The sequence below is a fragment of the Microbacterium flavescens genome (assembly GCF_018588945.1).
Taxonomy (GTDB): Bacteria; Actinomycetota; Actinomycetes; order Actinomycetales; family Microbacteriaceae; genus Microbacterium; species Microbacterium flavescens.
On record NZ_JAFIWA010000002.1, the window covers coordinates 115,344 to 171,309 of the forward strand.

The 55,966-nt window shown below is 71.3% G+C and carries 54 protein-coding genes (2 of these 54 only partly in view); 34 read left to right on the top strand and 20 right to left on the bottom strand.

Annotated elements, in window-relative coordinates; genetic code table 11:
• Positions 1–1,130: the 5' portion of a fumarylacetoacetate hydrolase family protein gene (locus JX005_RS04175; protein ID WP_214466175.1), read on the bottom strand. Its footprint begins 460 nt before the window's first position; the window shows 1,130 of its 1,590 coding nt (coding positions 1–1,130); the start codon lies at positions 1,128–1,130; its stop codon lies beyond the left edge, outside the window.
• Between the two features lie 122 nt (positions 1,131–1,252).
• Here JX005_RS04175 and JX005_RS04180 point away from each other — a divergent pair, with 122 nt between their 5' ends.
• Positions 1,253–2,635 carry an MFS transporter gene (locus JX005_RS04180; RefSeq protein ID WP_214466176.1) on the top strand — a complete coding sequence of 461 codons (1,383 nt, stop codon included), beginning with the start codon at positions 1,253–1,255 and terminating at the stop codon, positions 2,633–2,635.
• A 107-nt stretch (positions 2,636–2,742) separates the two neighbouring features.
• Here the strand turns inward: JX005_RS04180 and JX005_RS04185 are convergent, their stop codons facing one another.
• Positions 2,743–3,363: a TetR/AcrR family transcriptional regulator gene (locus tag JX005_RS04185; protein ID WP_214466177.1), complete on the bottom strand. Its 621-nt coding sequence runs from the start codon at positions 3,361–3,363 to the stop codon at positions 2,743–2,745.
• A 93-nt stretch (positions 3,364–3,456) separates the two neighbouring features.
• On the opposite strand from JX005_RS04185, the gene JX005_RS04190 reads away from it, so the two are divergent.
• The 11 genes from JX005_RS04190 to JX005_RS04240 all read left to right on the top strand — a co-directional run bounded on the left by JX005_RS04190 (position 3,457) and on the right by JX005_RS04240 (position 13,608).
• On the top strand, positions 3,457–4,647 hold the full coding sequence (locus JX005_RS04190) for a thiolase family protein (RefSeq protein ID WP_214466660.1): 1,191 nt from the start codon (positions 3,457–3,459) through the stop codon (positions 4,645–4,647).
• Entirely contained in the window at positions 4,640–5,377 is a 738-nt protein-coding gene (locus tag JX005_RS04195; RefSeq protein WP_214466178.1) for an enoyl-CoA hydratase/isomerase family protein, read from the top strand. Before JX005_RS04190 ends, JX005_RS04195 begins: the two co-directional genes overlap by 8 nt.
• Positions 5,374–6,342 carry a 3-hydroxyacyl-CoA dehydrogenase family protein gene (locus tag JX005_RS04200; RefSeq protein WP_214466179.1) on the top strand — a complete coding sequence of 323 codons (969 nt, stop codon included), beginning with the start codon at positions 5,374–5,376 and terminating at the stop codon, positions 6,340–6,342. The genes JX005_RS04195 and JX005_RS04200 overlap by 4 nt, the downstream gene beginning before the upstream one ends.
• A complete protein-coding gene (gene paaZ, locus JX005_RS04205) occupies positions 6,342–8,450 on the top strand; it encodes a phenylacetic acid degradation bifunctional protein PaaZ (RefSeq protein ID WP_214466180.1) in 2,109 nt (702 codons plus the stop codon). Before JX005_RS04200 ends, paaZ begins: the two co-directional genes overlap by 1 nt.
• Positions 8,447–8,872, top strand: a complete 426-nt coding sequence (gene paaI / locus JX005_RS04210; protein ID WP_214466181.1) for a hydroxyphenylacetyl-CoA thioesterase PaaI — start codon at positions 8,447–8,449, stop codon at positions 8,870–8,872. Before paaZ ends, paaI begins: the two co-directional genes overlap by 4 nt.
• A gap of 71 nt (positions 8,873–8,943) precedes the next feature.
• Positions 8,944–9,924 (top strand): 1,2-phenylacetyl-CoA epoxidase subunit PaaA, encoded by a 981-nt coding sequence (paaA, locus tag JX005_RS04215; RefSeq protein ID WP_214466182.1) that lies wholly within the window; start codon positions 8,944–8,946, stop codon positions 9,922–9,924.
• Complete coding sequence (gene paaB / locus JX005_RS04220) at positions 9,924–10,229, top strand: 1,2-phenylacetyl-CoA epoxidase subunit PaaB (protein ID WP_214466183.1); 306 nt, start codon at positions 9,924–9,926, stop codon at positions 10,227–10,229. Before paaA ends, paaB begins: the two co-directional genes overlap by 1 nt.
• A complete protein-coding gene (gene paaC / locus JX005_RS04225; RefSeq protein ID WP_214466184.1) occupies positions 10,226–11,125 on the top strand; it encodes a 1,2-phenylacetyl-CoA epoxidase subunit PaaC in 900 nt (299 codons plus the stop codon). Before paaB ends, paaC begins: the two co-directional genes overlap by 4 nt.
• The gene (paaD, locus tag JX005_RS04230; RefSeq protein ID WP_214466185.1) at positions 11,119–11,640 is read left to right on the top strand and encodes a 1,2-phenylacetyl-CoA epoxidase subunit PaaD; all 522 of its coding nucleotides are present in this window, start codon (positions 11,119–11,121) and stop codon (positions 11,638–11,640) included. Before paaC ends, paaD begins: the two co-directional genes overlap by 7 nt.
• Positions 11,640–12,836 (top strand): 1,2-phenylacetyl-CoA epoxidase subunit PaaE, encoded by a 1,197-nt coding sequence (gene paaE / locus JX005_RS04235; protein ID WP_214466186.1) that lies wholly within the window; start codon positions 11,640–11,642, stop codon positions 12,834–12,836. The genes paaD and paaE overlap by 1 nt, the downstream gene beginning before the upstream one ends.
• A 10-nt stretch (positions 12,837–12,846) precedes the next feature.
• Positions 12,847–13,608, top strand: a complete 762-nt coding sequence (locus JX005_RS04240) for an enoyl-CoA hydratase/isomerase family protein (protein WP_214466187.1) — start codon at positions 12,847–12,849, stop codon at positions 13,606–13,608.
• A gap of 174 nt (positions 13,609–13,782) precedes the next feature.
• Here the strand turns inward: JX005_RS04240 and JX005_RS04245 are convergent, their stop codons facing one another.
• Positions 13,783–15,435, bottom strand: a complete 1,653-nt coding sequence (locus JX005_RS04245) for a thiamine pyrophosphate-binding protein (RefSeq protein WP_214466188.1) — start codon at positions 15,433–15,435, stop codon at positions 13,783–13,785.
• Between the two features lie 143 nt (positions 15,436–15,578).
• Here JX005_RS04245 and JX005_RS04250 point away from each other — a divergent pair, with 143 nt between their 5' ends.
• Entirely contained in the window at positions 15,579–15,881 is a 303-nt protein-coding gene (locus JX005_RS04250) for a hypothetical protein (RefSeq protein ID WP_214466189.1), read from the top strand.
• An 8-nt stretch (positions 15,882–15,889) separates the two neighbouring features.
• On the opposite strand, the gene JX005_RS04255 is transcribed toward JX005_RS04250, so the two are convergent.
• Positions 15,890–16,594 (bottom strand): IclR family transcriptional regulator, encoded by a 705-nt coding sequence (locus JX005_RS04255; RefSeq protein WP_214466190.1) that lies wholly within the window; start codon positions 16,592–16,594, stop codon positions 15,890–15,892.
• 132 nt (positions 16,595–16,726) lie between these two features.
• Between JX005_RS04255 and JX005_RS04260 the strand changes: the two genes are divergently transcribed.
• The 5 genes from JX005_RS04260 to rplL all read left to right on the top strand — a co-directional run bounded on the left by JX005_RS04260 (position 16,727) and on the right by rplL (position 22,632).
• Positions 16,727–18,634: an FAD-binding monooxygenase gene (locus JX005_RS04260; RefSeq protein WP_214466191.1), complete on the top strand. Its 1,908-nt coding sequence runs from the start codon at positions 16,727–16,729 to the stop codon at positions 18,632–18,634.
• Positions 18,635–18,729: 95 nt separating this feature from the next.
• Positions 18,730–20,247, top strand: a complete 1,518-nt coding sequence (locus tag JX005_RS04265; RefSeq protein ID WP_246533551.1) for an NAD-dependent succinate-semialdehyde dehydrogenase — start codon at positions 18,730–18,732, stop codon at positions 20,245–20,247.
• A gap of 128 nt (positions 20,248–20,375) precedes the next feature.
• Entirely contained in the window at positions 20,376–21,455 is a 1,080-nt protein-coding gene (locus JX005_RS04270; protein WP_214466193.1) for a winged helix DNA-binding domain-containing protein, read from the top strand.
• A gap of 256 nt (positions 21,456–21,711) precedes the next feature.
• Complete coding sequence (rplJ, locus tag JX005_RS04275) at positions 21,712–22,200, top strand: 50S ribosomal protein L10 (protein ID WP_214466194.1); 489 nt, start codon at positions 21,712–21,714, stop codon at positions 22,198–22,200.
• 48 nt (positions 22,201–22,248) lie between these two features.
• On the top strand, positions 22,249–22,632 hold the full coding sequence (gene rplL / locus JX005_RS04280) for a 50S ribosomal protein L7/L12 (RefSeq protein WP_056118007.1): 384 nt from the start codon (positions 22,249–22,251) through the stop codon (positions 22,630–22,632).
• A gap of 66 nt (positions 22,633–22,698) precedes the next feature.
• On the opposite strand, the gene JX005_RS04285 is transcribed toward rplL, so the two are convergent.
• Positions 22,699–23,736 (bottom strand): LacI family DNA-binding transcriptional regulator, encoded by a 1,038-nt coding sequence (locus tag JX005_RS04285; RefSeq protein WP_214466195.1) that lies wholly within the window; start codon positions 23,734–23,736, stop codon positions 22,699–22,701.
• 240 nt (positions 23,737–23,976) lie between these two features.
• Between JX005_RS04285 and JX005_RS04290 the strand changes: the two genes are divergently transcribed.
• From JX005_RS04290 to JX005_RS04300, 3 genes are all read left to right on the top strand, one after another.
• A complete protein-coding gene (locus JX005_RS04290) occupies positions 23,977–25,317 on the top strand; it encodes an ABC transporter substrate-binding protein (RefSeq protein ID WP_214466196.1) in 1,341 nt (446 codons plus the stop codon).
• Between the two features lie 126 nt (positions 25,318–25,443).
• Positions 25,444–26,799 carry a carbohydrate ABC transporter permease gene (locus JX005_RS04295; protein WP_214466197.1) on the top strand — a complete coding sequence of 452 codons (1,356 nt, stop codon included), beginning with the start codon at positions 25,444–25,446 and terminating at the stop codon, positions 26,797–26,799.
• Complete coding sequence (locus JX005_RS04300) at positions 26,796–27,773, top strand: carbohydrate ABC transporter permease (RefSeq protein ID WP_214466198.1); 978 nt, start codon at positions 26,796–26,798, stop codon at positions 27,771–27,773. Before JX005_RS04295 ends, JX005_RS04300 begins: the two co-directional genes overlap by 4 nt.
• Before the next feature lie 59 nt (positions 27,774–27,832).
• Here JX005_RS04300 and JX005_RS04305 read toward each other — a convergent pair whose 3' ends face one another.
• Together JX005_RS04305 and JX005_RS04310 are read right to left on the bottom strand one after the other, a co-directional pair.
• A complete protein-coding gene (locus tag JX005_RS04305) occupies positions 27,833–28,510 on the bottom strand; it encodes a DUF305 domain-containing protein (protein WP_214466199.1) in 678 nt (225 codons plus the stop codon).
• Positions 28,511–28,518: 8 nt separating this feature from the next.
• Positions 28,519–29,235, bottom strand: coding sequence for a thioredoxin-like domain-containing protein (locus JX005_RS04310; protein ID WP_214466200.1), 717 nt, complete (start codon positions 29,233–29,235; stop codon positions 28,519–28,521).
• 306 nt (positions 29,236–29,541) lie between these two features.
• Here JX005_RS04310 and JX005_RS04315 point away from each other — a divergent pair, with 306 nt between their 5' ends.
• Positions 29,542–30,894, top strand: coding sequence for a multidrug effflux MFS transporter (locus JX005_RS04315; protein WP_214466201.1), 1,353 nt, complete (start codon positions 29,542–29,544; stop codon positions 30,892–30,894).
• A 13-nt stretch (positions 30,895–30,907) separates the two neighbouring features.
• On the opposite strand, the gene JX005_RS04320 is transcribed toward JX005_RS04315, so the two are convergent.
• Together JX005_RS04320 and JX005_RS04325 are read right to left on the bottom strand one after the other, a co-directional pair.
• Positions 30,908–31,585, bottom strand: a complete 678-nt coding sequence (locus JX005_RS04320; protein ID WP_214466202.1) for a hypothetical protein — start codon at positions 31,583–31,585, stop codon at positions 30,908–30,910.
• 9 nt (positions 31,586–31,594) lie between these two features.
• Positions 31,595–32,113, bottom strand: coding sequence for a nitroreductase family deazaflavin-dependent oxidoreductase (locus tag JX005_RS04325; protein WP_214466203.1), 519 nt, complete (start codon positions 32,111–32,113; stop codon positions 31,595–31,597).
• Between the two features lie 90 nt (positions 32,114–32,203).
• Here JX005_RS04325 and JX005_RS04330 point away from each other — a divergent pair, with 90 nt between their 5' ends.
• From JX005_RS04330 to JX005_RS04355, 6 genes are all read left to right on the top strand, one after another.
• Positions 32,204–32,878, top strand: a complete 675-nt coding sequence (locus tag JX005_RS04330) for a phosphatase PAP2 family protein (protein ID WP_214466204.1) — start codon at positions 32,204–32,206, stop codon at positions 32,876–32,878.
• Positions 32,875–34,827 (top strand): helicase HerA-like domain-containing protein, encoded by a 1,953-nt coding sequence (locus JX005_RS04335; RefSeq protein ID WP_214466205.1) that lies wholly within the window; start codon positions 32,875–32,877, stop codon positions 34,825–34,827. Before JX005_RS04330 ends, JX005_RS04335 begins: the two co-directional genes overlap by 4 nt.
• A 44-nt stretch (positions 34,828–34,871) precedes the next feature.
• Positions 34,872–37,412 (top strand): FdhF/YdeP family oxidoreductase, encoded by a 2,541-nt coding sequence (locus JX005_RS04340; protein WP_214466206.1) that lies wholly within the window; start codon positions 34,872–34,874, stop codon positions 37,410–37,412.
• Between the two features lie 110 nt (positions 37,413–37,522).
• Complete coding sequence (locus tag JX005_RS04345) at positions 37,523–39,727, top strand: acyltransferase family protein (protein ID WP_214466207.1); 2,205 nt, start codon at positions 37,523–37,525, stop codon at positions 39,725–39,727.
• 63 nt (positions 39,728–39,790) lie between these two features.
• Complete coding sequence (locus JX005_RS04350) at positions 39,791–40,270, top strand: MogA/MoaB family molybdenum cofactor biosynthesis protein (protein ID WP_214466208.1); 480 nt, start codon at positions 39,791–39,793, stop codon at positions 40,268–40,270.
• Positions 40,270–40,698, top strand: coding sequence for a molybdenum cofactor biosynthesis protein MoaE (locus tag JX005_RS04355; protein WP_214466209.1), 429 nt, complete (start codon positions 40,270–40,272; stop codon positions 40,696–40,698). Before JX005_RS04350 ends, JX005_RS04355 begins: the two co-directional genes overlap by 1 nt.
• Positions 40,699–40,729: 31 nt before the next feature.
• Here JX005_RS04355 and JX005_RS04360 read toward each other — a convergent pair whose 3' ends face one another.
• From JX005_RS04360 to JX005_RS04385, 6 genes are read right to left on the bottom strand one after another with little or no spacing between them, the layout of a single operon-like run.
• Entirely contained in the window at positions 40,730–40,963 is a 234-nt protein-coding gene (locus JX005_RS04360; RefSeq protein ID WP_214466210.1) for a MoaD/ThiS family protein, read from the bottom strand.
• Complete coding sequence (locus JX005_RS04365; RefSeq protein WP_214466211.1) at positions 40,963–41,238, bottom strand: DUF6457 domain-containing protein; 276 nt, start codon at positions 41,236–41,238, stop codon at positions 40,963–40,965. Before JX005_RS04365 ends, JX005_RS04360 begins: the two co-directional genes overlap by 1 nt.
• Positions 41,235–41,855 (bottom strand): molybdenum cofactor guanylyltransferase, encoded by a 621-nt coding sequence (gene mobA / locus JX005_RS04370; protein WP_214466212.1) that lies wholly within the window; start codon positions 41,853–41,855, stop codon positions 41,235–41,237. The genes JX005_RS04365 and mobA overlap by 4 nt, the downstream gene beginning before the upstream one ends.
• Positions 41,852–42,328: a cyclic pyranopterin monophosphate synthase MoaC gene (moaC, locus tag JX005_RS04375; protein WP_214466213.1), complete on the bottom strand. Its 477-nt coding sequence runs from the start codon at positions 42,326–42,328 to the stop codon at positions 41,852–41,854. The genes mobA and moaC overlap by 4 nt, the downstream gene beginning before the upstream one ends.
• Entirely contained in the window at positions 42,325–43,572 is a 1,248-nt protein-coding gene (locus JX005_RS04380) for a molybdopterin molybdotransferase MoeA (protein ID WP_214466214.1), read from the bottom strand. The genes moaC and JX005_RS04380 overlap by 4 nt, the downstream gene beginning before the upstream one ends.
• A complete protein-coding gene (locus JX005_RS04385; protein ID WP_214466215.1) occupies positions 43,569–44,681 on the bottom strand; it encodes a HesA/MoeB/ThiF family protein in 1,113 nt (370 codons plus the stop codon). Before JX005_RS04385 ends, JX005_RS04380 begins: the two co-directional genes overlap by 4 nt.
• A gap of 126 nt (positions 44,682–44,807) precedes the next feature.
• On the opposite strand from JX005_RS04385, the gene JX005_RS04390 reads away from it, so the two are divergent.
• The 6 genes from JX005_RS04390 (at position 44,808) to JX005_RS04415 (ending at position 50,264) form a co-directional block, all read left to right on the top strand.
• Entirely contained in the window at positions 44,808–45,200 is a 393-nt protein-coding gene (locus JX005_RS04390; RefSeq protein WP_214466216.1) for a TOBE domain-containing protein, read from the top strand.
• A gap of 2 nt (positions 45,201–45,202) precedes the next feature.
• The gene (gene modA, locus JX005_RS04395) at positions 45,203–46,027 is read left to right on the top strand and encodes a molybdate ABC transporter substrate-binding protein (protein WP_214466217.1); all 825 of its coding nucleotides are present in this window, start codon (positions 45,203–45,205) and stop codon (positions 46,025–46,027) included.
• Positions 46,024–46,842, top strand: coding sequence for an ABC transporter permease (locus JX005_RS04400; protein WP_214466218.1), 819 nt, complete (start codon positions 46,024–46,026; stop codon positions 46,840–46,842). Before modA ends, JX005_RS04400 begins: the two co-directional genes overlap by 4 nt.
• Positions 46,839–47,939: a sulfate/molybdate ABC transporter ATP-binding protein gene (locus JX005_RS04405; protein ID WP_214466219.1), complete on the top strand. Its 1,101-nt coding sequence runs from the start codon at positions 46,839–46,841 to the stop codon at positions 47,937–47,939. The genes JX005_RS04400 and JX005_RS04405 overlap by 4 nt, the downstream gene beginning before the upstream one ends.
• A 20-nt stretch (positions 47,940–47,959) precedes the next feature.
• The gene (locus JX005_RS04410) at positions 47,960–48,583 is read left to right on the top strand and encodes a GNAT family N-acetyltransferase (RefSeq protein ID WP_214466220.1); all 624 of its coding nucleotides are present in this window, start codon (positions 47,960–47,962) and stop codon (positions 48,581–48,583) included.
• 73 nt (positions 48,584–48,656) lie between these two features.
• Positions 48,657–50,264: an SDR family oxidoreductase gene (locus JX005_RS04415; RefSeq protein ID WP_214466221.1), complete on the top strand. Its 1,608-nt coding sequence runs from the start codon at positions 48,657–48,659 to the stop codon at positions 50,262–50,264.
• Here JX005_RS04415 and JX005_RS04420 read toward each other — a convergent pair.
• The 5 genes in view from JX005_RS04420 to JX005_RS04440 are tightly spaced (at most 35 nt apart) and all read right to left on the bottom strand, a layout consistent with a single transcriptional unit that may run on beyond the window.
• Positions 50,239–50,790: a GNAT family N-acetyltransferase gene (locus JX005_RS04420; RefSeq protein WP_214466222.1), complete on the bottom strand. Its 552-nt coding sequence runs from the start codon at positions 50,788–50,790 to the stop codon at positions 50,239–50,241. The genes JX005_RS04415 and JX005_RS04420 overlap by 26 nt on opposite strands.
• Before the next feature lie 35 nt (positions 50,791–50,825).
• The gene (gene cydC, locus JX005_RS04425; protein ID WP_214466223.1) at positions 50,826–52,505 is read right to left on the bottom strand and encodes a thiol reductant ABC exporter subunit CydC; all 1,680 of its coding nucleotides are present in this window, start codon (positions 52,503–52,505) and stop codon (positions 50,826–50,828) included.
• Positions 52,502–54,262: a thiol reductant ABC exporter subunit CydD gene (gene cydD, locus JX005_RS04430; RefSeq protein ID WP_214466224.1), complete on the bottom strand. Its 1,761-nt coding sequence runs from the start codon at positions 54,260–54,262 to the stop codon at positions 52,502–52,504. Before cydD ends, cydC begins: the two co-directional genes overlap by 4 nt.
• A 30-nt stretch (positions 54,263–54,292) precedes the next feature.
• The gene (cydB, locus tag JX005_RS04435; protein ID WP_214466225.1) at positions 54,293–55,324 is read right to left on the bottom strand and encodes a cytochrome d ubiquinol oxidase subunit II; all 1,032 of its coding nucleotides are present in this window, start codon (positions 55,322–55,324) and stop codon (positions 54,293–54,295) included.
• A 10-nt stretch (positions 55,325–55,334) separates the two neighbouring features.
• On the bottom strand, positions 55,335–55,966 hold the end of the coding sequence (locus JX005_RS04440; RefSeq protein WP_214466226.1) for a cytochrome ubiquinol oxidase subunit I. Its footprint extends 814 nt past the window's final position; the window shows 632 of its 1,446 coding nt (coding positions 815–1,446); the start codon falls outside the window, past its right edge — the gene reads right to left on this strand; its stop codon occupies positions 55,335–55,337.

Genomic DNA, 55,966 nt, shown 5'->3' on the forward strand with positions numbered 1-55,966 from the left:
ACCTCGCCCTCGCCGACGGCGTCGAACGCGCGCTTCTGGGCGTTGTAGCCGCCGCCGTGGCTGCTGAAGAGGTCCTCGCGATTCGGGACGAAGCGCAGCGTGCGCGCGGTGCCGACGAGTTTGGCTTCGGGATGCAGCGGCCGCACGCCGTCGATCGTGACGTTGTTCAGTCCGCGCTTGCGCAGCTGGGCGCTGAGCCCTGCGACGGGGACCGCGGCGAGCTTGGCGCGGAGCTCCTCGCTGAGAACAGGTGTTCCGGCGGAGGCAGGAGGATTCGGCGCCGATGCCCCTGCGTCCGGCAGAACACCTGTTCCGGGCAAGGGGGCGGGTTCCTCGGGGGTGGGGGCCTCGGGCGGGAGGCCGGCCGCCTCGCGCGAGCCCCAGGCCTCGGTGCGCTGCAGGTCGTCGGCCGCAGGCAGCGAGCCGAGCGCCGGGTCGAAGCCGACCTCCCCCTGTACGACGGTCGTGGTGAGCCGGCCGGACGTCGGCCCGCCGGGCACGTCGACCTCGACCTCGACGACGTCGCCCGGAACGGCGACCGACGAGCCCGCCGGCGTGCCCGTGAGGATCACGTCGCCCGGCTCGAGGGTGAAGTGCTGGGACAGGTCGGCGACGATCTGCGCGAGGGGGAAGATCATCCCGGCGGCGGTGTCGTCCTGGACCAGCGCGCCGTTGAGCCAGGTGCGCACGCGCAGCGAAGTCGGGTCGATCGCGGCGGCATCGATGAGCGCAGGCCCGAGCGGGGTGTATCCGTCGCCGCCCTTCGAGCGGACGTTGGAGCCCTTGTCGTTAGCGCGCAGGTCGTAGAGGCCGAAGTCGTTCGCGGCGGTCACGGCCGCGACGTGGCTCCAGGCGCTGTCGGCGCTCACGCGCCGGGCGGCGACGCCGATCACGAGTGCGATCTCGCCCTCGAACGCGAGCAGCTCGGTGCCGGCGGGTCGTTCGATGGTGGCGCCGGACGGTGCGAGCGAACTCGACGGCTTGAAGAAGTACGACGGATGCTGCGGCCGGCGTCCCCGCTGGTCGGCACGTGACGCGTAGCTCAGGTGGATGGCAACGATCTTGCCGGGCCGGGCGTGCAGCGTCCGGAATCGGGGGTCGGATGCGGCATCCGCTGTGCTCTCGTCCATCAGGAGCGTCCTCACTCTTGCGTCGTATCCGAAATCGTATATGATCGTCGCACATCCGGCAACACCCTGCACGAACGCCGCCGGTGACGAAGTCGTCAGTCCAGACACAGGAGTCAGAGCTCATGAGCACACGCCCACCCGGAGACGGGTTCACGCCCACCGGAACCATCGCGAACCCCGTCGACCGACGCCGGGTCGTCTTCGCGACCGTCGTCGGGACCACCGTCGAGTGGTACGACTTCTTCATCTACGCCACGGCGGTCGGACTCGTGTTCGGCCAGCTGTTCTTCGCGCCGCTGGGCGCCAACAGCGCGATCGTCGCCTTCGCGACCGTCGGCGTCAGCTTCCTCTTCCGCCCGCTCGGAGCCTTCCTCGCGGGACACTTCGGCGACAAGTATGGCCGCAAGGTCGTGCTGATGTGGACGCTGATCCTCATGGGTGCCGCGACCGCCCTCATCGGCGTGCTGCCCACGTACGAGGCCATCGGCGTGTGGGCTCCGATCCTGCTCGTGCTGCTGCGCATCCTGCAGGGCATCTCGGCCGGCGGCGAGTGGGGCGGTGCCGTGCTCATGGCCGTCGAGCATGCCCCGAAGAAGCGCCGCGGCATGTTCGGCGCCTCGCCGCAGATCGGCGTGCCCCTCGGACTCCTGCTGGCCTCGGGCGTCATGGCGCTCATGGCGATGATCGCCCCCGGCGACGCGTTCCTCGAGTGGGGCTGGCGTGTGCCGTTCCTCCTCAGCGTCGTGCTGATCTTCATCGGCTGGTACGTGCGCCGCCGCGTCGAGGAGAGCCCCGTCTTCATGGAGCTCGCCGAGCGCAAGGAGAAGGCGCAGATGCCGATCGTCCAGCTGTTCCGCAAGCACGCGCTCCTCGTCCTGATCGCCGCGCTGGTCTTCGCCGGCAACAACGCCGTCGGGTACATGACCACGGGCGGCTACATCCAGGGCTACTCGACGAACCCCGACGGACCGCTGGGCCTCGAGCGCGGACCGGTCCTGTGGGCGGTCACCGGCTCGGCCGTCACGTGGCTGCTGTCGACCCTTGTCGCAGGCTGGGCCTCCGACCGCATCGGGCGCCGCACGACGTACATCATCGGCTGGATCCTGCAACTGGTGGGCGTGTTCCTGCTCTTCCCGCTCGTGAACACCGGCAACATCTGGCTGCTGTTCCTCGGCCTGGCGATCCTGACCATCGGACTCGGCTTCACCTACGGTCCTCAGGCCGCGCTGTACGCCGAGCTGTTCCCTGCATCCATCCGCTTCTCGGGCGTCTCGATCTCGTATGCGATCGGCGCGATCCTGGGCGGCGCGTTCGCCCCGACCATCGCGACCGCGCTGGTGCAGGCGACAGGATCGACCGTGTCGGTCACGTGGTACCTGGCCGGCATGACGATCGTCGGCCTGATCGCGACGCTGCTGCTGCGCGACCGCTCCGGCATCCCGCTCGGTCCGGACCACGAGGCCGAGCAGAACGTCTCGCCGATCTACGGCCTCGCGAAGGCCTGATCCCGCAGGTCACCGACGCTCGCCTGTCACGATCCTGGGGTGCCACCCCGGTTTCGTGACAGGCGAGCGTTCGTGCGTGGGGGAGGAGAGGGGTGGGACGCCGCGGCTCAGCGCGTGCGCATGCCGTCGAGGGCGACCGCCACGACGTCGTGGGCCAGACGCTCGCTGTCGACCGGGCCGCCGGGGCGGTACCACTCGACGAGGGAGTTCACCATTCCGAAGAGCAGGCGGGTCGCGACGGGTCCGTCGATGTCGTCGCGCACGAGCCCTGCGGTCTGCGCCTCCTCGACGAGCCCGGTCACGCGGTGGTCGAAGGCGCGTCGGCGTTCGAGCGCGGCACGCTCGACGTCGCTGTTCCCGCGCACCCGCAGCAGCAGGGTGACGTAGGGGAGCCGGTCGACGAGCACGCGCACGGCGCCGCGGAGCACCGCGTCGAGACGCTCGGCCGCGGATCCGACGGTCGCGCCCGGCTCGTCGAGCACGCCCTCCAGCCCGCTCAGCGCCTGGTCGAGGGCGAGCGCGAGCAGCTGCTCCTTCGAATCGAAGTGGTGGTACAGCGCCGACTTGGTCAGGCCGAGGCGCGTCGCGAGATCGGCGACCGAGGTGGCGTCGTAGCCCTGTTCGTTGAAGAGGGCGACAGCGACCGCCAGCACCTGCGCCCGGTCATACCCGGGGCGGCCGCGCCGCGGGGCGGCGCTCTGAGCGCGGTCGACATCGAGGGCGGGCATGGCACCAGTGTCGCACGCGAGATTGGAATACTGAACGATCGGTTAGGTATCATCGAACCGGTGCCGCGCCGTCGCGGCCGCGGAGGGATGACGATGTCCGAGGCCTATCTGGTCGGTGGAGTGCGCACGCCCGTCGGCCGCTACGGCGGCGTGCTCGCCGGTGTCCGCCCCGACGACCTCGCCGCGCTCGTCGTCGCAGAGGCGGTCGCCCGCGCCGGACTTCCCGCCTCGGCCGTCGAGGAGGTCATCCTCGGCGCGGCGAACCAGGCAGGGGAGGACAACCGCAACGTCGCACGCATGGCCGCGCTGCTCGCCGGCCTCCCCGACGAAGTCCCGGGCATCACCGTCAACCGCCTGTGCGCATCGGGCATGTCGGCGATCGCGCTCGCCGCCCAGGCCATCCGCGCGGGCGACGCCGCCGCGATGGTCGCCGGCGGGGTGGAGTCGATGACGCGCGCCCCCTGGGTGCAGGCCAAGCCCGACCGCGCATGGGGCAAGCCCGGGGAGGCGTTCGACACGTCGATCGGCTGGCGCTTCGTCAACCCGCGCATGAAGGCCCGCGACAAGGCCACCTTCTCGATGCCCGAGACCGCAGAGGAGGTCGCCCGCGTCGACGGCATCACCCGAGCGGATGCCGATGCCTTCGCCCTGCGCAGCCACCAGCGCGCGATCGCCGCGATCGACGGCGGCCGCTTCGCGGCAGAGATCGTCGCGGTGCCGACCCGCTCCGGTGAGGTGACCGTCGACGAAGGACCCCGCCGCGACACGTCGCTCGAACTGCTCGCCGGACTCCGCCCGGTGGTCGCAGGAGGTGAGGTCGTCACAGCCGGCAACGCCAGCACGCTCAACGACGGCGCCTCCGCGATCGTCGTGGCGTCGGCCGACGCGGTCGCCCGCTATGGCCTGCGCCCACGCGCCCGGATCGTCGCGACGGCCAACGCGGCGCTCGCGCCCGAGATCATGGGACTCGGCCCGGTGCCCGCGACAGAGAAGGCCCTCGCCAAGGCGGGGCTCACCGTCGCCGACATCGGCGCCGTCGAGCTGAACGAGGCCTTCGCGTCGCAGTCGCTCGCGTCGATGCGCCGGCTCGGACTCGACGAGGCCATCGTCAACGCCGACGGCGGTGCGATCGCGCTCGGCCACCCGCTCGGGTCGAGTGGCAGTCGGCTCGTCGTGACGCTGCTCGGTCGCATGGAGCGCGAAGGCGTCCGCTACGGGCTGGCCACCATGTGCGTCGGCGTCGGGCAGGGCACCGCGATGATCGTGGAGCGGACGGATGCCTGAACCGCTGCACATCGAGAGCACCGACGACCGCGTCGTCGCGACGCTGACGCGGCCGGAGGTGCGCAACGCGATCGACCAGGCGATGGTCGACGCTCTGCACGACCTGTGCGCCGACCTCGAAGCGGCGCCGCGGACACTCATCCTCATCGGCTCGGATGGCGTCTTCGCCTCGGGCGCCGACATCGCGCAGCTGCGCGACCGCCGCGCCGCCGACGCGCGCCGCGGCATCAACACCCGGGCCTTCGAGCGTATCCGGGCGCTTCCGATGCCGGTGATCGCGGCGATCGACGGCTACGCGCTCGGCGGCGGTGCCGAGCTCGCCTACGCGGCAGACCTGCGGATCGGCAGCACGCGCATGAAGATCGGCAACCCCGAGACCGGCCTGGGCATCATCGCGGGGGCGGGGGCGACCTGGCGGCTGCCGCAGATCGTCGGCGAGGCCCGTGCGGCCGAGCTTCTCCTGACCGGCCGCATCCTCGACGCCGACGAGGCGCTGGCGTGGGGGCTGGTCTCGTCGCTGCACGAGCCGGGAGAGCTGCTGACCGCGGCGCACGCGATGGCCCATCGCATCGCCGGGAACGACCCGCTCGCGACGCGCCACACCAAGACGGCGCTCGCCGCCGCGCCCGACGCGCACCCGGGCATCGAGCTCGAACTGCAGGCCGAGCTCTTCGAGAGCCCCGAAAAGGAGCGACGCATGACGGCATTCCTCGAGAGGCGCCGGCGATGAGCGAGCACGGGTCCGACCGCGTTTCGTCTCGTCGCTCCGCTCCTCGCTCAACGACCGGGGAGCCCGAGGCCGGCGCGGACCCCCGGGTCGTTGAGCGAGCGGAGCGAGACGAAGCGCGGCTCCCCGCCCGGGTCGGCGTGATCGGCGGAGGCCGCATGGGCGCGGGCATCGCGCACGCGTTCGCGCTGGCGGGCGCCGACGTCGTCGTCGTCGAGCGCGACGAGGAGGCGGCGGGCGCGGCATCCGCTCGTGTCCTCGAGGCGCTGCGGCGCAGCGTCGACCGCGGAACGACCTCGCGCCCGATCAACGTGCTCGCGGCCGCCCTGACGACGGCGACGGATGCCGCGGCCTTCGCCGGCTGCGGACTCGTCGTCGAAGCCGTTCCTGAAGACCGGGAGCTCAAGGTCGCCGCACTCTCGCGGGCGGAGCGTGCGCTGGAGGCGGGCGCCGTGCTGGCGACGAACACGTCATCCATCTCGATCGACGATCTCGCGGCCGCCCTCGAGCGCCCGGACCGCTTCGTGGGCCTGCACTTCTTCAACCCCGTGCCGGCGTCGCTGCTGGTCGAGGTCGTCGTGGGCGCGGCCACGGAGGATGCGGTCGCAGACGCGGCGCGGAGCTGGGTCGAGCAGATCGGCAAGACCGCCGTCGTCGTGCGCGATGCCCCCGGATTCGCGTCGAGCCGGCTGGGCGTCGCGCTCGGACTCGAGGCGATCCGCATGGTCGAGGAGGGCGTCGCCTCGCCGGCCGACATCGACGCCGCGATGGAGCTCGGGTACCGGCATCCGGTCGGACCCCTGCGCACGACCGACCTCGTCGGCCTGGACGTGCGCCTCGGCATCGCCGAGGAGCTGCACGCGCGGCTGGGCGACAGGTTCGCACCCCCCGAACTGCTGCGGCGCATGGTCGCCGACGGACGACTGGGCCGCAAGACCGGCCGCGGATTCTACGAATGGAGCGAGTGATGACCGACATCCTTCCCAGCTACGTGCTCGGCGAGTGGTGGACCCCGGCGGACGCCTCCGCCGCCGTGACCGTCGCAGACGCGTCGACCGGCGAGGCGGTCATCCGGGTGAGCACCGAGGGCCTCGACCTCGCCGCAGTGCTCGACTTCGCACGCACGACGGGGCAGGGGAGCCTCGGAGCACTGACCTTCCACCAGCGGGCCATGCTGCTCAAGCAGTTCGCGATCGCGCTCACCGAGCGCAAGCAGGATCTCTACGACCTCTCCAAGCGGGCGGGCGCCACCGAGCGCGACTCGCTGAACGACGTCGACGGCGGCATCGGCGTGCTCTTCACGTACTCCTCGAAGGGACGCCGCGAGCTCCCCGACGGCCAGGTGTATCTCGACGGGCCCGTCGAGTCGCTGTCCAAGGACGGTTCATTCCTCGGACGGCATGTGTACACGCGCCTGCCCGGCGTCGCGGTGCAGATCAACGCCTTCAACTTCCCGATGTGGGGTGCGCTCGAGAAGTTCGCGCCCGCGTTCCTCGCCGGCGTGCCGACCGTCGTCAAGCCCGCGACGCCCACCGTCTACGTCGCCGAGGCATGGGTGCGCGTCCTCGTCGACACCGGGCTGCTTCCCGACGGGTCGCTCCAGCTCGTCTGCGGCAGCGTGCCCGGGCTGTTCGACCATCTGCGACTCGGCGACCTCGTCGGGTTCACGGGCAGCGCATCGACGGCGGATCGGCTGCGCGCGCACCCGAGCATCCAGACCGGCGGGGTGCGGTTCACGAACGAGACCGACTCGATCAACGCGAGCGTCCTCGGACCCGACGCCGTCGCCGGCACCCCCGAGTTCGACGCGTACGTCAAGCAGCTCATGGTCGAGCTGACGACGAAGGCCGGTCAGAAGTGCACGGCGATCCGGCGCGCGATCGTGCCCGAGGGCTCGGTCGACGACCTCGTCGCGGCCGTCCGCGCCAAGGTCGCGGAGCGGGTGGTGCTCGGCGACCCGCACGCGGCGGGCGTCACGATGGGGCCCCTCGTGTCGGTGGCACAGCGCGACGAGGTGCTGCGTGCCGTGGGCGAGCTCCAGGCCGCCGGCGGCCGCGTGCTGCTCGGATCGACGGACGCTCCCGAGGTGGTGCGCGCCGACGGATCGGTCGGCACGGCCCCGGACGGCGCGTTCGTGGAGCCGCTGCTGATCGGGTTCGCGGATGCCTCGACCGACGCCGTCCACGAGGTCGAGGCCTTCGGCCCGGTCGCGAGCGTGCTGGCCTACCGCACGGTCGATGAGGCTGCGGACCTCGTCGCGCGGGGCGGAGGGTCGCTCGTGACGAGCGTGGCGACGAACGACCCCGCGGTGGCGACGGCGCTGCTGTCGCGCGTCGCGGCGTTCAACGGACGCCTCCTCTTCCTCGACCGCGCCGACGCGCGCACGTCGACGGGACACGGGGCGCCGGTGCCGCACCTCGTCCACGGCGGTCCCGGTCGCGCCGGCGGCGGCGAGGAGCTCGGCGGCATGCGTGCCGTGCTCCACCACATGCAGCGGACCGCGGTGCAGGGCTCGCCCGAGATGCTGACGGCGCTGACCGGCGTGTGGCACCAGGGCGCGGCATCCCGCACCGACCGGCACCCGTTCCGCAAGTCGCTGGCTGAGCTCGCGATCGGCGACCAGCTCGTGTCGCCGCTGCGCGTGGTGACCCTCGACGACATCGAGACGTTCGCGAACTTCACCGGCGACCTGTTCTACGCGCACATGGACGAGAAGGCCGCAGCGGCGAACCCGTTCTTCCCCGGACGCGTGGCGCACGGCTACCTCCTCGTCTCGTGGGCCGCGGGCCTGTTCGTCGACCCCGAGCCCGGGCCCGTGCTGGCGAATTACGGCCTGGAGAACCTCCGCTTCGTCACCCCGGTCTCGCCCGGCGACGAGATCCGCGTCGTGCTCACCGCGAAGCAGATCACCCCGCGCGAGACCGACGAGTACGGCGAAGTGCGCTGGGACGCGGTCATCTACAACCAGTCCGACGAGATCGTCGCGACCTACGACGTGCTGACGCTGGTGGCGAAGGAAGCGGATGCCTCGGCCGAGACATCCGGAGCCGCTCAGCCCGCTGGGGTGGGTGCATGACGGACCCCGCCGAGCACTTCGCCGGGCAGCGCCGGATGCTCCAGCGCGACCGCGCGTCGGCGGCGCTCGGCATGGTCGTCGAGCGCGACGAGGCGGGGGAGGCCGTCGTGTCGATGCGCGTTCGCGACGACATGACGAACGGCTTCGCGATCACGCACGGGGGCATGGTGTTCGCCCTCGCCGACACCGCATTCGCCATGGCGTGCAACGAGGACGACGACGTGACGGTCGCGGCAGGTGCCGACATCGCGTTCCTCAAGGCGACGCACGCCGGTCAGACCCTTACCGCGCACGCGCGGCGGCGCGCGGCGTCCGGACGCAGCGGGCTGTACGACGTGACCGTGACCGACGAGACCGGCGACGTGGTGGCGGAGTTCCGCGGGCGGTCGTTCATGACGCGCCGGGCGCACCCGGACGGCTGACCTCGCCGCGCGCGGACGGGCGACCCGTAGTAGACTTACTGAACGAATGGTCTGTAATTAAGGAGTCGATGATGACGACCGCACCCGACCTCACCGTGGTCGAGCCCGACGAGGCTGCCGAGCAGGCCACATTCGATGCGCTCATCGCAGCGGAGCAGCGCATCGAGCCGCGTGACTGGATGCCCGAGGCGTATCGCAAGACGCTGATCCGGCAGATCTCGCAGCACGCGCACTCCGAGATCATCGGCATGCAGCCGGAGGGCAACTGGATCACGCGCGCGCCGAGCCTCAAGCGCAAGGCGATCCTGATGGCCAAGGTGCAGGACGAGGCCGGGCACGGGCTCTACCTCTACTCGGCGGCTCAGACCCTCGGCATCACGCGCGACGAGATGACCGAGCAGCTCATCTCGGGCAGGGCGAAGTACTCCTCGATCTTCAACTACCCGACGCCCACGTGGGCCGACATGGGCGCGATCGGCTGGCTCGTCGACGGCGCCGCGATCTGCAACCAGGTGCCCCTCTGCCGGGCGTCGTACGGGCCTTACGGGCGCGCGATGGTGCGCATCTGCAAGGAGGAGTCGTTCCACCAGCGCCAGGGATTCGAGATCCTGCTCGCGCTCATGCAGGGCACGGTCGCGCAGCGCGAGATGGCGCAGGAATCCGTCAATCGCTGGTACTGGCCGAGCCTCATGATGTTCGGGCCACCCGACGACGAATCGCCCAACTCGGCGCAGTCGATGGCGTGGAAGATCAAGCGCTTCTCGAACGACGAGCTGCGCCAGCGGTTCATCGGGATGCTCGTGCCGCAGGCCGAGGTGCTGGGTGTGACGCTGCCCGACCCCGAGCTGCGCTGGGACGAGGACGCCCAGCGGTGGCACATGACCGAGATCGATTGGACCGAGTTCCACGAGGTCCTGCGCGGCCGCGGCCCGATGAACGCCGAGCGCCTGCGCAACCGCCGCAACGCCCACGAGGACGGCGCGTGGGTGCGTGAGGCGGCCGCCGAGTACGCCCGCAAGCAGGCCACGCGCGCGGAAGGGAAGGTGGCGTGATGGCTACTCCGGGATACTCCGACCGCGAGACCTGGCCCCTGTGGGAGGTCTTCGTGCGTGCGAGCCGCGGGCTCAGCCACGTGCACGCCGGCTCGCTGCACGCGCCCGATGCCGAACTGGCGCTGCGCAACGCCCGCGACCTGTACACCCGCCGCGGCGAGGGCACGTCGGTCTGGGTCGTCCCGGCAGACGCGATCACGACGAGCGACCCCGACTCGAAGGGCGCCTTCTTCGAGAGCCCGGCGGGCAAGAACTACCGGCACGCGGTGTACTACACGGCGTCCGAGGGGGTGCCGCACCTGTGAGCACGGATGGCCAGGGCGTTTCGTCTCGCTCCGCTCGCTCAACGACCGTTGAGCGAGGGAGCGCAGCGACCGAGACGAAACGCGACGCGCACGGCGACGTCAGCGTCGACCGCCTCGAGCTCGCCGACGAACTGGCAGGCGAAGGCGGCCGCGCGGCGACCGCCGACATCGCCGAGTACGCCCTGCGCCTCGGCGATGACGCGCTGATCCTGTCGCAGCAGCTCGGCGCCTGGATCGCACGCGCCCCCGAGCTCGAGGAGGATGTCGCGCTCGGCAACATCGCGCTCGACCTCCTCGGGCACGCCCGCTCGTTCCTCCGCTACGCCGGCACCTACGACGGCCGCACCGAGGACGACCTGGCGTACTGGCGCGACGAGCAGCAGTTCCGCTGCGCGTGGCTCTTCGAACAGCCGAACGGCGACTTCGCGCAGACGATCGCGCGCCAGTTCGCGGCATCCGTCTATCAGTACGAGCTCTACACGGCACTCGCCGAATCGAGCGACGAGACCTTCGCCGCGATCGCCGCCAAGGCCGTCAAGGAGGTCGAGTACCACCGCGACCACGCCGTGCAGTGGACGCTGCGGCTCGCCGGCGGCACCGACGAGTCGCGGGCGCGGATGATCCGCGCCGTGGGCGATGTGTGGCCGTACGTCGACGAGCTATTCCGCGACGATGCGCTCATCGAGCGGCTCGGCCCGGCGGCCGCGCGCCCGTCGAGCCTGCGTACCGGCTTCGACGCCGTCGTGGCCGCGGTGTTCGGCGAGGCCGGACTCGAGGTCCCGCAGGGATTCGTGAGCGCCGGCGGCGGGCGCGAGGGCAGGCATTTCGCGACGCTCGGCTACATCCTCGCCGAGATGCAGGTGCTCGCGCGGCAGCATCCGGGGGCGACATGGTGACCCTCGCCGAGCTGCAGTCCCGCGAGGCGGTCGCGGATGCCTCCGCCCGCGCGTGGCGGATCGCCGCGGCCGTGCCCGACCCGGAGGTGCCGGTCCTGACGATCGAAGACCTCGGGGTGCTGCGCGAGGTCTCCGTCGACGGCGATCGGGTGACGGTCACGATGACCCCCACGTACTCGGGATGCCCCGCCGTCGACGCGATCCGCGACGACATCGTGCTCGCGCTCACCGGCGCGGGGTTCGCCGAAGTCGAGGTGCGCCTCACGCTCACCCCGGCCTGGACCACGGACTGGATGAGCGAAGCGGGGCGCGAGAAGCTCCGCGCGTACGGCATCGCGCCGCCGACCGGCCGTGCGTCGGTGGGCGGGCCGATCCGGCTGCAGCTGGCCGTGAAGTGCCCCCGCTGCGGGTCGCTCGACACCCGCGAGCTCGCGCGCTTCGGGTCGACCTCGTGCAAGGCGCTCTACGAGTGCCGCGCGTGCCTCGAGCCCTTCGATCACTTCAAGGTGCACTGATGGCCGCCGACAACATCGGGGCCCGCGAGCGGGAGCGCATCGCCGAGGCCCTGCTCACCAGCGCCGTCGGCGGACCGCGCGAGGCAAAGCGCCGCGCGCGATTCCACACCCTGCGCGTCGCGGCGGTGCGGCCGCTGACCGACGCCGCCGTCGAGGTCACGTTCGCCGTGCCCGAAGAGGCGCGGGGCGACTTCGACTACCTCGCCGGGCAGCACGTGGCGTTGCGCACGACGCTGGACGGCCACGAGGTGCGCCGGTCGTATTCGCTGTGCCGTGCGGTCGATGCGGGCGGCGGCGGAGACGGCCCGCTCACCATCAGCGTCGCGATCAAGCGCGACCAGGGCGGCCGGTTCTCGACGTGGGCGCAGTCCGAGCTGAAGCCGGGCGATCGCATCGACGTCATGAGCCCGCAGGGCACGTTCACCTCGACGCTCGCCGACCTCGACGGCGCCCACGTCGCGGGGATCGCCGCGGGCTCAGGGATCACCCCGCTCATGGCGCTCGCCGCAACGGTGCTCGAGCGCTCCGAGACATCGCGCTTCACCCTCGTCTACACCAACCGCTCGACGACCGACGTGATGTTCCTCGAGGACCTCGCCGACCTCAAGGACCGGTACCCGTCGCGGCTCGCGCTGCACCATGTGCTCTCGCGCGAGCAGCGCGCGGCACCGCTGCTCTCGGGGCGCATCGACGAAGAGCGGCTGCGGCGCATCCTCGACGCGCTGGTCCTGCCCGACACCGTCGACGAGTGGTTCCTGTGCGGACCGTTCGAGCTGGTGCAGCTGTGCCGCGACACGCTCGCCGACATCGGAGTCGCGCCCGAGCACGTCCGCTACGAGCTGTTCACGACGGGTGAGGGCGGCCGGGCCGAGGCGCCCTCCGGCCGCCCGATCGAGGTGAGGGCCGACGAGCCCGTCCACCGCATCGAAGTCACGCTCGACGGCCAGTCGGCCACGATCGAGAGCCCCGTCGCCGCGCACGAGTCGATCCTCAACGCCGCGCTGCGCGTACGCCCGGATGCGCCGTTCGCGTGCGCCGGCGGCGTGTGCGGAACCTGCCGGGCGCTCCTGCGGGAAGGCTCCGTCGCGATGACCGAGAATTACGCGCTCGAGCCGGACGAGCTCGAGCGCGGGTACATCCTCACTTGCCAGTCCCACCCCACGACCGACCGCGTCGTGGTCGACTACGACGTCTGAGAGGGCATCCGTGATCACCTGCTCCGTCGACGATGGCCTCGCCGAGATCGTCCTCGACGCCCCCGAGAAGCTCAACGCCCTGTCGCTCGAAGCGATCGCGGAGTTGGATGCCGCATACGCCGAGGCTGAGGCATCCGGCGCTCGAGCCGTCGTGCTGCGGGGCGAAGGGCGCGCGTTCTGCGCCGGGCGCGACATCGCCGGCGTCGACCCCGCGACCGATGACGTGCGCGGATACCTGGGAGCCGTCGAGGCGCTGATGCGACGGATGGCCGCCTTCCCCGCACCGACCTTCGCCGCCGTGCACGGCGCGTGCCTGGGCGTCGGCCTCGGCCTCGCGATCGCGACCGACGTGGTCTACGTCGCCGAGACCGCCAAGGTCGGGTCTCCGTTCGCGAACCTCGGCGCGATGCTCGACTCCGGCGGGCACGCGCTGCTGTACGAGCGGCTCGGTGCCCACCGCGCCCTCGACCTCATCTACACCGGCGAGCTGCTGACCGGCGCCGAGGCCGTCGCGGCCGGGATGTTCAGCCGGAGCGTCGCCGCCGACGAGCTGCTGGCCTTCACGCGGGAGCGTGCCGCGCGGGCGGCGGCGGGCCCGACCCAGGCGTTCCTCGCGTCCAAGCGCCTCATCGACAAGCTGCGCGACGAGCGGCTCTGGCGGGTCGTGGCCGAGGAGAACCGCGGGCAGGCCGAGCTGCGCGACACCGCCGACTACCGCGAGGGGTTCGCGGCGTTCCAGGAGAAGCGCAAGCCTGGGTTCACCGGGTCCTGACGCGTTTCGTCTCGTCGCTTCGCTCCTCGCTCAACGACCCGGGATCTTCCCGCCCGCTGAGCCGCGACCCCCGGTCGTTGAGCGAGCGCAGCGAGACGAAACGCCCTTCCCTCCCGCTGAGCCGCGACCCCCGGTCGTTGAGCGAGCGCAGCGAGACGAAACGCCCTTCCCGCCTCAGGAGTTCACGCGGATGATCTCCTGCTGGTACGGGGCGACGACCGCGCCCGAGATGCGGCAGTCGAGCACCAGGAAGGGGCGGGATGCCGCGTCCTCGGCCGTCCACGACGCGAGGCGCTCGAGATCGGCCATGCTGCGCACGACGACCCCTTCGGCGCCGACGCCGGCGGCGAGGGCGGCGAAGTCGACCTCGGGGATGAGCATGGGCTCCTTCGCGAGCCCCTTCAGCCCGTAGAGGTTCACCTCCGCGCCGTAGGCGGCGTCGTTCCAGACGACGGCCATGCCCCGGCCTCCCGCGACGCGGACCGCCGACTCGAGGTCGGACAGCGCCATGAGCCCGCCGCCGTCGCCGGTCGTGAGCACCACGGTGGCCTCGGGGCGTGCGAGCGCGGCGCCCGGCACCGACGGCCAGCCCAGGCCGATCGACTGGAACGCGGTGCCGATCATCATCATGCGGTCGGGTGATTCGACAGGCCAGTACATGTTCGCCCAGCCGATGAAGTGCCCGCCGTCGGAGACGACCACGCGGTCGACGGGGAGGAGCTCCGCGATGCGCGCGGCCACCGAGCGGGGGTCGAGGCGTCCGTCGGGTGCGACGCCCTCGCCGGCGTCGTACGCGCGCGCCGCGACGACGTCCACCGACTCCCGCCACCCGCTGCTCCGGCCACCCGCACCCCGGACCGCCTCGACGAGCCGGCCGGCGATGGTCGCGGCATCCCCCCGCACGAATCCGCCGACGTGCGGATGCGTCGCAGCGGGGGTGACATCGACCTGGAAGACGCGGGTGCCGGGGGCGAACAGGTCGCCGAAGCGCATCGTGAACTGGTTGAGGGAGGCTCCGAACACGACCGCGACATCGGCCTCGCGCACGAGCTCCATCGCGCCCTCGGCGCCGAATCCGCCCGTCACGCCGAGGTCGAACTCGGCGCGGGGGAAGACGCCGCGTCCGAGCGCCGTCGAGGCGGTCAGCGCTCCCGTCAGGTCGGCCAGCTCGCCGAGGACCTCGCCGGCCCCCGAGGTCCATGCCCCGCGGCCGGCCAGCAGGAGCGGCCGCTGCGCGCCCGCGAGGGCGGCCGCGATCTCGCCCACGGCGCCCTCCGCGAACGGTCCGGCGGGCGACAGCGGGCCGGGAAGACGCGGCTCGGGCGCCTCGGGGACGGGGCCGGCGTCGCGGGCGGCGACGTCGTAGGGGATCGCGAGCACCGTCGGCACCCGGTAGGTGAGGGCGTGCTCGATCGCGATGACGGTCGTGGCCGCGGCATCCGCTCGTCCGACGGTGTACGTGCGGGCGCCCACCGCCGACGCGAGGGCGATCTGGTCGACGTCCCACGGGCGCGGACCCGACGTGGGCTCGTCGCCCACCACGAGCACGAGCGGAACGTGGGCCTGCACGGCTTCGGCCAGCGCGGTGAGGGTGTTCGTGAAGCCGGCACCGTACGTCGCGGTGGCGGCGGCCAGCCGGCCCGAGGCACGGTGGAACGCGTCGGCGGCGACGACGCCGCCCGCCTCGTGCCGCACGGCGGTGAACGAGACGGCGGTCGCGCGCTCGAGCGCGTCGAGGAAGTACGCGTTGCCGTTGCCCATGACGCCGAAGACGTGGTCGATGTGGCGGGCGAGGGTGAGTGCGACGTGCGCAGAGACGGTGGGCATGGGAACTCCTGCAAGACGGGAACGGTGGAAGGCCGTATGTGTCTCGCGCGTTCGCGCTGCGTGCCCATTTTTCGAGCACCGACGGGCTCGCTCCCGCCGGACGACTTCGAGTATAGGACTCCCCACGCGGCATGATGGGGCGTATGAGGACGATCCAGCTGCGCCGGTACACGCTTGTCGAAGGGGAGTACGACGCGTTCGTCGCGTGGTGGGAGGGCTGCATGCCGCGCGTGCGTCCGGCCGCCGGATTCGCGATCGAGTTCGCCTACGGCCTGCCCGCGTCCAGCGAGTTCGTATGGGCGGTCAGCGCCGAGGGCGACGAAGCCGCGTTCCTCGCTCTGGAGGAGCAGTACATGGCATCCGATGCGCGCGCCGAGGTGTTCGCCGGCGTCCCGCAGCGGGTCGCGAACTACGACATCGCCTTCGTCGGGCAGCGCTTCGCCTGACGCCCGGCTCAGCCTCCGAGCGCGCCGCGGATGACGGCCGCCGAGCGCTCCAGGCGCGCGGCGACCTCGCCCGGCTCGTGCGTGCTGGCGAGGTAGACGACGGCGATCGCCGCCGGACCCCTCCCGCGGATCGACAGCGGCACGGCGACGGCGCGCAGACTCGGGATGACCTCGTCGTGGCTCTCGGAGAAGCCGCGGGCCGCGGCATCCGCCACCTCCTCCCGCAGGTGCTCGTCGGCGTCGGCCGGCCACGCGGCGTGGGGGAGGAGCGTCAGGATCGCCTTGCCGGGGGCGCCGCGGGTGACGGGATGCCGCGTCCCCGGCCGCTGCGCCACCGAGGCGACCGCGTGCCGCGGCTCGACGCTCGCGAGCGTCACGCACTCGTCGTGGTCGAGAACGCTGAGGAAGCACGTCATGCCCAGCTCGTTCGCGACGTCGGTGAGCTCGGGCAGCGCCTCGGCCTGCAGGTCGTGCGCGACGCCCGCCGCGAGCGCGGCCATCCGCGGGCCGAGTGCCAGGTGCCCGCTGGAGTCGCGGGTGATGAGGCCGTGGTCCTCGAGCGTGCGCACCAGGCGGTAGGCGACGGAGCGGTGGACGTCGAGCCTGCTCGCGACCGCGTCGATCGAGAGCGGCTCGCGGGCGTCGGCGAGCACTTCGAGCACCCGGATGCCGCGGCTCAACGTCTGCGACGCGGGCGCGCGCTCGTCGGCCATGCGTGCCGCCTCTCTTGCCCCTCCGGGTCACTTCGTATACGATCTGTTCAATAGTAGAACGATCCGTTCCAATATAGAACACCGTCTGTTTCGGCCACAAGCCCTCGACATCGCCGTCCGAGGAGGACACCCATGCAGTTCCACCACCACGGATACGTCAGCGGCGAGCCGCGCGTGCAGGATGCCGCGGGTATCGGCCTCGATCGGCCCGCCGAGCTTCCCGACCAGATGGACGTTCTCATCGTCGGCTCCGGCCCCGCGGGCATGCTGCTCTCGGCCCAGCTGTCGCAGTTCCCCGACATCGCCACGCGAATCATCGAGCGCCGCGACGGGCGTCTGGTGCTGGGGCAGGCCGACGGCATCCAGCCGCGCAGCGTCGAGACGTTCCAGGCATTCGGATTCGCCGAGCGCATCGTGGCGGAGGCGTACAACATCGCCTACATGAACTTCTGGGGCCCCAACCCCGAGAACCCGAGCGAGATCGTCCGCACCGCGCGCACGGAGGACTACGCCTTCAAGATCAGCGAGTTCCCGCACCTCATCGTGAACCAGGCGCGCGTTCTCGACTACTTCGCCGAGGCCGCTGCGAACGGCCCCGGACGCATCGTGCCCGACTACGGGATCGAGTTCCTCGGCCTGACGACCCGCGACGAGGGGGAGTACCCCGTCGAGGTCCGCGTGCGGCACACCGTCGGCGACCGCGCCGGCGAGGAGCGCACCGTGCAGGCGAAGTACGTCGTCGGCTGCGACGGCGCACGCAGCGGCGTGCGCGAGGCCATCGGACGCAAGCACGTGGGCGCGTTCGCCGCTCACGCCTGGGGCGTCATGGATGTGCTGGTCAACACCGACTTCCCCGACTGGCGCACCAAGTGCGCCATCAACTCGGCGGCGGGCAACATCCTGCACATCCCGCGCGAGGGCGGCTACCTCAGCCGCGTCTACGTCGACCTGGGGGAGGTGGCCGCAGACGACGACCGCCGCGTGCGCCAGACCCCGGTCGAGGAGATCATCCGCCGCGCGAACGAGATCCTCCACCCCTACTCCCTCGACGTGAAGCAGGTCGCGTGGCACAGCGTCTACGAAGTCGGCCACCGCGTGACCGACAAGTTCGACGACGTCGACGTCGACCAGGCCCACGACCCGCGGGTCTTCCTCGCCGGCGACGCGTGCCACACGCACAGCGCGAAGGCCGGACAGGGCATGAACGTCTCGATGCAGGACGGCTTCAACCTGGGCTGGAAGCTCGGGCACGTGCTGTCGGGCCTGAGCCCCGCCTCGCTCCTGTCGACGTACTCGGCCGAGCGGCAGCCGGTCGCGCAGCAGCTCATCGACTTCGACCGCGAGTGGTCGGCGCTCATGGCGCGCAAGCCCGAGGAGATCTCCGACCCGCAGGAGCTCGCGACCTTCTACCTCGGCACGGCGGAGTTCCCCTCCGGATTCATGACGCAGTACGGCCCGTCGATGGTGGTGACGGATGCCGCGCACCAGGCTCTCGCCGACGGCTTCCCCCTCGGCAAGCGGTTCAAGTCCGTCGAGGTCGTGCGGGTCTGCGACGGCAACGTCGTGCACCTCGGCCACCACGCGAAGGCCGACGGGCGCTGGCGCGTGTACGCCTTCGCCGACGCGCCGCCGGCAGGACAGCCTTCGGCGCTCGCGTCGTGGGCCGAGTGGATGGCGTCGGACGGCTCGCCCATCGCCCGCCACACGCCGGCCGGCGCCGACATCGACGCGGTCTTCGACGTGAAGGTGGTCTACCAGCAGTCGCACGACGAGCTCGAGGTCACCGCGGCGCCGGAGATCTTCCTGCCCCGCACCGGACCCCTCGGCCTGACCGACTGGGAGAAGGTGTACTCCGCCGGTCCGAGCGCGTGGAGCACCGCCGACATCTTCGCCGAGCGCGGCATCTCGCGCGACGGTGCCGTGGTCGTCGTGCGTCCCGACCAGTACGTCGCCGCCGTGCTGCCGCTGACGGCGACCGACGAGCTCGCCGCGTTCTTCGCCGGATGCCTGAACGCCCAGCCCGCGCCCGCACGGGTGTGACCTCCGCGTACGCGCTGGAGTATTGAAGCGGATGCCTGTACACGACGTATATCGGCTGGGCGTCCGCACCACGGGCAGAATTGCCCGGAAAGACCATGAGAAGCGGGTGCGCGGCATCCGATGACGACAAGGGAGTCCCCGTGACCGAGAACCGTGAGACCGAGCTGCTGGCGTCCGTCCCGGACGGCCTGTTCATCGGTGGCGAGTGGCGCGCGGCGAAGGACGGCCGCACGCTCAAGGTCTACGACCCGGCCACCGGCGCGACGGTCAAGGAGATCGCGGACGCGTCGCCCGAGGACGGCAAGGCCGCTCTCGACGCCGCCGTCGACGCGTTCCCGGCGTGGGCGGCGACGCCCGCCCGCGAGCGCGCCGAGATCCTCCGTCGGGCGTTCGACCTGCTGCAGGAGCGCAAGGAGGACTTCGCGCTGCTGATGACGATCGAGATGGGCAAGCCGCTGGCCGAGGCCCGCGGCGAGGTGGCCTACGGCGGCGAGTTCCTGCGCTGGTTCAGCGAGGAGACCGCCCGCGTGCAAGGCCGGTACGGTGCGAACCCCGAGGGTACCGGACGCATGATCGTGTCGCAGCATCCGGTGGGCCCGTGCTTCCTCATCACCCCGTGGAACTTCCCGCTCGCGATGGCGACCCGCAAGATCGCCCCCGCGCTCGCCGCCGGCTGCACCGTCGTGATCAAGCCGGCCGAGCTCACCCCGCTCACGACGCTCGCGTTCGCGCGGCTGCTCGAGGACGCCGGGCTGCCCAAGGGCGTCGTGAACGTGTTCACGACGTCGACGTCGGGCAAGGTGTCCGAGCCGATCATCCGCGACCCGCGGCTGCGCAAGCTGTCGTTCACGGGCTCGACCTCGGTCGGCCAGCGGCTGCTCGAGCAGGCGTCGCAGGGCGTGCTGCGCACGTCGATGGAGCTCGGCGGCAACGCCCCGTTCGTCGTGTTCGACGACGCCGACCTCGACAAGGCGGTCGACGGGGCCATGCTCGCGAAGTTCCGCAACATCGGCCAGGCCTGCACCGCCGCCAACCGCTTCATCGTCCAGCGCTCGGTCGCGGACGAGTTCGCCCGCCGGGTGACCGAGCGGGTGAAGGACCTGAAGATCGGACGCGGCACCGAGGACGGCGTCGCGATCGGCCCGCTCATCAACCAGGACGCCGTCGACAAGGCGACCTCGCTCGTCGCCGACGCGGTCCAGCGCGGTGCGCAGGTGCGCACCGGAGGCAGCGAGGTGGACGGCGTCGGCACGTTCTACGAGCCGACCGTCGTCACCGACGTGCAGCCCGGCAGCGACATCCTCCGCGAGGAGATCTTCGGCCCGGTGCTCGCGATCATCCCGTTCGACACCGAGGACGACGCGGTCCGCATCGCCAACGACACCGAGTACGGCCTCGTCTCCTACGTCTTCACCGAGAGCCTCTCCCGCGGACAACGCATGATCGAGCGGCTCGAGACCGGGATGATGGGCCTCAACATGGGCGTCGTCTCCAACGCCGCCGCGCCCTTCGGCGGCTGGAAGATGTCCGGTCTCGGGCGCGAGGGCGGGGCCGAGGGCATCCACGAGTACCTCCAGACGAAGTACACGCTCACGGCGAACCCCTTCGCCTGACCCGCGCTTGTTGAGTGTCCAGGACACGCCGCGCCGCCCGGGCGAGTGACGGCGGGTCCTGGACACTCAAACCGGGAGAGGGCGGGGGAGGCGCGGAGAGCGTCCGTAGGGCGCGCCATGATGGGGGCATGAACCACGCGGACCTCCGTCACGAGCGTCTTCGTTCGCACCGGCTCAGCGCGCCTGCGTCGACGGTGCTCGAGGCCGCCTCGCACATGCTCGCCACCCAGGCGCAGGAGTTCTGGGGCGGCCGATGGGCGATCGCGGCGCGCACCCGCGGGCGCATGACGGTGCGCGACGTCGATGCCGCATTCGATCGCGGCGAGATCGTGCGCTCGTGGACGCAGCGCGGCACGATCCACCTGCTCGCGGCCCGCGACCTCGCGTGGGTGCTGTCGGTCACGGGCGAGCGGCAGGCACGTCAGCTTGCGGCCGTGCGCCGTGCCGAGGCGATCGACGACGAAGAGCTCGCCCGCGCCGAGCGGATCGCACGCACCGCCCTCGGCGGCGGCAACCGCCTCACCCGCAAAGACCTGTTCGCCGCGTTCGAGAGCGGGGGAGTGAGCACCGCCCGCCAGCGCGGCTACCACCTCCTCGTCGCGCTGTCGCTGCGCACCGTCATCTGCCAGGCCCCCGTCGTGCCGCGGCCGGGGGCTCCGACCCGCGAGCAGTACTTCGTGCTGACCGAGGAGTGGGTGACGGATGCCGCGTCCCCGGCCGATCCCGTCGCCGAGATGTTCTTCCGCTACATCGCCTCGCACGGGCCGGCCGGCGCCCGGGACTTCGCGTGGTGGACGGGGCTGCCGCTCGGAATCTCGCGGGCCGCGGCGGAACGGGCATCCGATCGTCTCGTCGTCGTCGAAGACTCACCTGAGCCGCTCTACATCGCGGCGGGGCCGCGGCCCCGCCGCAGTGCGTCGGCACCGGCGGTGCTCGCGCTCCCGCCGTTCGAGGAGTACTACCTCTCGTACGTCGATCGCACCGTGCCGTGCGCGCCGGAGTTCCTTGCGTCGATCGGCCCGAGCATGAACGGCATCGTGCGGCCGATCCTGATCGCTCGCGGCGAGGCGATCGGAGTGTGGACGCATTCGATCGCCGTGGCCCGTCACGCCGACGAGCCGGTCCCCGAGCTGTTCACTCCCGGCAGGGCGACAGACGCCGAGGTGGCCGCGGCGCTCGACCGGTACCGCGACTTCATCACGGCCTGATCCCGGCGCCGATTTGGCGGGCATGGGGGGCTCACGTACACTGGGTGTCAACCGAAGACCGCCGGTCATCGACGTGCGCGCAAGCGCACGGAGATCGAAGCACTGCATCGCAGGGGCCCGCGCAGGTGACACGAACTGATGAAGCTCCGTGCGCTTGCGCCGGAGCTTTCTTGTTTGCCGTGGTGAGAGCAGATGAGCGGATGTCGAGGCCGACGCCCCGCCATCGCGGAGCGTCTCGAACACACAAGGAGTGACCATGGCGCAGAAGGATGCATCGGTTGCCGAGCTCACGAAGAACTTCGAGGACTCGAACGCCGTTCTGCTGACCGAGTACCGCGGTCTGACGGTTGCCCAGCTCAAGCAGCTGCGCAACAGCATTCGTCAGGACGCGGAATACGCCGTGGTGAAGAACACGCTGACCAAGATCGCCGCGAACAACGCGGGGATCACGTCGCTGGATGACGACCTCAAGGGTCCGTCGGCCATCGCGTTCGTGCACGGCGACTTCGTCGCCACTGCGAAGGCTCTGCGTGACTTCGCCAAGGCCAACCCGCTTCTCGTGATCAAGGGCGGCGTTTTCGAGGGCAACTCCCTCAGCGCCGACGAGGTCAACAAGTACGCCTCGCTCGAGAGCCGTGAGGTTCTGCTTGCGAAGGCCGCGGGCATGATGAAGGCGACGATGGGCAAGGCTGCCGCGACCATCGACGCGCTTCGCGAAAAGCTGGAGACCGCCGAGGCCGCGTGAGCGACCGGCGATCTCTTCCCACAACCCCATCTATCTAGGAGACACATCATGGCGAAGCTCACCACTGAGGAACTGCTTCAGCAGTTCGCCGACCTCACCCTCGTCGAGCTCAGCGAGTTCGTGAAGGCGTTCGAGGAGAAGTTCGACGTCACCGCTGCCGCCCCCGTCGCCGTTGCCGGCGCTGGTGGCGCAGGTGCCGAGGCCGCTGCCGAGGAGGAGAAGGACTCGTTCGACGTCATCCTCGAGGCTGCCGGCGACAAGAAGATCCAGGTCATCAAGACGGTCCGCGAGCTCACCTCGCTGGGCCTCGGCGAGGCCAAGGCCGTCGTCGACGGTGCTCCGAAGGCTGTCCTCGAGGGCGCCAACAAGGAGGCCGCCGAGAAGGCCAAGGCCGCTCTCGAAGAGGCCGGCGCGACGGTTACCCTCAAGTAATCTCGTTCTTCCTTCGAAGGCCCCGTGTGCTCTGCACGCGGGGCCTTCGTCTTGCCCGCGGGGCGGTCAGGTGGAGACGCCCACGATGGCCGAGGCCTCGTCGTCGATCGCGGCGGTCGAGCTGCGCACGATGAGCGGCGACGACTCGTAGATGCGATGCATCGGCGCCTCGGGGTCGTCGAGCTGCCACATGAGCAGCTGCACCGCCGCGCGCCCCTGCTGGTGCGGCTTCTGCTGGATCGTGGTGAGGGAGAACATGTCCGCGTAGGAGTGATCGTCGATTCCGACCACACTGAGCGTGTCCGGCACGCGGATGCCGAGCCGCCGCGCGGCGATGATGGCACCGACCGCCACCTCGTCGCACACACCCACGAGCCCCGTGGGCCGATCGCGGCGGTCGCCCAGCAGCTGCGCCGCCGCCCCGTATCCGCCGGGCATGGTCGCCTCCGAGGGAGAGTGCCGAGCGGATGCCTCGAGCCCGGCGGCACGCATCGCTCCGAAGTAGCCGTCGAGTCGCTGCCGGTCGCCGAAGCTGGTGCGCCTGCCGTCGGGATCGCCGCCGACGAACGTGATCGAACGGTGCCCGAGTCCGATGAGGTGCTCGGTCGCGATGCGTCCTGCCGCGCGATCGTCGATGGAGACAGCGTTCGTCCCGACGTCGTAGCCGCCGACGCTGACCACCGGCTTGCCGAAGGCCACCAGGCGCTCCAGCTCGTGGGCGCTCGGCTCGATGCCCACCGCGATCAGGCCGTCGAACCGCTTGCGGGCGAGGAAGTGCTCGAACATCTCGCGTCGAGCCGCCGACTCCGGCCGGGCGCCGTAGAGGGCGAGGTCGTACCGGCGCTCGAGGAGAGCGTCCTGGATGCCCTCCAGCACGTGCGCGAAGAACCACCGGTCGAGGGTGGGCATGACCACTCCGATGGTCTGCGTGCGCCCGGTGACGAGGCTCACGGCACTCGTCGTCGGGACGTAGCCGAGCGTGGCCGCAACCTCCTGCACCCGCGCACGTGTCTCGTCGGAGACGTACCCGGCGCCGGTGAGTGCGCGGCTGGCCGTGGACTTCGACACACCCGCGGCGCGCGCGACGTCGGCGATGCCCGCCATGGGCCCTCCTCGGCAGTCCGGCGGCTCCACCTGCATCGGCGAGGTTTGTGGAACCGGTTCCGTGGACATTGTGCCGTGCCCGCGATCGATGCGCCACCGTCGCCCCGGCATTTACCGAGTTGTGATCAACGACGATTGTGCGGGCCACCGCGAATCCCCTAGCGTGAACATGGAATCGGTTCCCGATTGTTCGTGCGGGTGAGCGACAGCGTTCCGCACGAACTCAATGAGGAGGCACACATGACTGCAATGCGAACGCCGAAGCGGCGCCACCTGCTCGCCGCGCTCGGAGTCACAGCCGTCGCGACCCTTGCCCTCGCAGGCTGCGCCGAAGGCGGCGGCGACGAGGGCGACGACGGCAACATCGAAGGCGAGACCGTCACGATCGCCGGCGGCATCACCGGCATCGAGGCCGAGAACATGCAGAAGTCCTTCGACGCGTTCACCGAGGAGACCGGCGTCATCGTCGAGTACACCGGCGACAAGGCGTTCGAAGGCAACATCGTCACGAAGGTCCAGGGCGGCGACGCCCCCGACATCGCTATCGTCCCGCAGCCCGGTCTGCTCCGCACGCTCGTCGGCACCGGCGAGGTGGAGGAGGCTCCGGCAGAGGTCGAGGCGAACGTCGACGAGAACTGGTCGCCCGACTGGAAGTCCTACGGCACGGTCGACGACGTGTTCTACGCCGCACCGATGCTCGCCAACATCAAGGGCTACGTCTGGTACTCCCCGGCGAAGTTCGAGGAATGGGGCGTCGAGGTTCCCGAGACGTGGGACGAGCTGCTCGAGATCTCGGCCACGATCGCCGAGGCGAGCGGCGGGCCGTCGTGGTGTGCCGGCTTCTTCTCGGAGGCGGCGTCCGGCTGGCCCGGCACCGACTGGATCGAAGACCTCGTGCTGCGCCAGTCCGGCCCCGAGGTCTACGACCAGTGGATCGCGAACGAGGTCGAGTTCACCGACCCGGAGATCAAGGAGGCGTTCGATGCCGTCGGCGAGATCCTGCTGAACCCGGAGTGGGTCAACGCCGGATTCGGCAATGTCGCGAGCATCAACGACGTCGCGTTCGCGGACGTCGCTGCCAAGGTCGCCGACGGGTCCTGCCCGATGACGCACCAGGCATCGTTCCTGTCGGCCAACTTCCTCGACGTGCAGACCGCTGAGGGCGCGACGCCGAATGTGGCGCCCGACGGAGACGTCTACGCCTTCGTTCTGCCCGGCAATGAGGCGGGTGCTGCGACCATCGAGGTCGGCGGCGAGTTCGTCACGCTCTTCTCGGACGACGCGGCTACGCAGGCGGTCGCGGAGTACATGTCGACCCCCGAGTGGGCCGACATCCGCGTCGGACTCGGCGGCAACATCTCCGCCAACCTCAACGCCGACCCGAGCCTCGCATCGAGCGAGTTCCTCACCGAGGCGATGACCCTGCTGCAGGACCCGAACACGACGGTGCGCTTCGACGCCTCCGACCTGATGCCGGCCACTGTCGGCTCGGGCTCGTTCTGGCGCGGCATGGTCGACTGGATCGACGGCAAGGACACCGAGACGGTGCTGAGCGACATCCAGACCGGTTACGACGACTGAGCCCAGGCTCACGCCCCGGTCGGGCCGCTCGCCGCGAGCGAGCGGCCCGACCGGATCACCGGCCAGGGCGAGCGGTGTCCAGGCCACGGTTCCATCCCGGTTCGATGAGGCACTCGGAAGGCATCCATGACCGATACAACGAAGGTGTCCGACGCGACTGACGCGTCCTTGACCGGCACCGCACACTCTGACGCGAAGGAGGCCGGCCTCTCGCGCAGACGCCGCGTCACCCGGCTCGTCGTCGCGATCGGGTTCGTCCTCGTGGCGGCGCTGATCCTGTTCCTGGTCACGCGTCCTCCCGTCGAGGACGCACGACCCACCACCATCGGGTTCTCGCTCAACAGCTTCTTCCGCTGGCTGGGCGACCTCAACCCGCTCATCCAGATCCCCGTCGTGCTGCTGGTCTGGTTCGCGGTGATCGGTCTCATCCTGCTGCTGATCGAGTACGCGCCGCGCCCCGGCCGGTTCTACTTCTGGCTGCGGCTCGTGACCTGCTTCGCGATCCCCGTGCTGGCGTTCATGCTCCTGCGCCCCTACCAGAACGCCGTCATCTACGTCCTCGCCATCGCGGTGGTGCTGGGCGGATTGCTGTTCTGGGCGGACTACCGCTCGCGCGAAGGGGCCGGGCACCTGTACCAGCTGGTCTTCTTCGCCGCTCCGGCGCTGATCCTGCTGCTGGTCGGTCTGCTGTACCCGGCGATCGCCACCTTCATCCAGTCGTTCTTCGACAAGAGCGGACAGAGCTTCGTCGGGCTCGACAACTACGTGTGGGTGTTCACGAATCCGCAGGGCTTCTGGTCGGTCATCAACTCGATCATCTGGGTCCTCGTCGCTCCGACCTTCGCCACGATCATCGGGCTCGCGTACGCGGTGTTCATCGATCGTGCGCGGGGCGAGAAGGTGCTGAAGGTGCTGATCTTCATGCCCTTCGCCATCTCGTTCGTGGGTGCCGGCATCATCTGGGGCTTCATGTACGACTACCAGCAGGGCAACCAGCTCGGCCTGCTGAACGCGATCGTCACCGCCTTCGGCCTGCCACCCGTTGCGTGGCTGTCGATCACTCCACTCGTGAACACGCTGCTCCTGCTCGTCGTGTTCATCTGGAGTCAGACCGGCCTCGCGATGGTCATCCTCTCCGCCGCGGTCAAGGCCGTGCCCACCGAGCAGATCGAGGCGGCCGCCCTCGACGGCGCGAGCGCGTGGCAGCGCTTCCGCAACGTCACGGTTCCCGGCATCCGCTCATCGATCGTCGTGGTCGTCACGACGATCGCCATCGGGGCGCTGAAGATCTACGACATCGTCGCCGTCATGACCGGCGGCCGAAACGACTCGACCGTGCTCGCGTTCGAGATGGTCAACCAGCAGCAGCGGTTCCAGAGCTACGGGCACTCCGCGGCGCTGGCTGTGGTGCTGTTCATCTTCGTCGTCCCGTTGATCGTCTTCAACGTGATTCAGATCAGGAAGCAGAGGGAGATCCGATGACTGTCGGAGTGGAGGTCATCGAGCCGAATCCCGATGCGCGGACGGCTCGCGAAGTCGCGCGCGAGACGCGCAAGCACGAGAGGCTCGCCCAGAAGCGCCTGACGTCGAAGGGGGCGACGATCGCGGCGATCGTGATCGCGTTCTTCTGGACGATCCCCACGTTCGGGCTGCTGGTCACGTCGTTCCGCCCGCCGGCCGATGTTCAGTCCACGGGCTGGTGGACCGTGTTCGTCGACCCGAACTTCACGCTGAGCAACTACGAGGCGGCGCTCACCGCCGGCGGCACGACGCTCACCCTGGCGCAGTCTTTCGTCAACTCGCTCGCCATCACCATCCCGGTCGCGTTCTTCGCGATGGCAGTGGCCTCGATGCTGGCCTACGCGTTCGCGTGGATCGACTTCAAGGGCAAGGGGTTCCTGTTCGTCGCGGTGTTCGCGCTCCAGATCATCCCGCTGCAGATGGCGCTCGTTCCCCTGCTGAGCCTGTTCTCGCGCGGCCTGACGGTCAACGGCGTGACGATCTTCCCGGGGCTCGACATGAGCGATGTCGACCGCAGCTTCGCGACGATCTGGATCGCCCACACGATCTTCGCGATCCCGCTGGCGGTGTTCCTGCTGCACAACTTCATCGCCGAGATCCCGCACGAGGTGATCGAGGCGGCACGCGTCGACGGCGCGGGGCACGGGCAGGTGTTCTTCCGGATCATCCTCCCGCTGGCCACGCCGGCGCTCGCGTCGTACGCGGTGCTGCAGTTCATCTGGGTGTGGAACGACCTGCTCGTGGCGACGATCTTCGCGCCATCGTCATCGCTGCCGATGACGCAATCGCTCGCGTCGCTCTCGGGCACCTGGGGCAACCAGTGGTTCCTGCAGGCGGCGGGGACGTTCCTGACGATCCTGTTCCCGCTCGTCGTGTTCTTCGCACTGCAGCGGTTCTTCGTCCGGGGCCTGCTCGCCGGAGCGACGAAGGGCTGAGACGACCGAAGCGGCGTCCGTACCGGGGGGCACGGACGCCGCTTCGTCGTGAGGCGGTGCTAGCCGCAGCCGAGCCGTGCCTGCATCGACTCCATCGCGTCGATCTCCGCGGTCTGGCCGTCCTGAATGGCCCGTGCCACCTGCAGCGCGCGGGGGTCGCTCCCCAGCTCGACGAGCGCCTCGGCCATGGGGATCGCGCCCTCATGGTGCCGGATCATCAGCTCGAGGAACAGGCAATCGGCCTCCTGGCCCGTCGCGTCCTCCAGTGCGGCGATCTCGTCGGCCGATGCCATGCCCATGGCCTCATGCGCTTCCGCGTCGGTCATCGGCTCCTCGGCGTCGCCGCCGTGGCCATGACCGGCCTCCGAGCCGCTCATCCAGCTCATCATCGGCTCGCCCGACTGGGAGAGGCCCCACTGCACGAGCCAATCGAACATCTCGCCGCGCTGAGCCGACTGACCGGTGGCGATGTCGTAGGCGAGCACGCGCAGCTCGGGGTCATCGGTCTTGCGGTAGATCTCCATCGCCATCTCGATGGCCTGAGCATGGTGCACCTGCATGTCGCGGGCGAATCCCGCCTCGGCGGAGGACGACCCGGGTGCGGTGCTCGGAGCCTGCGCCCCGAAGGTCGAGAAGCGCCCGATCGCGAACGCGAGACCGGCGACCGCGACGAGGACGAGTGCGACGACCCACCAGCGCGGTCCGACCGCGGTGGGAGCCGGCGACTCGTCGCTCATGGCTGGACTCAGCGCTTGCCGGGTGCGTCGAGCGCGCCGGTGCACGCCGCACCGGGCTCGGGCACGTCGGCGCTGCGCCAGTACTCCTCGAAGAACTGCGCGATGCGCTCGTCGTCGGCCGAGTCGACCTTGAGCTGGTGGTTCCAGCTCGTCACGGCGATCGGAGCGTCCAGACCCTCATACGGCGAGAGAACCACGTAGGTCGAGGGCAGCTGCGACTCGAGCGTCGACAGGTCGTCGCCCGAGATGTCCTCGGGGTTGTAGGTCACCCAGACGGCGCCGTGCTCCATCGAGTGCACCGCGTTCTCGTTGGGGACGGGCTGGTCGTAGAGGCCGCAGTTGAGCCACACGGCGTTGTGCGGGCCGCCGGCGGGCGGGGTCTGCTCGTACTCGACGGAACCCTCGACGTGCTGCGTGGTGTTCTCGTAGGTCTCGACGCCCTCGATCTCGACGCCCTCGCCGCCCGGCGTGTACGCCTTGGGGGGAGCGGGCGCGAACACGATCGACGCCACGATGAGACCGATGACGACGACCGCGGCGGTGATGCCGACGACCCACCAGACGAGCTTGCTGCGACGGCGCTTGGCGAGCTGCTTCTGGTACTCCGCCAGCTTCTCCTGACGCTTCTGCTCGCGCTGCTGCTTGACGGTGAGGTTGATCTCCGCCTGCTTCGCGGGGTTGCCGCTGGCGCGCTTGTCGGAGGGGCTCGGGGGTGTCGGGGTCATGTGCGTGATCTCGGCTCGGGCACCCGGCGTGACGCAAGAGGCCGTCGCGGGCAAGGGACAGGACAGGGCAATCCTATGCGAGCGCATGCGGCGCACGCCTGGGAAGGCGCCGACAGGGGGCCGTGACCGTTCCGAACGGCGAGCGGATGCCGCGCCCCGGCGAGTTGCGGGCGGGGACGAGGCATCCGCTATCATTGGTTCTCGAATCGATTCGATTTCCTTCGACGATTCCTTCCTCCTCTGCGCGCCTGAGCCGTTCCATCGGCGTCGACGCCTTCCCGCATCGCCGCCGAAACGAATGTGACCGTGCTCGACACTGCCTCCATCCCCACCCAGCACTCCCCGGCCGACCCCGCTCTCCGCACAACTCCCGTGTCGTCGACCGGCGCGATCCGCACCCTCGGCGCCAATCCCGCCACCGCGCCGATCGTCCTGCACCCGGGCGACTCGATCCCGCACCGCCGGCGCATCCTCTACATCGTCCTGCTCGGCGCGCTCACGGCCCTCGGCCCGTTCACGATCGATCTCTACCTGCCGGCGTTCCCCGTGCTGGAGTCGGAGTTCCAGACGACCGCTGCGGCGATCCAGCTCACGCTCACGGGCACGATGGTCGGATTCGCGCTCGGCCAGCTGATCGTCGGGCCGCTGAGCGACAAGATCGGCCGCAGGGTTCCGCTGCTCGTCGTGACCGCGCTGCACGTCGTCGCCAGCCTTGCGGCAGCCCTCGCCCCGAGCCTCGAGCTGCTGTCGGTGGCGCGCGTCTTCATGGGCGCGGGTGCCGCTGCCGGAGGCGTCATCGCCGCCGCCGTCGTGCGCGACCTGTTCGGCGGTCGCCGGCTGGTCGTGATGCTCTCGCGCCTCGCGCTGGTCTCGGGCGTCGCGCCCGTGCTCGCGCCGCTGGTGGGCTCCGCGCTCCTCCTCGTCATGCCGTGGCGGGGCATCTTCGTCGTGCTCGGCGTGTACGGCAGCATCATGCTCGTCGCCGCCGCGATCTTCATCCCCGAGACGCTGCCGCCCGCGCGCCGCCATGAGAAGGGCGTGACGACGGTGTGGCAGCGCTACCGGAGCGTGTTCTCCGACCGCGTGTTCATCGGCGTGCTGATCATCGGCGGCATGACCTTCAGCGGCCTGTTCTCGTACCTTTCGGCCTCGTCGTTCCTGTTCCAGCAGACGTACGCGTTCGACCCGCAGCAGTACGGTCTGCTGTTCGCCGCGAACTCGCTCGGCGTCGTCCTGGGCGTCCAGGTCGCGGCGCGGCTCGCTGCGCGATTCGGACCTCAGTGGGTCATGGCGTGGTCGACGGGCGTGCTCGTGGTCGCGGCATCCGCCATCATCATCACCGACCAGCTCGGCCTCGGCCTGTGGGGCACGATCGTGCCGCTGTTCTTCTTCATGACGGCGTGCGGCTTCACGTTCCCGTGCGTGCAGGTGCTCGCGCTCGACCGCCATGGCAAGGCGGCCGGAACGGCGCAGTCGATCATCGGCGCCACCAACTTCGGCGTCGCGGGCATCATCACGCCCGTCGTGGGATGGATCTCGGCCGGTTCCGGCATCACCGCCACCACGATGGCGTCGGTGATGGTGGGATGCGCCGTCATCGGCGCGCTGTCGCTCTGGCTGATCGTGCGTCCGCGCACCGTCGAGCGTCTCGCGCCCTGATCGGCGTCGCCCCTCAGCTGCAGTAGCCGACCGGGGGCAGGTCGAACGTCGCGGTGATGGTGAGGATCCGATCGCCCTTCACGCCGAACAGCAGGGAGCCGGCTGCGTCGGTGAAGACGTAGTCGGTGAATCCGGGGCTCGCGCCTCGCGGGTCGGCCCACGCCTCGAGCGACGGATAGGCGGCCTGAAGGTCGGACAGAGCCGATCCGAGGCGGATTCCCTCCGCCGTGCTCGGTGACGCGTCGACCTCGCCGAGCGGCGCGGCTTCGACTGCACTGACGGTCACCGCGCGGTAGAAGCCGGGGTGCTCCGGCGTGGAGGTGCCGCTGACGGCAGTCACGAGGCTCAGCGGCGAGTCGGGCGCGGCGGGCGCGAAGGCGGTCAGTCCCTCGCAGCGCATCTCGAAGACGAACGCCGGCGCCACGGAAGCGAGGATGGCGTCGTCGTCGAAATCGCCGAGCTGCGACGGGCCGATTCCCGCGGTCGTGATGAGCCAGGTGGAGGGATCGGAGGGGTCTTCCACCGGAGCCGCGGTCTCGGTGGGCGTGGGGGTGGGACTCGGCGTCGAGGTCTCGGATGCGAGGCCTGTGGGAACCGTGTCGGTGGTGGGCGAGGCGGTGCAGGCGGTCAGCGCGAGTGCCAGCGCCGCAGCGGCGAGAAGGGGGAGAGGACGCAACGACAGGCGAGTCATTCGCCGAGACTACTGGCCGCTCGGCGCAGCCTCCGGCGGCCTGTGGACAGGCTGCAGGCGGAACAGGCGCACGGTGCGACCGGACTGCCGTTCGTAGTTGCGGTAGCCGGGCCACTGCCTCTCGATGTGCGTCCACACCGCATCGCGCTCCTCACCGGGCACGAGGCTCGCCCGCACCGGCATCCGTCGGCCGCGCACCGTGATGGCGGCATCCGGGTGCACGAGCAGATTGCTCGTCCATGCCGGATGCCGCTCCCCGGCGAAGTTCGTGCCGGCGACGATCGCCCGGCCCCGGCCGTCGGGGCAGTACATCAGCGGTGCATCGCGCGGCTCCCCCGACTTGGCGCCCGTCGTGTGGAGTACGAGCGAGGGGACGAGCAGCCCGCTCACCTGCACGCGTCCGCGCGAGATCCGCGTGACGAACCGCTCGATCGGAGGGAGCAGCACCGGGCCCAGAACCCTGCGGAACACCCGGGTGCGGGTGAGGGGCGCGATCAGTGCGCGGACGGTGTCGACGACGCGGGTCATGCGGCCATCTTCCCCCGTTCTCGTTTACCAGGGGAGCGTCCGAGGTGCAACGCTCTCCGGAGGCCGGAACCCGGAGGGCACAATGGTGCGATGACCGACCAGCGAACGGCCGTCGCCCGTTCCGTGACGACGTACCTCATCGTGGGCCTCGTCCTTGTGGCGCTCTCCTGCGTCCTCGGCTGGTGGATTTTGACGCACGGCGATCCGCCTTTCGCTGTGGATGTGTGGTGGAACACCGCCGTGGCGGAGCTCTCGACCCCCTTCCTCACGGGCTTCTCGCGCGTGATGAACTGGGTCGGCGGTGGATGGTTCGCCGTGCTGGTCGTGCCCATCGGCGGGGCGATCGTTCTGATCATCCTGCGCAGGCCGTGGGCCGCGGCGTTCTTCCTCACCGCGGAGGCGGTGTCGGCCGGAGGTGTGCAGGTGCTGAAGCATCTGTTCGGCCGCGTGCGCCCCGAGGACATCATCGTCGTCTCCGATTACGGATCATTCCCCTCGGGGCATGTGGCCAACGCCGCGACGCTCGCGGTGGCCGCAGCCGTGATCTTCCCGAGGCTCTGGGTGATGATCGTCGGAGCGTGCTGGGTGCTGCTCATGGCGTTCAGCCGCACGTACCTGCACGCGCACTGGCTCAGCGACACCGTCGGCGGTGCGATGCTCGGTGCGGGGGCAGTCCTCCTGGTCGCAGCGGCCTTCGCCGTGCCCATGGCCCGTGAGCACCCCGCTGCGGAGCGGAAGGAGGGCGTCGCTAGGCTGAGCGCATGACCGCGCCAGAGACGCCCGATCCAGCCCTAGTCGCCGCCGAGGCCGAGCTCGCGCGACTGCGAGCGGAAGCCGAGGCCGCCGAGGCGCAGCTCAAGGCGGCGCAGGCCAGAGCAGCACTGGCGGCCGCTGAGGCGGAGGCCGCGAAAGCCCGGGCCCACGCGGGCGCCGAGCCCGCGGACGCGGCCGGCGTGCCGGCCGAGCGAGCAGAGCCGGCAGAGCCGGCCGCGCCGGCAGAACCGGCTGCGCCGGGAGAGCCGGCGGAATCCGCACCGGAACCCGCACCTGCTGCAGCGGGCGCGCCCGCGGGCGATGCGTCGGCCGACGGACCGCTCACTCCCGACGACGTGTCGAAGATCGTCGCCGGCTACGCGTTCGAGTCCGAGACGCTCGACGTCGGCGCGCTCGTCAACGGCGAGGCCGTGCCCGAGGCTCAGGTGCGCATCCCGCTCGGCATGATGAACCGCCACGGCCTCGTCGCCGGTGCGACGGGCACGGGCAAGACCCGCACGCTGCAGGGGCTGGCCGAGCAGCTGGCCGCCAAGGGCGTGCCCGTGTTCGCGGCCGACATCAAGGGCGACCTGTCGGGAGTCGCAACGCCGGGAGAGGCGAACGACAAGCTTCTGGCACGGACGCGCGCGATCGGCCAGGACTGGAAGGCCGAGGCATCCGTCACCGAGTATTTCGCGCTGGGCGGGATCGGCAAGGGCGTGCCCGTGCGCGCCACGGTGTCGGGCTTCGGGCCGCTGCTGCTCAGCAAGGTCCTGGGGCTCAACGAGACGCAGGAATCGAGCCTCGGGCTCGTGTTCCACTACGCCGACGCGCAGGGCCTCGCTCTGGTCGATCTGTCCGATCTCCGGGCCGTGCTCACCTATCTCACCAGCGACGAGGGCAAGGCCGAGCTGAAGAACCTCGGCGGGCTCTCCGCCGCTACGGCGGGGGTCATCCTGCGCGAGCTGATCACGTTCGCCGACCAGGGCGCCGATGTCTTCTTCGGCGAGCCCGAGTTCGAGGTCACCGACTTCCTGCGGGTGGCCCCGGACGGGCGCGGCGTCATCAGCCTGCTCGAGGTGCCGGGAGTGATCGACAAGCCGGCGCTCTTCTCGACGTTCCTGATGTACCTCCTCGCCGAGCTCTTCGAGCTGCTTCCCGAGGTCGGCGACCCCGAGAAGCCGAAGCTCGTGTTCTTCTTCGACGAGGCGCATCTGCTGTTCAAGGACGCCTCGAAGGACTTCCTCTCGGCCATCGTGCAGACCGTGCGGCTCATCCGCTCGAAGGGCGTGGGGGTCTTCTTCGTGACGCAGACACCCAAAGACGTCCCGTCCGACGTGCTCGCGCAGCTCGGCTCGCGCGTGCAGCACGCGCTGCGGGCCTTCACGCCTGACGACGCCAAGGCGCTGCGGGCGACGGTGGGGACGTACCCGAAGTCGGGGTACGATCTCGAGCGCGTGCTGCAGGAGCTCGGCACCGGCGAGGCGATCGTCACGGTGATGAGCGAGAAGGGCGCCCCCACGCCGGTGGCCTGGACCCGGCTGCGTGCGCCGCAGGGGCTCATGTCGCCGACGCCGGACCCGCAGATCGAGGCGGCGGTGAAGGCATCCCCCCTGCTGGCCAAGTACGGCACCGCGATCGACCGGGAGTCGGCACGCGAGATCCTGACCGCGAAGATGAAGGCTGCCGACGACGCGGCTGCAGCGGCGGAGGCAGCGGTGGCGAAGGCGAAGGCCGACGCGGAGTTCGCCAAGCAGCAGGCCGCCATCGACAAGGCGAAGGCGGCAGCCGACAAGAAGGCCCAGCAGGAGTACGAGCGGCTGCTCAAGAAGACGCAGGGGACGAGTCGCACCACCCGCAGCGCGCAGAAGTCGCCGATTGAGCAGGTTCTCGGTTCGAAGGCGACGCAGACGATCCTCGGGGGAGTGATCCGGGGGATCTTCGGCACCGGACGCCGCTGACCGGCAGCGGTGCCGGAAGGGCTGGGAGAGCCTAGCCTGGAAGCATGGCGACGAAGCCCCCGAAAGCCGACATCGACGAGTCGCGCGTACGCGTCACTCCGACCAAGCGTGTGTCCGTCGGTGTGCCAGCGGTGCTGCACGCGCTGCAGATGGCGAACGAGCAGATGGGCGTCGCCCGGTCGGTGCAGACCCTGCGGCGGGTGAACCAGAAGGACGGCTTCGACTGCCCCGGCTGCGCCTGGCCCGAGGAGGACAAGCGCCACATCGCGGAGTTCTGCGAGAACGGCGCGAAGGCGGTCGCCGAGGAGGCGACGCTGCGCCGCATCGGCCCCGAGTTCTTCGCCGCGCACTCGATCGACGAGCTGCGCGCACACGACGACTGGTGGCTGGGGCAGCAGGGCCGGCTGACGCATCCGATGATCCTCGACGCCGGCGCGACGCACTACCGCCCGATCTCGTGGGACGACGCTCTGCGTGAGATCGCCGACGCCATCGCCGACGTCGACGATCCCGACGAGACCGTCTTCTACACGTCGGGGCGCACGTCCAACGAGGCGGCGTTCCTCTACCAGCTGCTCGTGCGCGGAGTCGGCACGAACAACCTGCCCGACTGCTCGAACATGTGCCACGAGTCGTCGGGCGCGGCGCTCACCGAGACCATCGGGATCGGCAAGGGCACCGTGTCGATCGACGACATCCACGAGGCGGACCTGCTCATCGTCGCCGGGCAGAATCCCGGGACGAACCACCCGCGCATGCTGTCCGCCCTCGAGAAGGCGAAGTCCCGCGGGGCGAGCATCATCGCGGTGAACCCGCTGCCCGAGGCCGGTCTCATGCGATTCCAGAATCCGCAGACCGTCCGAGGGGTCGCCTTCGGCGGCACGAAGCTGGCCGACCAGTTCGTGCAGATCAGGCTCGGCGGCGACCAGGCTCTCTTCCAGGCCATTGGCAAGCACCTCCTCGAGGCCGAGGCGTCCGCGGGCGGTGTGCTCGATCACGACTTCCTCGCGGAGCACACGAGCGGCTTCGACGCGTACCGGCAGGCGATGGCGGATGCCTCGTGGCGCGAGCTCGTCCAAGCCACGGGGCTTCCCGAGAAGGCGCTGCGACGCGTCGGCGAGGCGGTGCGGACGTCGAAGGCGACGATCGTGTGCTGGGCGATGGGCCTCACGCAGCACAAGCACTCGGTGCCCACGCTGCGCGAGATCGTCAACGTGCTCCTGCTGCAGGGCAACATCGGGCGCCGCGGCGCCGGCGTCTGCCCCGTGCGCGGCCACTCGAACGTGCAGGGCGACCGCACCGTGGGCATCTACGAGAAGCCGTCGGCCGCCTTCCTCGACGCGCTCGACGCCGAGTTCGACTTCGCGGCTCCCCGCGAGCACGGCTTCGACACCGTCGAGGCGATCCGCGCGATGCGCGACGGCAGGGTGCGGTTCTTCATGGGCATGGGCGGCAACTTCGTCTCCGCCACCCCCGACACCGCGGTCGTCGAGGCCGGCATGGCGCGTATCGACCTGACCGTGCAGGTCTCGACGAAGCTCAACCGCTCGCACGTCGTCACCGGTCGGCGAGCGATCATCCTGCCCACGCTCGGTCGCACCGACCGCGACAAGCGCGGCGGCCGCGAGCAGCGCGTCACGGTCGAGGACTCCATGGGCGCCGTGCACGCCTCCCGGGGGCGCCTCGCGCCGCCGTCCGACGACCTGCTGAGCGAGGTCGCGATCGTCGCGCGGCTGTGCGGCCTGCTGTTCGGACGAGCGGATGCCGCGGCATCCGCTCGCTCTCACACCGAGGCCGGGTCGGCCGGCGCCGGCCCAGAACAGGTGATCCGGCGAGGACAGGCCGCATCCGGCGCCAATCGTCCTGCATACGCCGGAACACCTGTTGCGGGCAACGGGGTGGGGGGCGCGGACGGGGCCGAGCCGGAGGAACGGGCGGAGCCCGCGGAGCCGGCCGAGCCGGCGGAACGGGCGGAGCGGCGGCATCCGCTCACCGTCCCTCAGGCCGACTGGGCCGCGCTCGAGGGCGACTACGCGCTGATCCGTGGCCACATCGAGCGGGTGATCCCGGGGTTCGACGACTACGACGCGCGCGTCGACAAGGGCCGCACGCTGCATCTGCCGAACGGCCCGCGCGACGCGCGGAAGTTCGCCACGGCCGACGGCAAGGCGCGCTTCACGGTGAACCGGCTGGAGTACCCGCGCATCCCGCGGGGGCGTCTGCTGCTGCAGACGGTGCGGTCGCACGACCAGTACAACACCACGATCTACGGCAAGGACGACCGCTACCGCGGCATCCACGGTGGCCGACGCGTCGTGCTCGTCAACGCGAAGGACATCATGGCGCTGGGATTCGCCCCGGACGAGATCGTCGACCTGGTCTCGGAGTGGACCGGTCCCGGCGGCCGCATCGAGGAGCGCCGCGCCGAGCGGTTCCGCATCGTCCCGTACCGGACGCCGCGCGGCAACGCCGCGGCCTACTACCCGGAGACGAACGTGCTCGTGCCGCTCGACTCGGTGGCGGACGTCAGTGGGACGCCCACGTCCAAGTCGGTGATCGTGCGGCTCGAGCACCGCGCGGCGTGACCGCCCGGTCCGACTCGCCGGCCTTCCGTCGCCGTCGCCGCTCGGCGATGCTGGTGCAGGTCGCTGCGCTCTGAGACAGTGTCCGCAGCGGAAGGATCGGGGGTGCTGCCATGCCGTCAGGCCATGCGCTGGGAGACCTCGACACGCTCGAGCCCGAGACCGCCGCGCTCCGGCGGCGGACCCTGCGCCCCGACATCCAGGGTCTTCGCGCGATCGCGGTCGTCGCCGTCGTTCTGGACCACCTCGTCTTCTGGCCGAGTGGCGGGTTCGTGGGCGTCGACGTGTTCTTCGTCATCTCCGGATTCCTGATCACCGGGCTGCTGCTGAAGGAGCACGAGCGAACCGGCCGGATCTCGTACCTCGGCTTCTACCGCCGGCGGGTCCGGCGACTCCTCCCCGCCGCCACGATCGTGCTCGTGGTCACGGTGGCTCTCGGATTCTGGCTGTTCAACCGTGTGCGGGCATGGGAGGCGTTCTGGGACGCGGCATCCGCTTTCCTCTTCGTCTCGAACTGGCGCTTCGCTGCCGTGGGCACCGACTACTTCCAGGCCGATCTGCCCGTCTCCCCGGTGCAGCAGTTCTGGTCGCTGTCGGTGGAGGAGCAGTTCTATCTCGTCTGGCCGTGGCTGCTGCTCGGCATCCTCGTCCTCGCGCGAGCGCGCTCCGGCTCCGCGCGCCGCGTCATCATCGCCGGCGCCATGACCCTCATCGTGGTGGGGACGTTCGCGTGGGCGCTGCACCAGTCGGTCGCCAATCCGACCGTGGCCTACTTCTCGACGATCACCCGCGCATGGGAGCTGGGGGTGGGCGCGCTCATCGCGATCGGCGCGCCGCTGTGGGCACGGATCCCCGCACGCGCGCGGCCGGTGCTCGGATGGGTCGGCCTCGTCGGGATCCTCGTGGCGTACTTCACCATCGACGACACGCTCCCCTTCCCCGCTCCGTGGGCCGCGCTGCCGGTCCTCGCGACGGGACTGACCATCATCGCGGGGACGGGCGGTGAGCAGCGCTTCCTCTTCCCGTTGACGAACCGGGTGAGCCGGTACATCGGCGACGTGTCGTACTCGCTCTACCTCTGGCATTTCCCGGTGATCATCTTCGTGGCGATCCTCCTTCCCGATCCGTGGGTCGCCATCGTGACGAGCGTCGCGGTGATGGCTGCGCTGACCGTGATCTCGTATCACTTCGTCGAGCTGCCCTTCCAGCACCTGCCACCCCTCGGGCCCGAAAGTGCTCGCTCCTCGGCGGCGTGGGCGAGCTGGCGCAGGCAGTTCTTCCGGCCCGTCGCCGTCGGTGCGGCCGTCGTGACGATCGTGCTGCTCGCGGTCGGCTCGGCCGTGGCGGTGCAGTCCGCGAACCCGCGCCCGATCGATGCGGCGGCGCCCGCGGAGACGGCACGCGTGCCCGACCCCGCGTCGACCGCAAGTCCCTCCCCACAGGCGTCGCCGGCCGCGCTCGACGTGCTGCGCGACGAGCTCGCCTCCGCCCTGGCAGCGGAGGAGTGGCCCGTTCTCTACCCCACTCTCGAGAGCGTGATGGGAGGACTGCACGCGCCGGAGGACATCCACGCGTGCGGCCGGCACCACGCAGCTCCCGCGCGAGGCGTGTGCACGTGGGGCGCGCGGCCGGGGAACGTCGAGGTGCTGCTGGTCGGCGACTCCAGTTCCCTGGCCTATACCCACGCCATTCGGACCCTCGCTCCGGATGCGGCCTGGACCGTCTCCACGCGAGGAATGTTCGGATGCCCGTTCATCGACATCTCGACGGTCAACTCGGTGCCCGCCGTGATCGCGCAGTGCCCGGCCCACAACGCCGACGTGATCGCCCACATCAAGCGCAGCCGCCCCGACATCGTCATCATCACGACGACCTTCGAACCGCTCGTGAACGTGCGGACGAAGGAGGTCGTCACCCCCGAGGAGTTCGCGGAGGGGATGGATGCCTACGTCTCCACGTTCGCGTCGAGTGTCGATCGGATCGCCATTCTCGCGCCGCCGCCCGCGTCGGCCAACGTCCACTCCTGCTACACGCCGCAGAGCTCTCCGCAGGACTGCGTGACGACCGTCACCGATCGCTGGCTGGCTGTCGCGAGCGTGATGACGGATCGTGCGCCCGAGATGGGCGCCCTGTTCATCGACTCCAGACCGCTCCTGTGCATCGACCGGTCGTGCCCGCCCTTCGCAGCGGCGACGCCCACCAAGCTCGACCTCGGCCACATCACCGGCGCCTACGCCGAGAAGATCGCCCCGGCCATGCTCGAGTTGTTCGAGGCATCCGGACTCCTGTCGGAGGCCGGCCCGCCGAACTCACGCTGAGCCCGACGAACCTCGTGGGCTGCGGGCGTGCCGCTCCCGCCCACGCCTCTCTAGGCTGGAGTCATGACCCGAGCCGCCGTCATCACGGTATCCGACCGCTCGTCCGCGGGGGATCGCTCCGACGCGAGCGGTCCGGTGGCGGTCGAGGCGCTGCGCGCGGCCGGGTTCGAGTGCGGCGACGCGATCGTGGTGCCTGACGGCGCGGACAGCGTCGAGCGGGCGCTGGAGGCTCAGATCCTGGCGGGCGCGAAGCTCATCGTGACGTCCGGCGGAACGGGCGTCGGTCCCCGCGATGAGACGCCGGAGGGCACCCGTCGCATAGTGACGCGCGAGGTCCCGGGCATCGCCGAGGAGCTTCGCCGACGCGGAGCGGCCGAGATGCCGGCGGGCATGCTGACGCGCGGGGTCGCGGGCGTCGCCGACCCGCACGGGGTGCTCATCGTCAATCTGCCGGGCTCGCCGAAGGGCGTGGCGTCGGGCATGCCGGTGGTGCTGTCGATCGCCGGGCACGTGATCGACCAGCTCGGCGGGAGCGACCACTGATGTCCGCCGTGCGCCTCGCCGCGATCAGCTCCGAGCCCCTCGATCTGGCCGCGCACCTCGCCGCCGTCGATGACCCGGCGATGGGTGCGCTCACGACGTTCGTCGGACGGGTGCGCGATCATGATCCGGATGCCGCTACCTCGGTTATCGCACTCGAGTACTCCGCCCACCCCGACGCCGCCGCCGCACTGCAGCGCATCGCGGAGGACGCCGTCGGCGACGGTGAGGCGCTCGTGGCCGTGTCGCACCGGATCGGCACGCTCGCGGTGGGCGACGCCGCCGTCGTGATCGCCGTGGCCGCGCCCCACCGGGCCGAGGCCTTCGAGGTCTGCCGCGCCGTGATCGAGACGATCAAGACCGGGCTGCCGGTGTGGAAGCGGCAGGTCGAGGCAGACGGCACCGCCACCTGGCTCGGGCTCGGCGGCTGACCTGCCGGACGCCGCGGATGCCGTGACCGGCTCAGCCGCCGGCGAACGGAGGCAGCACGTCGACGAGGTCGTCGTCGCCGAGCGCCGTGGTGTCGTCGACCCGCGAGCCGCCGACCAGCACGGCGCAGCGCGGAAGGATGGTGCCGAGTCCCGGATGGTCGGTGGCGACGGCACGTCGCAGATCGCCGAGCGTCGCCTCGATCCGGCGCTCGGTGTCGCGGCCTGCCGCCTCCTGGGCGGCGGCGAAATAGCGGACGACCGGCACTACTCCTCCTGCTCCCACGCAGCCGCGAGGCCGGCCACGGCCTCGAGGGCCTCGCGGACCTGGGCGGGGTCATCGCCGGCACGACCGGCCACGAGGCCCGCGACGAATGCGCCGAGCGGGGCGGCAGGACGGGCCACGCCGTTCGCGACGTCGCGGGTCATGTCGAGGACGGCGGCCACCGGCACGTCGGACTCGGCCAGGCCGAACCGCTGACGCAGCGTCGCGGCCCACGCGTCGAGCGCTTCGGGCGGAAGGGTGCGGGACTGCTCGGTCATGACGACTCCTCGGCGTGGGCGGCCCGTGCCCGGGCCTCCTCCAGATCCTGCCACGTGTCGACGTCGCGGGTCAGGTCGTCCGGCGCGGCGATCACGGCGATCGCGAGATCGTTCAGAAGAGCGCGCACCGGCGCGTCGCGCCCGGCATCGGGCAGAGCGGATGCCGCGGCCCGCAGCGCCCGGGTGCGATACACGCCGATCAGCCATTGCGGCCGGCTCGAGGCATCCGCGAGGCACATCCCCTCGGTGTCGGCGGGCAGCAGCGGAAGGTCGGCGACGAGCCGGCGCAGGGCGGGCCCGGCCGCCGGCAGGTCGCACGCCAGGAGGATCGTCCAATCCGGATCGACCGTCTGCTCCCACGACGCGAGAGCCGCGACGATCGCTGCCGCCGGACCTCCGAACGGGGGATCCTCGCGGACCCACTGGACGCCGAGCGTGGGGTCGAGGACCGGTCCGACCACCGAGATGGGCTCGGCTCCGGCATCCGTCACCGCCGTCACCGCCGCCGCGATCAGCGTGCTCCCGCCGACGTCGAACAGCGGCTTGACGGCGCCGTCGACCCTCGATGCCCGCCCGCCGGCCAGCAGGATCGCGCCGAGCCCGCCCGTATCCGTCATGCCTCGCCGGGGCGGTGCCAGTCGCCGCTCTTGCCGCCGGTCTTGGCCACGATGCGCACGTCGTGGATCGACGTGCCCTTGTCGAGGCCCTTCACCATGTCGACCACCGCGAGGCCCGCGACCGACACCGCGGTGAGCGCCTCCATCTCGACGCCGGTGCGGTCGGCGGTGCGGACCGTGGCCTCGATGGCGACCCCGTCGTCGACGATGTGGAGATCGACCGCTGCGCCGTGCACGCCGATGACGTGGGCGAGCGGGAGGAGCTCGGGCGTGCGCTTGGCCGCCTGGATGCCCGCGATCCGCGCGACGGCGAGCACGTCGCCCTTGGGCACGGTGCCGTCGCGCAGCGCCGCGACGACCTCGGTCGAGCAGCGCACGAACCCGCGCGCGATTGCGGACCGCACCGTCGGCTGCTTCTGCGTGACATCGACCATACGGGCGTGACCGGCGTCGTCGAGGTGCGAGAAGCTCATGAGATCAGCATGACATCGACCGGATCCCCGGCGGCGACGCGATCGGCGTCGGCGGGCACCACCGCGTAGGCCTCGGCGCGGCCGAGGCCGCCCGCGAGGTGCGAGCCTCCGCTCGTGGCGGGCACCGCGCGCCACGACCCTGGGTCGGTGCGGTCGATCGTGACCGGAAGGTACTGCATCCGGCCCGGCGGCGTGCTCCACCCCGCGGCGGCGGGGAGGCGCAGGAGCGGACGACCGAGGTCTGCTCGCCCCTGCATGCGCAGCAGCGCGGGGCGGACGAACACCTCGAACGAGACGGCCGCGCTGACCGGGTTGCCGGGCAGGCCGAAGAGCAGGGTTCCCGACGGCGTGCGTCCGAAACCCTGCGGCTTGCCGGGCTGCATGCGGACCTTCGTGAAGGTCATGCTGTCGCCGAGGGTGTTCTTGACCACCTCGTATGCGCCGGCGCTGACCCCTCCTGTGAACACGACGAGGTCGGAGCCGAGCGCTTCGGCCGCCGCGATCGCCTCACGGGGTCCGTCGCCGTCGTCGGGAACGCTCGCGCGCAGCACCACCTCTGCGCCGGCGCCGGACGCGAGCCCGGCGAGCAGCTCGCTGTTGGACTCGGGGATCTGTCCGCGCTCGAGCGGCGAGCCCGGGGGGACGAGCTCCGAGCCGGTCGAGACGACCGCGACCCGCGGCATGCGGCCGACGGTGAGCCGGTCGACGCCCGCGGCGGCGGCGGCCGCGACCTGCAGCGCGCCCAGGACGATGCCGGCGGGCAGGACCACGTCGCCGACGACCGCGTCTTCGCCTCGGCGGCGGATGTGGGCGCCCGCCCGGGCGGGCGCGACGAGCACGGTGACGTCGCCGAGCGAATCGGCGAGCCCGCCGGCGGTGCTCTCGAAGGGGACGATGGCCGTGGCATCGGCGGGAACGGGTGAGCCGGTCATGATGCGTGCGGCTTCGCCCGGTTCGAGCGCGGGGTCGAGGCCTGTGCCGGCGGGGAGGTCTGCGACCACGCGCAAGCGCACGGGTAAGGCATCCGTCGCGTCCGCGACGTCGTCGAACCGCACGGCGAATCCGTCCATCGCGGAGTTGTCGAACACGGGGATGTCGACGGCCGCCCGTACGACCTCGCGCAGGGTCCGGCCGACGGCCGCGGCCAGCGGGACGTCGACGGCGTCGAGGGTGGGGGTCGCTTCGAGCACCGTGGCCAGGTGCTCGGCGACCTCGATGAGATCGTCGGGGGCGCCCGGCCTCACGCGTGCACCCGTGCCACGGCGGCGTCCGGCCAGGCGTCCATGCCGCCGGCGAGGACGGATGCCTCGATCCCCGCGTCACGGAGCGCCCGTGCCGCGCGCTCGGCCCGCACGCCGACCTTGCACACGACGACGACGGGTCCTGGTCCGACGCCGGCGGGGTCGGCGAGCACCTCGGCGAGTGGTCGCTCGACGACGCCCGGGAGCACGCCGAGCGCGGTCTCCGACGGCTCGCGCACATCGAGCAGCACGGCACCGGCTGAGTGGGCGGCCAGGGCAGCCTCGAGGGTCACGTGTGCCACCGGGTCGGGGGCGGGTGCCGGCTCGGGCGCAGCCGCCTGCGCCTCCGCCGGACGCAGCGGGATCTCGTCGGTGCGGCCGCGCAGCGCGTCGATCACGACCAGGCGCCCGAGCAGGGGCTCGCCGACGCCCGTGATGAGCTTGATCGCCTCCGTTGCGAGCAGCGAGCCGGTCTGCATGCACAGCGACCCGAGCACGCCGACCTGAGCGCACGTCGGGACCTCCCCGACGGTCTCGGGCGGATACAGGTCGGACAGGCGCACCGGCGCGACGCCCTGGGGCGGCGCCGCCCAGAACACCGTCACCTGAGCGTGGAACTCCTGCACGACGCCCCACACGAGGGGCGCGCCGAGCTCGTCGCAGGCGGCGGCCACGGCTTGCCGGGTCTCGAACGTGTCGGTGCCGTCGATGACGACGTCCGCACCTTCGAGCAGTTCGCGCCCGTTCTCGCGGGTGATGCGTGCGGCGACCGGGCGCACGACGGTCGTGGGGGAGAGGTCCTCGGCCACGCGGACCGCCGAGTCGACCTTGGGTCTTCCGACATCGGCGACGCGGTGCATGATCTGGCGCTGGAGATTGGATGCCTCGACCCCGTCGTCGTCGATGACCGTCAGGGTGCCGACTCCGGCTGCGGCGAGGGCGAGCACGACGGGGGATCCGAGTCCGCCCGCGCCGACCACAGCCACGTGCGCGGCGGCGAGCCGGCGCTGCGCGACCTCGCCGAACCCCGCCAGCACGCGGTGTCGCGCGGCGCGGGTGCGCTCGTCGTCGCTCAGCTCCGCGAGGGGCTCGACGAGAGGGGGAAAGGCCATGCCCTCAGGCTAGCCGCGCAGACAGAAGGAGGGGCGGCCCACGAGTCGCACTCTCCCCAGCTTGGTTCCGCTGATGCGGAGAAGATTCTGTATCTCGTCCGCATTTGCGGTGATACCGTTTCCGTCATGCCGAGCTTCAAGATCTCCGATGCCGCGCGGCTGCTCGGGGTGAGCGACGACACCGTTCGCCGGTGGGTCGACGCCGGCGCGCTGCCGACGACCGGCGCGGTACCCGCTGAGATCCCCGGCGACGCCCTCGCGGCCCGTGCCGTCGAACTCGCGACCGGAGCCGCCACCGCGCCCGACGTCCTCTCGAGCGCGCGGAACCGGTTCGTCGGCCTCGTCACCCGCGTGCAGCGCGACGGTCTGATGGCTCAGGTCGACATCCAATCGGGGCCGCACCGCGTCGTCTCCCTGATGTCGGGCGAGGCGGTCGACGAACTGGGCATCGAGGTGGGCTCCCTCGCCGCCGCAGTGGTGAAGGCGACCAACGTCATCGTCGAGATCCCGAGAGGATGAGGATGCCTCGATCCGCGGCCCCCGGCCCGCTCGTGGCCATGCTGCTCGCGGCCGCGCTCGCCGTGACCGGATGTGCCGCCGGTGCGGGCGATGCTGCGCCGGGATCGGCGTCGCCGGGATCGGCCTCGCCCGGATCCGACGCGGGTCCGAACCTGTCCGGCGATCTCACGATCTTCGCCGCGGCTTCCTTGGGTGCGGCGTTCGACGAGCTCGCCGAGCAGTTCGAGCAGCGGCATCCGTCCCTCGATGTCGTGCCGATCGCGTACGACGGATCGAGCACGCTCGCGACCCAGATCGTCGAGGGGGCGCCCGCCGACGTGTTCGCGTCCGCTGATGAGCGGAGCATGCAGCACGTGGTCGATGAGGGCCTCGCCGCAGCCCCGCAGCTCTTCGCGTCGAACACCCTGGTCATCGCTGTTCCGGCGGGGAATCCGGCCGGCATCGCGAGGCTGGATGATCTCGCCGAGCCTGGGAGAGCCGTCGTGCTGTGCGCCGCCGAGGTGCCGTGCGGCGCGGCATCCGCAGCCCTCCTCGAGCAGAACGGGGTCGAGGTGGTTCCCGCCAGCGTCGAGCAGAACGTCACCGCTGTGCTCACGAAGGTCGCGGCCGGCGAGGCCGACGCCGGACTCGTCTACGTCACCGACGCGCGCGGCGAGCCCCGGGTCGAGGTCGTCGAAGCCGCGGGGTCGGCGGATGTCGTGAACCGCTATCCGATCGCCGCGCTCAGCGAGGCGGCGAATCCGGCCGCCGCGGCGGCGTTCGTCGACTTCGTGCTGTCGGCCGACGGTCGCGCCGTGCTCGAGCGACTCGGGTTCGGTGCGCCGTGACCGAGCTCGCGACCGGTCGTGCGCGTGCGGGCTTCGTGCCCCGGGTGCTCGCGATCCCGGCCGTCATCGGGCTCGCGCTGCTCATCCTTCCCCTGACTGCGCTGGTCCTGCGCGTGGAGTGGTCCACGCTGTGGCGCGACATCACTTCTCCCGAGGCGCTGTCGGCGCTCGGTCTGTCGCTGGCCACCGGACTCACCGCGACCGTCGTGTGCGTCGTTCTCGGCGTGCCGCTCGCCCTTCTCATCGCCCGCAGCCGCGCGCGCACCGCCGCCGTGCTCCGCGCGCTGGTGACCGTCCCGCTCGTGCTGCCCCCGATGGTGGGCGGCGTGGCGATGCTCTTCCTGTTCGGCCGGACGAGCTGGCTGGGGGGCGTGCTGGCCGAGTGGGGCATCCGGATCCCGTTCACCACCGGCGCGGTCGTGCTCGCCCAGACCTTCGTCGCGCTGCCCTTCCTGGTGCTCGCGCTCGAGGGATCGCTGCGCACGACGGGCGTCGGCTACGAGCAGGCCGCCGCCGGACTCGGCGCAGGACGCTGGACGATCCTCGGACGGGTGACCCTGCCGCTCGCGGCGCCCGGGCTCGTCGCGGGCATCGTGCTGTGCTTCGCCCGCGCGATCGGCGAGTTCGGCGCGACCGCCCTCTTCGCGGGGAACGCGCCGGGTGTCACGCAGACGATGCCGCTCGCCATCTACACGGCGTTCAACGGCGCGGGGGTGTCACAGGGCACGGCGGTGGCACTGTCGCTGCTCCTGCTGGTGACGGCGATCGGCGTGCTCCTGCTGGTGCGCGCCTGGCGGCCGGAGGCGCAGCGATGACCGCCCTCGACGCGCACGTCGTCGTCAACCGGCCCGGCTTCCGCCTCGACGCGATCGTGCAGGCCGAGCCGGGCGAGACCGTCGCCGTGATGGGGCCGAGCGGCGCCGGCAAGTCGACGCTGCTCGGGGTGCTCGCGGGCCTGATCCCGCTCGACCGGGGTCACGTGCGGCTGGGCGACCGCGAGCTGGACGCGGCTCCGCGGCCGCGCGTGCGCACGGCGCCGTCCGAGCGAGGAATCGTCCTGCTCGGCCAGGAGCCGCGCCTGTTCCCTCACCTCACCGCCCACGAGAACATCGCCTTCGGCCTGCGCGTGCACGGCGCGACGAAGCAGGTCGCCGGGGCGGAGGCCGACCAGTGGCTGTGGCGGGTGGGCCTCGACGGCATGGGGACGCGTCGCCCCGCACAGCTGTCGGGCGGTCAGCAGCAGCGGGTCGCGCTGGCGCGCGCTCTCGCGACGAGCCCGGCCGCCCTCCTCCTCGACGAGCCGCTGACGTCCCTCGACGCCGAGACCGCCGGCGACGTGCGCGCCCTCCTTCACGACCAGCTCGCCGCGACCCGGACGACGGCGATCGTCGCCACCCACGACGCCGTCGACGCGGTCGCTCTGGCGACGCGCCTCATCGTGCTCGAGGAGGGCCGCGTCACGCAGGCGGGCGGAGTGCGCGACGTGCTCGCCGCGCCCGCGACCCGCTTCACCGCCGCGGTGGCCGGACTCAATCGGGTCGAGGGAGTGCTGCGCGGCGCGCGCTGGACGCGTGACCACATCGTGCTCGAGGCCGGGGCTGCGGCATCCGATCCGTCCGTCGACACCGGTGCAGCGGCCGTCTTCCGGCCGTCGGCCGTCGGGATCGACCGCACCGAGGCGGACACGTGGACCGGAGCGCTGCGGCTCGAGCCCTCGATCGTCGAGGGCGAGTGGCTCTCGCGGGTCACCCGGCTCGAGCAGACACCGGCGGGCGTGCGCGTGCGCACCGCCGACCCCGAGGTCGCCGTCGACGTGACCGCCGACCGCGTCGCCGAGCTCGGACTGGCTCCGGGACTCCCCGTGCGGCTGCGCCTGGCGGCGCCCGACGTGCGGTTCGTCGTCCCCGGCTGACGCCCTCCTAGACTCGTCGCGTGACCCGCATCCGCCCCTTCCGCGCCGGCGACGAACCGGCGCTCGCCGACATTTGCCTGAAGACAGCGGATGCCGGAGCCGACGCGACCGGGATCCTGGACGACGACGACCTGTGGGCCGAGATCTTCGTGCTGCCGTACGCCGCGCGGCACCCGGAGCTGGCCTTCGTCGTCGAGGCGGAGGACGGCCGCGTCGTCGGCTATATCGTCGGGGCCCCCGACAGCTCCGCGTTCGAGGACTGGTTCCGCGCCGAGTGGTGGCCGCGGCACGCGGAGCAGTGGCCCGAGCCGGCCCCCGCCCCCGAGCCGGCGGCCGAGGCCGAGGCATCCCGTCAGGACGGCATCCTGCGGTACGCGTACGGACGCCGCGGCGGCTCCCAGCCATACGGCGACGCGTACCCGGCTCATCTGCACATCGACCTTCTGCCCGAGGTGCAGGGCCGGGGTCTCGGGCGGCTCCTCATCGCGACGCTGGCCGACACGCTGCGCGCCCAGGGGGTGACGGGGCTCCACCTCGTCGCGTCCGCCGACAACGCCGGGGCGATCGCCTTCTACCCGCGGGTCGGCTTCACGCCGTTGCCCTCCGACGACGGTGTGCAGGCGTTCGGCATGCGGCTCGGCTGACGGGCCGGCCACCACACCGATCGCACGAGCGCAACCCCTCCGGCGCGGGCGACCCGGCGCGTAGCCTGCGGGGATGGACGACCTCTCCGCCCCGACGGGCCGCGAGCCCGCGCTCGCCGCAGTGCCGCACGACGACGGCACGGCACCGCGCGCCCTGGTCATCGGCGCCACGGGGTACATCGGCGGCCGCCTCGTCCCGCGGCTGCTCGCCGCCGGCTACGACGTGCGCGTGCTCGTCCGCGACGCGACGCGCGTCGGCGCGTTCGAATGGGGTGACCGGGTCGAGGTGTTCGCGGGTGATGCGACGGATGCCTCGGCCGTGGCATCCGCTGTCCCCGATGTCGACGTGCTGTACTACCTCGTCCACTCGATGTCGTCGGGCAAGGACTTCGCCGATGCCGACCGGACGGCCGCGGAGACCGTCGCCGGTGCGGCAGCAGCGGCCGGCGTCGATCGCATCGTCTACCTCGGCGGCCTGCACCCGGACGACGTGGACCTGTCTGCGCATCTTCGCTCTCGCGTCGAGGTCGGCGAGACGTTCCTGGGCAGCGGCGCGCCGACGCTCGTGCTGCAGGCCGGGGTGGTGATCGGATCGGGCTCGGCGTCGTTCGAGATGGTGCGTCACCTCACGGAGGTGCTGCCGTACATGCCGGCGCCGAAGTGGGTGCGCAACCGCATCCAGCCGATCGCCGTGCGCGACGTGCTGCACTACCTGCTCGGCGCGGCGCGCGTGGCCGCCGACGTGAACCGCGCCGTCGACATCGGCGGACCCGACGTGCTGCGGTACGGCCAGATGATGAACGGCTACGCGGTCGAGGCGGGCCTGCACCAGCGCGCGATCGCCGCGCTGCCCGTGCTCACGCCGCGCCTCGCGTCGCACTGGGTGAATCTCGTCACCCCGATCCCGCGGTCGATCGCGATGCCGCTCGTCGAGTCGCTTCAGAACGAGTGCGTGATGAAGGACCACGACGTCGACGATCTGATCCCGCCGCCGTCCGACGGGCTCACGAGCTACCGCGCCGCCGTACGGCTCGCGCTCGGACGCGTCGAGGCGGACGCCGTCGAGACCAGCTGGCAGGATGCCGAAGTGCTGGGCGTGCCGAGCGATGCGCTGCCCAGCGACCCGGACTGGGCGGGGCGGGTGGTGTTCACCGACAGCCGCTCGGCGACCACCTCGGCACCGCCCGCGGCGCTCTGGCGGGTGATCGAGGGGATCGGCGGGGAGAACGGCTGGTACTCCTCGCCCGTGCTGTGGGCGATCCGCGGCTGGATGGACCGCGTCGTCGGCGGCATCGGCCTGGCGCGCGGCCGCCGGTCGAAGGGTCGGCTGGCGGTCGGCGACGCGCTCGACTTCTGGCGCGTCGAAGCCCTCGAGCCGGGCACCTTCCTGCGGCTGCGGGCCGAGATGAAGGTTCCCGGACTGGCATGGCTCGAACTGCGGGCGGTCCCGGATGCCGCGGGCTCGCGCTACGAGCAGCGTGCGGTGTTCTTCCCGCTCGGGCTGGCGGGCCGCCTGTACTGGCTGGCCGTGCTGCCGTTCCACGGCGTCATCTTCGCCGGCATGGCGCGGCGCATCGCCGCCGCGGCGGAGGCCGGCGTCACGGCGGATCCGCGGGGTGTGCGCGAGCACCCGGGGGCCGCGCCGGATCCGGTGCTCAGCAGCTCGCCGGCGTCTCCCTGAGGTCGCGGATCCTGCGCCGCTCGAACAGCGTGTGACCGATGCCGTCCATGCGGCGCTCATCGGTCATCGTCGCTCCGTCCTCGCGCCAGCCGTGGCGCTCATAGAACGCCGCCGCGCGCTCGTTGCGGTCGAGCACCCACAGGTGCGCCTTGCGGAAGCCGGATGCGCGCAGGCGCTGCTCCGCGGTGACGAGCAGCGCGTGACCCACACCGCGCGACCAGCGCTCGGGCCGGGCGTAGATCGCGTAGAGCTGGCCGTCGCGCGGTCGGTCGGAGTCGAGCGAGGGTCCGATCGCCGCCCAGCCGGCCACGGCACCGTCGACCTCGGCGACCAGCTCGCAGCCGCGCGGGTCACCGTGCATCTCGTCCCAGCGGGCGATCCGGCGCTCCGTCTCGCGCTCGGCGTCCAACGCGTCGAGGATCTCCTGTGCCATGAGTCCCGCGTAGGCCGCTCGCCACGTGTCGATGCGCACCCGCGTGATGTCGGCAGCGTCGTCGCGGGTGGCGGTGCGGACCGTCAGGGTCATGCGTTCGACCGTAGCCGAGGCATCCGCTCGCCCGCTCAGGCCTCCGCGGCGACGATGCGTCCGCGCTCGAGGCGCACGACGCGATCGACGAGCCCGGGCGGCACGGTGACGTGCGAGATGAGCACGACGGCCTGATCGTCGCCGACGGCGCCCAGCAGGTCGGCGAGGAGAGCATCGGATGCCTCGGGGTCGACGCCCGCCGTCGGCTCGTCGAGCACGAGCACGGGGAACCCGCGCAGCAGCGCCCGCGCGAGCGCGATGCGCTGGGCCTGTCCGCCCGACACCAGAGCGCCGCGCTCGCCGACGCGGGCGTCCAGCCCGCCCCGCTCGCGCAGCCAGTCGCCCAGGCCGACACGCGCGAGCGCGGCCTCGAGCTCGGCGTCGCTCGCGGTGTCGCGCGCGAACAGCAGGTTCTGACGGATGTCCTCGTCGAAGAGCATCGGCTGCTGCTCGCACAGCCCGACCGTCCGGCGCACGTCGTCACCGGCGAGGCCGTGCACCGAGCGGCCGCCGATCTCGTAGTCGCCGTCGGTCTCGAGGAACCGCACCAGCGCGTGGGCGAGGGTGGTCTTGCCGGCGCCGCTCGATCCGACGACCAGGACGCGCTCACCGGGGCGCACCTCGAGATCGATGTCGTGGAGCGAGGCATCCGTTCCTCCCGGCCAGCGGGCCGAGGCGCTGCGCAGCCGGAGTCCGTCGCCCAGAGACGGTCCCTCGCCGGTCGCCGCGACGGTCTCGTCGACGAGCGCGTCGGGCAGTCGGTCGGGCAGCACTCCCGCGATGCGATCGGCGGATGCCGCGACCTGGCGCCACGCGGCGGCCGCGAGCGGCACGGCGGCGAAGACCTCGAAGACCGCCATCGGCACCAGGACCACGACGGCGAGCGAGGGGCCGTCCAGGGCCCCTGACGCGATGCCGGGGATGGCCGCGACGACGGCGAGGATCGATGCGCCGCCGGCGAGGAGCGAGACGATCGCCGTCGTGCCGGCCTGCGCGCCCGCTCTGCGGACCACGGCACGTCGCACGGCGGCATCGGCGTCGGCGATGCGCGTGCGGCTCTCGGCTTCCGCGCCGAACGCGGCGAGCACGTCGAGGCTGCCGAGGTGGTCGAGCACCGCGTCGGCGAGTCGGGCGCGCAGGGGAGCGATATCGCGTTCCGCGCGTGCACCGGAAGCCCATCCCCACAGCGAGGCCGCGAGCCCGGCGGCCACGAGGCACGCGAGGAGCACGAACCCGGCCGGCCACCAGACGATCGACACCAGGATGACCGCGCCGAGGGCGACCGTCGCGGACGCCACGAGCGGCTGCACCACCCGCAGGGGCAGGTTCTGCAGGTCGTCGACGTCGTCGACCAGGGCGCCGAGCACCGACCCGCGGCCGGTGCGGGCGAGCCCGTCCGGAGCCAGCGGGACGAGGCGCCGCACGAGCGTCGCGCGCGTCGTCGCGAGCTGGCGCAGCGCGGCGTCGTGGCCGGCGAGCCGCTCGAGGTAGCGGAAGGTCGCCCGCGAGAGCGCGAACAGGCGCACGCCGACGACGGCGGCCGAGAGGTACAGCACCGGCGGCTGCTCACTCGCCCGCACGATGAGCCAGGCGCTGACGGCGAGGAGGGCGACGGCGGATGCCTCCGACACGAAGCCCGCCGCGAGCGCCGGCCAGAACCGGCGCGCGGGAGGCATCGCGCCGCGGAGCACGTCGGCCCGGGTGACCGCGGTCATACGACCACCTCCTCGGGCTGGAGCCGCACGACGTCGTCGGCGATCCCGCGCGCGCTGGTGCGGTGTGAGACGAGCAGCACCGCCGCACCGCCGTCGGCGAGCTCGCGCACGCTGCGCCAGAGCTGCGACTCGGTGTCGGGGTCGAGGGCGGCGCTCGGCTCGTCGAGTGCGATGACCGCCGCGCGCCCGCGCAGGTGGCGGTAGAACGCCCGGGCCACGGCCACCCGCTGCGCCTGACCGCCCGAGAGGCCGGCGCCCTGCACGCCGAGCTCGCGGTCGGGAACGAGCTCGTCGGCCCGGGCGAGCGCGAGCGCGCGAAGGACGAGTGCGGAGTCGGGCGCCGCATCGCCGAGCGTGACGTTGCCGGCGATGGTGCCGGAGATGAGCCCCGGCTGCTGCCCGGCCCACGCCAGCCATTCCGCAGGCGCGAGCGCGCGCAGGTCGGTCCCACTGTAGGTCGCCGCGCCCTCGAACGACGCCGCGCCGCGCAGCGCCGCGAGGACGCTGGACTTGCCCGCGCCGCTCGGCCCCTCGAGCAGGGTCACCGTGCCCGGTGCCGCGATGAGCGACACAGGTGGCAGCATCCGCTCGCCCCTCCGCACCCGGACATCATGCAGGCGCAGCACTCGCCCGCCCGCCTGCGCCCCGGGCCCTTCGTCGCCCCCCGCTCCCCGTTGAGTGTCCAGGACGTGCCGCGGGGCCGGTGCCGACGGCGGCGTGTCCTGGACACTCAACAGGGGGGCGGGGGCGGGGGTGGGAGTGAGGGCGGCCGCGGCGTCGAGGACCGCGAACACGTCGGTGGTCGCGGCGACGCCCTCCGCGGCGGCGTGGAACTGCACGCCGACCTGCCGCAGGGGGAGATACGCCTCGGGCGCGAGCAGCAGGACGAAGAGCCCGACGCCGAGGACCAGCGCGCCGTCGATCAGGCGGAAGCCGATCGAGACGGCGATGATCGCGACGGAGATGCTCGCGAGGAACTCGAGCGCGAAGCCCGAGAGGAACGACACGCGCAGCACCCGCATGGTCTCGCGGCGGTACTCGCCGGTGACCTGTTCGATGGATGCCGCGGCCCGGTGCTGCCGGCCGAACACCTTCAGCGTCGACAGGCCCTGGACGGTGTCGGCGAAGCGGGCGGCGAGGCGGTGCAGGGTCTTCCACTGCCGCTGCTGCACGGAGCGGGTCGCGAGTCCGATGAGCACCATGAACACCGGGATGAGCGGGAGGGTCAGCAGGACGGTGAGGCCCGAGATCCAGTCCTGCCACCACATCACCGCGATGAGGATCGGCGTCGCGACCACGGTCTGCACGAGCTGAGGCAGGTAGCGGCCGAAGTACGCCTCGAGCGCGTCGAGCCCTCGGCCGGCGGTGACGGCGAGCTGGGCGGAGTTGCGCCCGCCCAGCCACTCGGGGCCGAGCGCCCCGACCGCCTCGACGAGGGCCGCGCGCAACTGCGTCTGGACTCTCGCGGCCGCCCGCGCCGCAGTCGCCTCACGCGCCCACAGGAGGATCGCGCGCACGGCGACGACGGCCGCGAGGGCGACGAGCGTCGGCGCGAGGTCGGGCAGCGGCATCCCGTCGATCGCGCCGGTGATCGCACGAGTGAGCAGCCAGGCGAACGCGATGATCACCGTCGTCTGCGCGAGGGCGACTACTCCGATCGCGAGGAAGAAGCCGCGCGACGCCGACGCATACCGCAGGAGCCGGGGATCGACGGGCCTCGACCGTCTGCCGGGCTCCGCGCGTTCGTCGTCGCTCATCGCCCTTAGACCCTACCTATCCGGCTCGGTTCAGTGGACGAGCGCGGCCGCCTTCTCGATGCGGGAGCGCGAGACGCGCTTGCGGAAGACCCAGTACGTCCACCCCTGGTAGAGCAGCACGAGCGGAAGGAAGATCGCGGCCGCCCACGTCATGATCGTCAGCGTGTAGTCGGTGCTCGACGCGTTCTCGATCGTGAGACTGTGCGTGATGTCGGTCGACGACGGCATGACGAAGGGGAACAGTGCGAACCACAGCGTGAGCACGGCGGCGACGATCGTGACGGCGCCGAAGCCGAACGCCCAGCCCTCGCGGTCGCGGAGGTTGGACAGGAACGACAGCAGCAGCGTCACCGCGGCGAGGGCCGCGCAGACGACCACGGCTCCGAGGAGCGGTGCACCGTGCCCGGCTGCGATGAACACGGTCCACACGAGGAACGCCGCGGCCACCACGATGGTCAGTGCGCCGCTGCGGCGGGCGAGACGGCGGGCGTCGTCGTGCACCTGGCCGTCGGTCTTCAGAGCCACGAAGTACACGCCGTGCGTGAAGAACAGCAGCAGGGTCGTGAGGCCACCGAGAAGTCCGTACGGGTTCAGCAGCGTGAGGAGGGAGCCGGTGAACTCGTGGTCGGCGTCGAGCGGCACGCCTTGAACGATGTTGGCGACCGCGACACCCCAGAGGAGCGCCGGGACGGCCGAGCCGATCACGATCATGGTGTCGAAGCCGCGCTTCCAGCGCAGGCTGTCGCGTTGGTGCCGGTACTCGAACGAGACGCCGCGAAGGATGAGCGCGAGGAGGATCAGCAGCAGCGCCAGGTAGAAGCCGCTGAAGAGCGTGGCGTACCACTCGGGGAACGCCGCGAACAGGCAGGCGCCGGCGACGATGATCCACGTCTCGTTGAGGTCCCACACCGGCCCGATGGTGTTGATGATCTGCCGGCGTCCGATGTCGTCCTTGCCGAGGAAGGGAAGCGACATCCCGACGCCGAAGTCGAACCCGTCGAGGACGAAGTATCCGACGAAGAGAAAGCCGACGATCCAGAACCAGAGGTACGCGAGGTCCATGTCGATGCTCCTAGTAGACCGTCGTGGGGGTGTCTTCGACCGCGTGTTCCCGGGGGTCGGGATCGTCGGGCCCGGGCAGCGGCTCGGGGCCCTTCTTCGAGGTCTTGATGATCAGGCCGACCTCGACCACGGCCAGCACGGCGTAGATCAGGGTGAAGGCGACGAGCGAGATGAGCACCGTCCACCCGGGCACGCTCGGCGAGACGCCGTCCTCGGTGAGCATGAGCCCGAACACGATCCAGGGCTGGCGGCCCATTTCGGTGAAGACCCAGCCGACGAGGATGGCGAACAGCGACGCCGGCCATGCCCAGACGGCGAGCTTCCAGGCCCACTGCGGCACGTCGCGGGCGGCCTTCTTCCGGGTGAGCCAGAGCCCGACGACGGCGGTGAGCGCGGCGATGCCGCCGAGGCCGATCATCCAGCGGAACGCCCAGTAGGTGACCCACAGGATCGGGGCGAAGCTGCCGTCGACCTGGTCGGCGAACTGCGGGAACAGCTCGGTCGTGTACTGGGCGTTGAGGTCGTTGATGCCCTCCACGCAGCCGTCGAGCGAGTGTGTGGACAGCAGAGCCAGCAGATAGGGGACGCGGATGGAGAACAGCTCGGTCGAGCCGTCCGGCGTGCCGAGCGTGAAGATCGAGA

Coding starts and splice junctions, on each gene's coding strand:
- JX005_RS04180 (WP_214466176.1), top strand. CDS start 1,253: ATGAGCACACGCCCACCCGGAGACGGGTTCACGCCCACCGGAACCATC.
- JX005_RS04185 (WP_214466177.1), bottom strand. CDS start 3,363: ATGCCCGCCCTCGATGTCGACCGCGCTCAGAGCGCCGCCCCGCGGCGC.
- JX005_RS04190 (WP_214466660.1), top strand. CDS start 3,457: ATGTCCGAGGCCTATCTGGTCGGTGGAGTGCGCACGCCCGTCGGCCGC.
- JX005_RS04195 (WP_214466178.1), top strand. CDS start 4,640: ATGCCTGAACCGCTGCACATCGAGAGCACCGACGACCGCGTCGTCGCG.
- JX005_RS04200 (WP_214466179.1), top strand. CDS start 5,374: ATGAGCGAGCACGGGTCCGACCGCGTTTCGTCTCGTCGCTCCGCTCCT.
- paaZ (WP_214466180.1), top strand. CDS start 6,342: ATGACCGACATCCTTCCCAGCTACGTGCTCGGCGAGTGGTGGACCCCG.
- paaI (WP_214466181.1), top strand. CDS start 8,447: ATGACGGACCCCGCCGAGCACTTCGCCGGGCAGCGCCGGATGCTCCAG.
- paaA (WP_214466182.1), top strand. CDS start 8,944: ATGACGACCGCACCCGACCTCACCGTGGTCGAGCCCGACGAGGCTGCC.
- paaB (WP_214466183.1), top strand. CDS start 9,924: ATGGCTACTCCGGGATACTCCGACCGCGAGACCTGGCCCCTGTGGGAG.
- paaD (WP_214466185.1), top strand. CDS start 11,119: ATGGTGACCCTCGCCGAGCTGCAGTCCCGCGAGGCGGTCGCGGATGCC.
- paaE (WP_214466186.1), top strand. CDS start 11,640: ATGGCCGCCGACAACATCGGGGCCCGCGAGCGGGAGCGCATCGCCGAG.
- JX005_RS04245 (WP_214466188.1), bottom strand. CDS start 15,435: ATGCCCACCGTCTCTGCGCACGTCGCACTCACCCTCGCCCGCCACATC.
- JX005_RS04250 (WP_214466189.1), top strand. CDS start 15,579: ATGAGGACGATCCAGCTGCGCCGGTACACGCTTGTCGAAGGGGAGTAC.
- JX005_RS04255 (WP_214466190.1), bottom strand. CDS start 16,594: ATGGCCGACGAGCGCGCGCCCGCGTCGCAGACGTTGAGCCGCGGCATC.
- JX005_RS04260 (WP_214466191.1), top strand. CDS start 16,727: ATGCAGTTCCACCACCACGGATACGTCAGCGGCGAGCCGCGCGTGCAG.
- JX005_RS04265 (WP_246533551.1), top strand. CDS start 18,730: ATGAGAAGCGGGTGCGCGGCATCCGATGACGACAAGGGAGTCCCCGTG.
- JX005_RS04270 (WP_214466193.1), top strand. CDS start 20,376: ATGAACCACGCGGACCTCCGTCACGAGCGTCTTCGTTCGCACCGGCTC.
- rplJ (WP_214466194.1), top strand. CDS start 21,712: ATGGCGCAGAAGGATGCATCGGTTGCCGAGCTCACGAAGAACTTCGAG.
- rplL (WP_056118007.1), top strand. CDS start 22,249: ATGGCGAAGCTCACCACTGAGGAACTGCTTCAGCAGTTCGCCGACCTC.
- JX005_RS04285 (WP_214466195.1), bottom strand. CDS start 23,736: ATGGCGGGCATCGCCGACGTCGCGCGCGCCGCGGGTGTGTCGAAGTCC.
- JX005_RS04290 (WP_214466196.1), top strand. CDS start 23,977: ATGACTGCAATGCGAACGCCGAAGCGGCGCCACCTGCTCGCCGCGCTC.
- JX005_RS04295 (WP_214466197.1), top strand. CDS start 25,444: ATGACCGATACAACGAAGGTGTCCGACGCGACTGACGCGTCCTTGACC.
- JX005_RS04300 (WP_214466198.1), top strand. CDS start 26,796: ATGACTGTCGGAGTGGAGGTCATCGAGCCGAATCCCGATGCGCGGACG.
- JX005_RS04305 (WP_214466199.1), bottom strand. CDS start 28,510: ATGAGCGACGAGTCGCCGGCTCCCACCGCGGTCGGACCGCGCTGGTGG.
- JX005_RS04310 (WP_214466200.1), bottom strand. CDS start 29,235: ATGACCCCGACACCCCCGAGCCCCTCCGACAAGCGCGCCAGCGGCAAC.
- JX005_RS04320 (WP_214466202.1), bottom strand. CDS start 31,585: ATGACTCGCCTGTCGTTGCGTCCTCTCCCCCTTCTCGCCGCTGCGGCG.
- JX005_RS04325 (WP_214466203.1), bottom strand. CDS start 32,113: ATGACCCGCGTCGTCGACACCGTCCGCGCACTGATCGCGCCCCTCACC.
- JX005_RS04330 (WP_214466204.1), top strand. CDS start 32,204: ATGACCGACCAGCGAACGGCCGTCGCCCGTTCCGTGACGACGTACCTC.
- JX005_RS04335 (WP_214466205.1), top strand. CDS start 32,875: ATGACCGCGCCAGAGACGCCCGATCCAGCCCTAGTCGCCGCCGAGGCC.
- JX005_RS04340 (WP_214466206.1), top strand. CDS start 34,872: ATGGCGACGAAGCCCCCGAAAGCCGACATCGACGAGTCGCGCGTACGC.
- JX005_RS04345 (WP_214466207.1), top strand. CDS start 37,523: ATGCCGTCAGGCCATGCGCTGGGAGACCTCGACACGCTCGAGCCCGAG.
- JX005_RS04350 (WP_214466208.1), top strand. CDS start 39,791: ATGACCCGAGCCGCCGTCATCACGGTATCCGACCGCTCGTCCGCGGGG.
- JX005_RS04355 (WP_214466209.1), top strand. CDS start 40,270: ATGTCCGCCGTGCGCCTCGCCGCGATCAGCTCCGAGCCCCTCGATCTG.
- JX005_RS04365 (WP_214466211.1), bottom strand. CDS start 41,238: ATGACCGAGCAGTCCCGCACCCTTCCGCCCGAAGCGCTCGACGCGTGG.
- mobA (WP_214466212.1), bottom strand. CDS start 41,855: ATGACGGATACGGGCGGGCTCGGCGCGATCCTGCTGGCCGGCGGGCGG.
- moaC (WP_214466213.1), bottom strand. CDS start 42,328: ATGAGCTTCTCGCACCTCGACGACGCCGGTCACGCCCGTATGGTCGAT.
- JX005_RS04385 (WP_214466215.1), bottom strand. CDS start 44,681: ATGGCCTTTCCCCCTCTCGTCGAGCCCCTCGCGGAGCTGAGCGACGAC.
- JX005_RS04390 (WP_214466216.1), top strand. CDS start 44,808: ATGCCGAGCTTCAAGATCTCCGATGCCGCGCGGCTGCTCGGGGTGAGC.
- modA (WP_214466217.1), top strand. CDS start 45,203: ATGCCTCGATCCGCGGCCCCCGGCCCGCTCGTGGCCATGCTGCTCGCG.
- JX005_RS04405 (WP_214466219.1), top strand. CDS start 46,839: ATGACCGCCCTCGACGCGCACGTCGTCGTCAACCGGCCCGGCTTCCGC.
- JX005_RS04415 (WP_214466221.1), top strand. CDS start 48,657: ATGGACGACCTCTCCGCCCCGACGGGCCGCGAGCCCGCGCTCGCCGCA.
- JX005_RS04420 (WP_214466222.1), bottom strand. CDS start 50,790: ATGACCCTGACGGTCCGCACCGCCACCCGCGACGACGCTGCCGACATC.
- cydC (WP_214466223.1), bottom strand. CDS start 52,505: ATGACCGCGGTCACCCGGGCCGACGTGCTCCGCGGCGCGATGCCTCCC.
- cydD (WP_214466224.1), bottom strand. CDS start 54,262: ATGAGCGACGACGAACGCGCGGAGCCCGGCAGACGGTCGAGGCCCGTC.
- cydB (WP_214466225.1), bottom strand. CDS start 55,324: ATGGACCTCGCGTACCTCTGGTTCTGGATCGTCGGCTTTCTCTTCGTC.